General features: G+C 70.1%; 52 protein-coding genes and 1 pseudogene (1 of these 53 cut by a window edge). 26 read left to right on the forward strand and 27 right to left on the reverse strand.

The genetic code is table 11. From position 1 onward, the window contains the following. Nucleotides 1-58 precede the first annotated feature (58 nt). From ABZ484_RS19135 to ABZ484_RS19150, 4 genes are all read right to left on the reverse strand, one after another. On the reverse strand, nt 59-928 hold the full coding sequence (locus ABZ484_RS19135) for a helix-turn-helix domain-containing protein (protein WP_358867063.1): 870 nt from the start codon (nt 926-928) through the stop codon (nt 59-61). A gap of 369 nt (nt 929-1,297) precedes the next feature. Further along, the gene (locus tag ABZ484_RS19140; RefSeq protein ID WP_358867064.1) at nt 1,298-1,990 is read right to left on the reverse strand and encodes a 3-oxoacid CoA-transferase subunit B; all 693 of its coding nucleotides are present in this window, start codon (nt 1,988-1,990) and stop codon (nt 1,298-1,300) included. After that, on the reverse strand, nt 1,987-2,682 hold the full coding sequence (locus ABZ484_RS19145) for a 3-oxoacid CoA-transferase subunit A (RefSeq protein WP_358867065.1): 696 nt from the start codon (nt 2,680-2,682) through the stop codon (nt 1,987-1,989). Before ABZ484_RS19145 ends, ABZ484_RS19140 begins: the two co-directional genes overlap by 4 nt. Continuing rightward, nucleotides 2,679-3,875: a thiolase family protein gene (locus ABZ484_RS19150; RefSeq protein ID WP_358867066.1), complete on the reverse strand. Its 1,197-nt coding sequence runs from the start codon at nt 3,873-3,875 to the stop codon at nt 2,679-2,681. The genes ABZ484_RS19145 and ABZ484_RS19150 overlap by 4 nt, the downstream gene beginning before the upstream one ends. A gap of 70 nt (nt 3,876-3,945) precedes the next feature. On the opposite strand from ABZ484_RS19150, the gene ABZ484_RS19155 reads away from it, so the two are divergent. Continuing rightward, nucleotides 3,946-4,827, forward strand: a complete 882-nt coding sequence (locus ABZ484_RS19155) for a LysR substrate-binding domain-containing protein (protein WP_358867067.1) — start codon at nt 3,946-3,948, stop codon at nt 4,825-4,827. A gap of 117 nt (nt 4,828-4,944) precedes the next feature. Here ABZ484_RS19155 and ABZ484_RS19160 read toward each other — a convergent pair whose 3' ends face one another. Then, nucleotides 4,945-6,399 (reverse strand): aminotransferase class V-fold PLP-dependent enzyme, encoded by a 1,455-nt coding sequence (locus ABZ484_RS19160; protein ID WP_358867068.1) that lies wholly within the window; start codon nt 6,397-6,399, stop codon nt 4,945-4,947. 170 nt (nt 6,400-6,569) lie between these two features. On the opposite strand from ABZ484_RS19160, the gene ABZ484_RS19165 reads away from it, so the two are divergent. The 4 genes from ABZ484_RS19165 to ABZ484_RS19180 all read left to right on the forward strand — a co-directional run bounded on the left by ABZ484_RS19165 (nt 6,570) and on the right by ABZ484_RS19180 (nt 10,795). Continuing rightward, a complete protein-coding gene (locus ABZ484_RS19165) occupies nt 6,570-7,058 on the forward strand; it encodes an Lrp/AsnC family transcriptional regulator (protein ID WP_358867069.1) in 489 nt (162 codons plus the stop codon). A 634-nt stretch (nt 7,059-7,692) separates the two neighbouring features. Next, entirely contained in the window at nt 7,693-8,538 is an 846-nt protein-coding gene (locus ABZ484_RS19170; RefSeq protein WP_358867070.1) for an endonuclease/exonuclease/phosphatase family protein, read from the forward strand. A gap of 260 nt (nt 8,539-8,798) precedes the next feature. Continuing rightward, on the forward strand, nt 8,799-9,104 hold the full coding sequence (locus tag ABZ484_RS19175; RefSeq protein ID WP_358867071.1) for a hypothetical protein: 306 nt from the start codon (nt 8,799-8,801) through the stop codon (nt 9,102-9,104). Nucleotides 9,105-9,532: 428 nt separating this feature from the next. After that, nucleotides 9,533-10,795 (forward strand): FAD-dependent monooxygenase, encoded by a 1,263-nt coding sequence (locus ABZ484_RS19180; RefSeq protein WP_358867072.1) that lies wholly within the window; start codon nt 9,533-9,535, stop codon nt 10,793-10,795. 169 nt (nt 10,796-10,964) lie between these two features. Here the strand turns inward: ABZ484_RS19180 and ABZ484_RS19185 are convergent, their stop codons facing one another. Further along, the gene (locus tag ABZ484_RS19185; protein ID WP_358867073.1) at nt 10,965-11,195 is read right to left on the reverse strand and encodes a helix-turn-helix transcriptional regulator; all 231 of its coding nucleotides are present in this window, start codon (nt 11,193-11,195) and stop codon (nt 10,965-10,967) included. Between the two features lie 218 nt (nt 11,196-11,413). Here ABZ484_RS19185 and ABZ484_RS19190 point away from each other — a divergent pair, with 218 nt between their 5' ends. Then, nucleotides 11,414-12,160 carry a 4'-phosphopantetheinyl transferase superfamily protein gene (locus ABZ484_RS19190; protein WP_358867074.1) on the forward strand — a complete coding sequence of 249 codons (747 nt, stop codon included), beginning with the start codon at nt 11,414-11,416 and terminating at the stop codon, nt 12,158-12,160. Nucleotides 12,161-12,311: 151 nt separating this feature from the next. On the opposite strand, the gene sbnA is transcribed toward ABZ484_RS19190, so the two are convergent. After that, complete coding sequence (gene sbnA / locus ABZ484_RS19195) at nt 12,312-13,427, reverse strand: 2,3-diaminopropionate biosynthesis protein SbnA (RefSeq protein WP_358867075.1); 1,116 nt, start codon at nt 13,425-13,427, stop codon at nt 12,312-12,314. Between the two features lie 356 nt (nt 13,428-13,783). Between sbnA and ABZ484_RS19200 the strand changes: the two genes are divergently transcribed. The 4 genes from ABZ484_RS19200 (at nt 13,784) to sbnB (ending at nt 21,284) form a co-directional block, all read left to right on the forward strand. Beyond that, nucleotides 13,784-16,462, forward strand: coding sequence for a Pls/PosA family non-ribosomal peptide synthetase (locus ABZ484_RS19200; protein ID WP_358867076.1), 2,679 nt, complete (start codon nt 13,784-13,786; stop codon nt 16,460-16,462). An 88-nt stretch (nt 16,463-16,550) separates the two neighbouring features. After that, entirely contained in the window at nt 16,551-19,082 is a 2,532-nt protein-coding gene (locus ABZ484_RS19205; RefSeq protein WP_358867077.1) for an amino acid adenylation domain-containing protein, read from the forward strand. 59 nt (nt 19,083-19,141) lie between these two features. Then, nucleotides 19,142-20,182, forward strand: coding sequence for a TauD/TfdA family dioxygenase (locus tag ABZ484_RS19210; RefSeq protein WP_358867078.1), 1,041 nt, complete (start codon nt 19,142-19,144; stop codon nt 20,180-20,182). Nucleotides 20,183-20,231: 49 nt separating this feature from the next. Continuing rightward, the gene (gene sbnB, locus ABZ484_RS19215) at nt 20,232-21,284 is read left to right on the forward strand and encodes a 2,3-diaminopropionate biosynthesis protein SbnB (protein WP_358867113.1); all 1,053 of its coding nucleotides are present in this window, start codon (nt 20,232-20,234) and stop codon (nt 21,282-21,284) included. Nucleotides 21,285-21,942: 658 nt separating this feature from the next. On the opposite strand, the gene ABZ484_RS19220 is transcribed toward sbnB, so the two are convergent. After that, nucleotides 21,943-24,078 (reverse strand): serine/threonine-protein kinase, encoded by a 2,136-nt coding sequence (locus ABZ484_RS19220; protein WP_358867079.1) that lies wholly within the window; start codon nt 24,076-24,078, stop codon nt 21,943-21,945. A 348-nt stretch (nt 24,079-24,426) separates the two neighbouring features. On the opposite strand from ABZ484_RS19220, the gene ABZ484_RS19225 reads away from it, so the two are divergent. Beyond that, the gene (locus ABZ484_RS19225; RefSeq protein WP_358867080.1) at nt 24,427-26,955 is read left to right on the forward strand and encodes a SpoIIE family protein phosphatase; all 2,529 of its coding nucleotides are present in this window, start codon (nt 24,427-24,429) and stop codon (nt 26,953-26,955) included. 206 nt (nt 26,956-27,161) lie between these two features. Here ABZ484_RS19225 and ABZ484_RS19230 read toward each other — a convergent pair whose 3' ends face one another. Continuing rightward, entirely contained in the window at nt 27,162-28,106 is a 945-nt protein-coding gene (locus tag ABZ484_RS19230; RefSeq protein ID WP_358867081.1) for a C45 family peptidase, read from the reverse strand. A gap of 185 nt (nt 28,107-28,291) precedes the next feature. On the opposite strand from ABZ484_RS19230, the gene ABZ484_RS19235 reads away from it, so the two are divergent. Then, a complete protein-coding gene (locus ABZ484_RS19235; RefSeq protein ID WP_358867082.1) occupies nt 28,292-28,699 on the forward strand; it encodes a DUF3224 domain-containing protein in 408 nt (135 codons plus the stop codon). A 206-nt stretch (nt 28,700-28,905) separates the two neighbouring features. Here the strand turns inward: ABZ484_RS19235 and ABZ484_RS19240 are convergent, their stop codons facing one another. Then, entirely contained in the window at nt 28,906-29,739 is an 834-nt protein-coding gene (locus tag ABZ484_RS19240; protein ID WP_358867083.1) for a PIG-L family deacetylase, read from the reverse strand. A 295-nt stretch (nt 29,740-30,034) separates the two neighbouring features. After that, a complete protein-coding gene (gene arsM, locus ABZ484_RS19245) occupies nt 30,035-30,928 on the reverse strand; it encodes an arsenite methyltransferase (RefSeq protein ID WP_358867084.1) in 894 nt (297 codons plus the stop codon). Between the two features lie 105 nt (nt 30,929-31,033). Here arsM and ABZ484_RS19250 point away from each other — a divergent pair, with 105 nt between their 5' ends. After that, the gene (locus tag ABZ484_RS19250; protein WP_358867085.1) at nt 31,034-31,408 is read left to right on the forward strand and encodes a metalloregulator ArsR/SmtB family transcription factor; all 375 of its coding nucleotides are present in this window, start codon (nt 31,034-31,036) and stop codon (nt 31,406-31,408) included. A 297-nt stretch (nt 31,409-31,705) separates the two neighbouring features. On the opposite strand, the gene ABZ484_RS19255 is transcribed toward ABZ484_RS19250, so the two are convergent. After that, nucleotides 31,706-32,119: a MerR family transcriptional regulator gene (locus ABZ484_RS19255; protein ID WP_358867086.1), complete on the reverse strand. Its 414-nt coding sequence runs from the start codon at nt 32,117-32,119 to the stop codon at nt 31,706-31,708. A gap of 400 nt (nt 32,120-32,519) precedes the next feature. Between ABZ484_RS19255 and ABZ484_RS19260 the strand changes: the two genes are divergently transcribed. The 6 genes and pseudogenes from ABZ484_RS19260 (at nt 32,520) to ABZ484_RS19285 (ending at nt 37,836) form a co-directional block, all read left to right on the forward strand. Further along, nucleotides 32,520-34,025 carry a SulP family inorganic anion transporter gene (locus ABZ484_RS19260; protein ID WP_358867087.1) on the forward strand — a complete coding sequence of 502 codons (1,506 nt, stop codon included), beginning with the start codon at nt 32,520-32,522 and terminating at the stop codon, nt 34,023-34,025. A gap of 206 nt (nt 34,026-34,231) precedes the next feature. Beyond that, entirely contained in the window at nt 34,232-35,260 is a 1,029-nt protein-coding gene (locus ABZ484_RS19265) for an aminoglycoside phosphotransferase family protein (RefSeq protein ID WP_358867088.1), read from the forward strand. Nucleotides 35,261-35,452: 192 nt separating this feature from the next. Then, the gene (locus tag ABZ484_RS19270) at nt 35,453-35,854 is read left to right on the forward strand and encodes a hypothetical protein (RefSeq protein WP_358867089.1); all 402 of its coding nucleotides are present in this window, start codon (nt 35,453-35,455) and stop codon (nt 35,852-35,854) included. Then, the gene (locus ABZ484_RS19275; RefSeq protein WP_358867090.1) at nt 35,851-36,939 is read left to right on the forward strand and encodes an alcohol dehydrogenase catalytic domain-containing protein; all 1,089 of its coding nucleotides are present in this window, start codon (nt 35,851-35,853) and stop codon (nt 36,937-36,939) included. Before ABZ484_RS19270 ends, ABZ484_RS19275 begins: the two co-directional genes overlap by 4 nt. 157 nt (nt 36,940-37,096) lie before the next feature. Next, nucleotides 37,097-37,291: pseudogene (locus ABZ484_RS19280) on the forward strand (alpha/beta fold hydrolase); the annotation flags it as partial. A gap of 11 nt (nt 37,292-37,302) precedes the next feature. Further along, nucleotides 37,303-37,836: an alpha/beta hydrolase gene (locus ABZ484_RS19285; protein ID WP_358867118.1), complete on the forward strand. Its 534-nt coding sequence runs from the start codon at nt 37,303-37,305 to the stop codon at nt 37,834-37,836. A gap of 165 nt (nt 37,837-38,001) precedes the next feature. On the opposite strand, the gene ABZ484_RS19290 is transcribed toward ABZ484_RS19285, so the two are convergent. From ABZ484_RS19290 to ABZ484_RS19300, 3 genes are read right to left on the reverse strand one after another with little or no spacing between them, the layout of a single operon-like run. Then, a complete protein-coding gene (locus ABZ484_RS19290; protein WP_358867091.1) occupies nt 38,002-38,295 on the reverse strand; it encodes a DUF1330 domain-containing protein in 294 nt (97 codons plus the stop codon). Nucleotides 38,296-38,328: 33 nt separating this feature from the next. Next, nucleotides 38,329-39,762, reverse strand: coding sequence for an MFS transporter (locus ABZ484_RS19295; RefSeq protein ID WP_358867092.1), 1,434 nt, complete (start codon nt 39,760-39,762; stop codon nt 38,329-38,331). Beyond that, nucleotides 39,759-40,121 (reverse strand): MarR family transcriptional regulator, encoded by a 363-nt coding sequence (locus tag ABZ484_RS19300; RefSeq protein WP_358867114.1) that lies wholly within the window; start codon nt 40,119-40,121, stop codon nt 39,759-39,761. The genes ABZ484_RS19295 and ABZ484_RS19300 overlap by 4 nt, the downstream gene beginning before the upstream one ends. A gap of 122 nt (nt 40,122-40,243) precedes the next feature. Between ABZ484_RS19300 and ABZ484_RS19305 the strand changes: the two genes are divergently transcribed. From ABZ484_RS19305 to ABZ484_RS19335, 7 genes are all read left to right on the forward strand, one after another. Next, nucleotides 40,244-40,426 carry a hypothetical protein gene (locus ABZ484_RS19305; protein ID WP_358867093.1) on the forward strand — a complete coding sequence of 61 codons (183 nt, stop codon included), beginning with the start codon at nt 40,244-40,246 and terminating at the stop codon, nt 40,424-40,426. Between the two features lie 84 nt (nt 40,427-40,510). After that, complete coding sequence (locus ABZ484_RS19310; protein ID WP_358867094.1) at nt 40,511-40,885, forward strand: VOC family protein; 375 nt, start codon at nt 40,511-40,513, stop codon at nt 40,883-40,885. 115 nt (nt 40,886-41,000) lie between these two features. Further along, entirely contained in the window at nt 41,001-42,113 is a 1,113-nt protein-coding gene (locus tag ABZ484_RS19315) for a fatty acid desaturase family protein (protein ID WP_358867095.1), read from the forward strand. Beyond that, nucleotides 42,100-43,434, forward strand: coding sequence for a PLP-dependent transferase (locus ABZ484_RS19320; RefSeq protein WP_358867096.1), 1,335 nt, complete (start codon nt 42,100-42,102; stop codon nt 43,432-43,434). Before ABZ484_RS19315 ends, ABZ484_RS19320 begins: the two co-directional genes overlap by 14 nt. After that, the gene (locus ABZ484_RS19325; RefSeq protein WP_358867097.1) at nt 43,431-44,168 is read left to right on the forward strand and encodes a gamma-glutamyl-gamma-aminobutyrate hydrolase family protein; all 738 of its coding nucleotides are present in this window, start codon (nt 43,431-43,433) and stop codon (nt 44,166-44,168) included. The genes ABZ484_RS19320 and ABZ484_RS19325 overlap by 4 nt, the downstream gene beginning before the upstream one ends. Continuing rightward, nucleotides 44,165-45,304, forward strand: a complete 1,140-nt coding sequence (locus ABZ484_RS19330) for a homoserine O-acetyltransferase (RefSeq protein ID WP_358867098.1) — start codon at nt 44,165-44,167, stop codon at nt 45,302-45,304. The genes ABZ484_RS19325 and ABZ484_RS19330 overlap by 4 nt, the downstream gene beginning before the upstream one ends. Nucleotides 45,305-45,386: 82 nt before the next feature. Continuing rightward, entirely contained in the window at nt 45,387-46,094 is a 708-nt protein-coding gene (locus ABZ484_RS19335) for a hypothetical protein (RefSeq protein WP_358867115.1), read from the forward strand. Here ABZ484_RS19335 and ABZ484_RS19340 read toward each other — a convergent pair. The 12 genes from ABZ484_RS19340 to ABZ484_RS19395 form a co-directional block, all read right to left on the reverse strand. Then, nucleotides 46,050-47,474, reverse strand: coding sequence for an MFS transporter (locus ABZ484_RS19340; protein ID WP_358867099.1), 1,425 nt, complete (start codon nt 47,472-47,474; stop codon nt 46,050-46,052). The genes ABZ484_RS19335 and ABZ484_RS19340 overlap by 45 nt on opposite strands. Before the next feature lie 70 nt (nt 47,475-47,544). Continuing rightward, a complete protein-coding gene (locus ABZ484_RS19345; RefSeq protein ID WP_358867100.1) occupies nt 47,545-48,897 on the reverse strand; it encodes a UDP-glucose/GDP-mannose dehydrogenase family protein in 1,353 nt (450 codons plus the stop codon). A 128-nt stretch (nt 48,898-49,025) separates the two neighbouring features. Continuing rightward, nucleotides 49,026-49,589, reverse strand: coding sequence for a thioredoxin family protein (locus ABZ484_RS19350; RefSeq protein WP_358867101.1), 564 nt, complete (start codon nt 49,587-49,589; stop codon nt 49,026-49,028). A gap of 13 nt (nt 49,590-49,602) precedes the next feature. Further along, nucleotides 49,603-50,061: a VOC family protein gene (locus ABZ484_RS19355; protein ID WP_358867102.1), complete on the reverse strand. Its 459-nt coding sequence runs from the start codon at nt 50,059-50,061 to the stop codon at nt 49,603-49,605. Between the two features lie 38 nt (nt 50,062-50,099). Further along, nucleotides 50,100-50,420, reverse strand: coding sequence for a putative quinol monooxygenase (locus ABZ484_RS19360; protein WP_358867103.1), 321 nt, complete (start codon nt 50,418-50,420; stop codon nt 50,100-50,102). A gap of 50 nt (nt 50,421-50,470) precedes the next feature. Further along, a complete protein-coding gene (locus ABZ484_RS19365; protein WP_358867104.1) occupies nt 50,471-51,652 on the reverse strand; it encodes a hypothetical protein in 1,182 nt (393 codons plus the stop codon). A 62-nt stretch (nt 51,653-51,714) separates the two neighbouring features. Further along, nucleotides 51,715-52,179 (reverse strand): VOC family protein, encoded by a 465-nt coding sequence (locus ABZ484_RS19370; protein WP_358867105.1) that lies wholly within the window; start codon nt 52,177-52,179, stop codon nt 51,715-51,717. Continuing rightward, on the reverse strand, nt 52,179-53,417 hold the full coding sequence (locus ABZ484_RS19375; protein ID WP_358867106.1) for a hypothetical protein: 1,239 nt from the start codon (nt 53,415-53,417) through the stop codon (nt 52,179-52,181). The genes ABZ484_RS19370 and ABZ484_RS19375 overlap by 1 nt, the downstream gene beginning before the upstream one ends. Next, on the reverse strand, nt 53,417-53,782 hold the full coding sequence (locus ABZ484_RS19380; protein WP_358867107.1) for a cupin domain-containing protein: 366 nt from the start codon (nt 53,780-53,782) through the stop codon (nt 53,417-53,419). Before ABZ484_RS19380 ends, ABZ484_RS19375 begins: the two co-directional genes overlap by 1 nt. 32 nt (nt 53,783-53,814) lie before the next feature. Next, nucleotides 53,815-54,714 (reverse strand): 4-hydroxy-tetrahydrodipicolinate synthase, encoded by a 900-nt coding sequence (gene dapA, locus ABZ484_RS19385; protein ID WP_358867108.1) that lies wholly within the window; start codon nt 54,712-54,714, stop codon nt 53,815-53,817. 180 nt (nt 54,715-54,894) lie between these two features. Then, the gene (locus ABZ484_RS19390) at nt 54,895-56,067 is read right to left on the reverse strand and encodes an alanine--glyoxylate aminotransferase family protein (RefSeq protein WP_358867109.1); all 1,173 of its coding nucleotides are present in this window, start codon (nt 56,065-56,067) and stop codon (nt 54,895-54,897) included. 247 nt (nt 56,068-56,314) lie between these two features. Further along, nucleotides 56,315-56,464, reverse strand: the final stretch of a protein-coding gene (locus tag ABZ484_RS19395; RefSeq protein WP_358867116.1) for a helix-turn-helix transcriptional regulator. The gene runs 651 nt beyond the window's last position; only the last 150 of its 801 coding nucleotides appear in the window; the start codon falls outside the window, past its right edge — the gene reads right to left on this strand; it ends in the stop codon at nt 56,315-56,317.

The raw sequence follows: 56,464 nt of genomic DNA on the forward strand, positions 1-56,464 counted from the left end.
CCGGCGGGGGGGGTTGGGGGGCTCCCGCCCCACCCGCCGGCCGCGCGCGCCACACCCCCTAGGCACGCCGCAGGGCGGCCGGGGTCGTGCCGAGCCGGGCGCGCATCACCCGGGTGAGGTGCTCCTGGTGGGAGAACCCGCAGGCGACCGCCACCTCGGCGATCGGTGCCGAGCCGGTGCGCAGCAGCCGGCACGCCCGCTCCAGCCGCAGACCGAGCAGGAACTGGTGCGGGGACTGCCCGGTGCTCGCCCGGAACTGCCGCGTGAACTGGCTGCCGCTCAGCGACACCGAGGCGGCCAGGTCGGGGATCGGCAGCGGCTCGGCGATCCGTTCCTCCATCAGCTCGCGTACGGCGGCGAACTGCCGGGCGGAGAGCCCGGACCGCGCGGGGCGGCGCACCGGGGAGCCGCCCACGCGGTGGCGGCGCACCAGCTGCGCGGCGAGCATCCCGGTCAGCTGGTCGGTGTACGTGCGGGCGGACGGCTCCCAGGAGCGCACCGCCCCCTCCAGCGCGAGCACCAGTTGCTCGGCGAGTGGATCGGTCGCACCCAGTTCCTCGGACAGCTCCACGGGCCGTCCGTCGTTCGCGTCCCGCAGCGCCTCGTCCGTGAGATAGGTGTGGATCGTGTCCAGCCGGCCGCCGAGCTCGACGGCCAGCGCCCGGCCGGCCGGCTGCAGGAAGAGTCCGCCGGCCGGCACGGTCCGGATCCGTGCACCGCCGCCCTTTCCGCGGCGCACCGTGACGGGCCCGTTGAGGTGGAGGATCAGCAGGTGGGTGGGCGCCGGATCGAACAGGTCACGATAGGGCTGTTCCTGCTGGGTGGAAAGGTACAGCTGCTCCCAGCCGAGCCCGGAGCTGGTGTGCCGTGCCCGTACACCCGGCCGGCGGAGGATGCCGACCGTGTCGGCCGGACCGAGCTCCCTCATGGTGCGACCTCCTCACGACCCTGATGTGGTTGAACTATAAATCAGTGTGAGAGTGCCGGGAAGCGGCCGGACCACGAAGACCGTCCGGCAGGGCCGGCCGCCGGCCCCGGTGGACGCGGCCCTCGGCGCGGGTGGCCGTACGGCTGCCGCGGTGCCCCGTCAGCCGAGCGAGCCGGCGCCGACACGCCGTACCCGGTGGCGGCTGCACGGGCTTTCATGCCTGGCGGCCGACGGCGCCCGCCGTCGGCCGGATCATCAGCTGGTCGGCCATGATGCTCGGCTGCCGCGACGAGCCGGTTGATGACGAGCGCGCCGAGCGCGATTGCCGCGCCCGCAGCAGCCGGAGCGTCAGGTGCGGGCCTGAGGAGGTCAGAGCAGCTCGACGTCGAGGCGTGAGCGCAGCTCGTCGAGGGTGATGCCGTAGGTCTCCAGCACGTGGACGCCGTCGGGCCGCAGGTCGAAGGTGGCGGCCTCGGTGTAGACCCGGCTGACGCAGCCGACGCCGGTGAGCGGGTAGGTGCACTGCCGGACCAGTTTGGGCGCACCGGACTTCGTGAAGAGCGTCATCATCACGTAGACGTCCTTGGCTCCGATGGCGAGGTCCATCGCGCCGCCCACGGCGGGAATGTCGCCGGGCTTGCCGGTGTGCCAGTTGGCCAGGTCACCGTGGTCGGAGACCTGGTAGGCGCCGAGCACGCAGACGTCGAGGTGGCCGCCGCGCATCATGGCGAAGGAGTCGGCGTGGTGGAAGTACGCCGCCCCCGGGAGCTCGGTGACCGGGACCTTGCCGGCATTGGTGAGGTCGGGGTCGATCTGGGCACCCTCCGCCTTCGGCCCCATGCCGAGCATGCCGTTCTCGGTGTGGAGGACGACGCCGAGTTCCGCGGGCAGGTGGTCGGCGATCTTGGTGGGCTGGCCGATGCCGAGGTTGACGAACGCGCCGGCCGGGATGTCCCGTGCGATCACGGCCGCGACCTCGTCCATGCTGAGCGGATGGTCGACGGCGATCGGGGCCTCGCCCGGCGACGCCGAACGTGTCGCGGCGGTGGTGTCGGTGGTCATCGTGCCCCCTGGACGGTGTAGTGGCGGGTCTTGACCGGGACGATGCGGTCGACGTAGATGGACGGCGTGACGACCGCCTCCGGGTCGAGCCCGCCGAGCGGGACGACCTCGTCGACCTGGACGACCGTGGTGGTGGCCGCGGTCGCCATCACCGGGCCGAAATTGCGGGCGGTCTTGCGGTAGACGAGGTTGCCCATCGGGTCGGCCCGGTGCGCGGAGATGAGGGCGTAGTCGCCCTTGATCGGATACTCCAGCAGGTAGTCGCGTCCGTCGATGGTGCGCACCTCCTTGCCCTCGGCGAGCGGGGTGCCGACCGCGGTCGGGCAGTAGAACGCGCCGATCCCGGCGCCGGCGGCCCGCATCCGCTCGGCGAGGTTGCCTTGGGGCACCACCTCGAGTTCGATCTTCCCCTCGCGGTAGAGCGCGTCGAAGACATAGGAGTCGACCTGCCGCGGGAAGGAGCACAACACCTTGCGGACCCGGCCGGCCGCGAGCAGCGCCGCCAGTCCGACGTCGCCGTTTCCGGCGTTGTTGGACACGATCGTGAGGTCCTTCGCGCCCTGGCGGATGAGGGCGTCGATGAGGTCGAACGGCATCCCGGCCAGGCCGAAGCCGCCGACCAGGACGGTGGAGCCGTCCTCGATCCCGGCGACGGCCTCGTCGGTCGAATCCAGCACAGCGGTGCGGCTCACTTCGACACCTCCAGGTTCTCCAGGACGACGGCCAGCCCCTGGCCGACGCCGATGCAGATCGCGGCCACGCCGTACCTCTCGCGGCGTTCCTTCAGGACCGCGGCCAGGGTCCCGAGGATCCGGCCGCCGGAGGCGCCCAGCGGGTGCCCGATCGCGATGGCCCCGCCGCGCTGGTTGACGATCCCGGGATCGCGCAGGCCGTCCTTGAGCCAGGCGTCGATGCAGGCCAGTGACTGGACTGCGAATGCCTCGTTGAGCTCGACCGCACCGACCTGCTCCCAGGAGATCCCGGCACGGGCGAGCGCTCGGTCGGCGGCCTCGACCGGGGCGTAGCCGAATTCCCGCGGGTCCAGCGCCATCGCGCCTCTGCCGAGGATCCGGCCGAGTGGGTCGTGGCCGATGGCCGCCGCCGCTGCCTCGCTGCCGAGGATCACCGCGGAGCCGCCGTCGGAGAGCGGGGACGCGTTCCCCGCGGTGATGGTGCCGTCCGGCCGGAACGACGGCTTGAGCCTGGCGAGCTTCTCGGTGCCCGAGTCCGCGCGGATGCCCTCGTCGCGGGTCAGGTCGCCGACCGGGGTGACCAACGCGTCGTAGAAGCCGTCCTCCCATGCCTGGTGCGCGAGGCGGTGAGAGCGCGCGGCGAACTCGTCCTGGCGCTCGCGGGAGATGCCGAAGCGTTCCTGGAGTTGCTCGTTGCACTCTCCCAGCGAGATGGTCCATTCCTTCGGCATCCGCGGGTTGACCAGCCGCCAGCCCAGTGTCGTCGACACCGCGGTGACGTCGCCCGCCGGGAAGGCCCGCGACGGCTTGGGCAGCACCCACGGTGCTCGCGTCATCGACTCGACACCGCCCACGAGAACGACGTCGGCGTCGCCCGTCTCGATCGTGCGGGAGCCGGCCATTGCCGCATCCAGGCTGGAGCCGCACAGCCGGTTGACCGTCGTGGCGGGCACGCTGGTCGGCAGACCGGCCAGCAGCGCGGCCATCCGGCCCACGTTGCGGTTCTCCTCGCCGGCGCCGTTGGCGTTGCCCCAGACGACCTCGTCGATCGCAGCGGGATCCAGCGACGGCGTCTGCGCGAGTACGCCGCTGATCGCGGCAGCGGCCAGATCGTCGGGCCGGATGTCGGCCAGCGCGCCGTTGAACTTGCCGAACGGTGTCCGTGTGGCGGCGTAGAGGAATGCACTGTCCATGACTCGACGCTAGACGGCACCGCCGATACTGTGAAGTATCAATATCGACGTCGATTGAGATGCTGAAACTATGGATCTGCGGCAGCTCCGCTACTTCGTCGCCGTCGCGGAAGAGCGCCATTTCAAGCGTGCGGCCGAGCGGCTCCACATGGCACAGCCGCCGCTCTCGCAGGCGATCCGGCAGCTGGAGGGCGAGCTCGGCGTCACGCTGTTCCACCGCACCACACGTCGGGTCGACCTCACCGACGCCGGCCACGCCTATCTCGACCGGGCGCGGGCGATCCTCGCCGAGGTCGACGAGGCCGCCCACCATGTCCGCCGGGTCGCCGCCGGTGCGGTCGGTCACCTCACCCTCGGCTGTGTCGGCTCGGCGACGTACAGCCTGCTGCCGGCGCTGTCGCGTCACCTCGCCACCGAACTGCCGGGCATCGACTTCTCCTTCCGCGGGGAGATGCTCGCCCCGGATCAGGTGGAGGCGCTGCGCAGCGGCGCAATCGACGTGGCCCTGCTGCGTCCGCCCGCGGCCGACCTGTCCCTCACTGTCCACACCCTGCGCCGAGACCGCCTCGTGGTGGCGCTCCCGGCCGAGCATCCACTCGCGGCGAAGACGCGGGTGCGCGCCGCCGACCTCGCCGGCCTCGATTTGATCACCTACTGGGCAGACCGCCACTCGGTGATGCACGATGTCGTGCTCGGTGTCCTTAGAGACGCCGGCGTCGAGCCGCACATCCGGCACGAGGTCGGTGAGACCTCGACGCTGATCACCCTCGTCGCGGGCGGCCTCGGAGTCGCGGTCGTGCCCGAGCCGGTGACCGCGCTCGCGCTCGACGGTGTCGCCTATCGGCTCCTGGTCCGCCCGGAGGCGGCGATCGAACTGGCCGTCGCCCACCGCGCCGACCGCAACGAACCCCATCTGACGCGCACGGTCGAGGTCATTCGCCGGCTCCTTTGAACGGTCTGCTGAACGGTCCGCGGACGTCCGCCTTCGGCCGGCACCAGCGGGGACGCCGGAGGCCGTGCCGAGATCGAGTCCCACGAAGAGGACGGCATCCGTGCCGACCGGAGATCGCTACGTGGCGTGGCGCTCGGCCTCGGCCGTGATGATTCTCAGCGCCTCGGCGATGCGGTCGTGGTGGGTGCGGTGGGAGACCACACAGACGCGCAGGGTGTAGCGGCCGTCGACAACCGTGCTGGAGAGCACGACGCGCCGGTGGCCGTTGATCCGTTCCAGCAGACGGCGACTGGCCTCGTCGGCCCGCTCGGCGGCGGCCCGGCTGCCGTCGGTGGGGCGGACGCGGAATATCACGGTGGACAGGTCCGGGCGCTGCGGGACTTCCAGCTGCGCGACGCCGGACAGCGTGTCGTGGACGTGTTCGGCCAGGTCGAGTTTCTCGTCCAGAGCCTCGCGGAAGGCGTCCACCCCGTGCAGGTGCAGGGGGAGCCAGGCCCGCAGACCGCGGATCTCGTGGGTCAGCTCGGGCCCGAGGTGAGCGGAGTCGGGGATGCTCGCCGCAGCCTGCATGTCCTGGAGGTAGCTGCCGGTGCCGCCGTGCGCGGCGTGGAGGGCGGCGATGTCGCGCACGACCAGGGCGCCGGTACCGAACGGCATGAACAGGGTCTTGTGCGGGTCCAGGGTGATCGAGTCGGCCTGCTCGATACCGGCGAGGCGTTTCTCGCCGCGTGCGGTGAGGCGGAAGAAGCCCCCGTAGGCCGCGTCGATGTGGAACCACACGTCCTCGCGGCGGGCCAGGTCGGCCAGCTCGGGCAGCGGGTCGACGGTGCCGGTGTCGGTGGTGCCGGCGGTGGCCACCAGCAGGAACGGCCGCAGCCCGGCCTCCCGGTCGGCGCGGATCATCGCGGCGGCGGCGTGGGGGTCCATCCGCAGGTCAGGGGTGTGCGGCACGGTCCGTATGTGGGCGGCGCGGATGCCGGCGAGGCGGGCGGCCTTGGCGACGGAGTGGTGGGCGAAGGCGGTGGTGTAGACGATGCCGCCGGCGAGATCCTCGCCGAGCCTGTTGTGGCGGGCGGCGACCGTCGCGGAGAAGGCGGCCATCGAGCCGCCGCTGGTCAACAGGCCACCGCTGCCCTCCGGGAGGCCGCACACATCGCGGGCCATCCAGCGGATCACGCTCTCCTCCAGCGCGGCCAGGGCTGGGGCAACCGAGGCCAGGCCGCCGTAGCGGTTGACGGCACGGTTGTAGAACTCGGCGAGCGCCGCCGAGTACAGACCGCTGCCCGGGATGTATGCCAGGTGGCCGGGCCCGGCGGTCTCCAGAGCGCAGTCGGCGGCCTGGTCCAGACGTGCGAGCAGGGCCTTCAGGTCGCCGCCCCGGGCGGGCGGCGGTGCCAGGAAGGACTCCACCAGGTCGGTCTGGGCCTGCGGGGTCAGGGGGCTGGTCGCAGGGCGGGCCGCGAGCTTCTCGGTGCGGTCGACGACACGGTCCAGGACAAGACGGCCCATCTCGGTCATCGCGGTGCGGTCGGGTTCCAGAGGGAAGTCGGGTTCCAGAGGCAAGCGGTGCATGAGGCAGTCCGAAGTGTGTGAGAGGGGTAGGAGGCGGCAGCGGGACCGGCTGGCGGCTGCGGCGCGTGACCAGAATGAGCCGCCGAGCCCGGCACGCGATGGCGTAGTGAGCGCCCATGCGGCCTGGTGGTGCAGGATTGTTCGCCGATACTGCGGATACGCTGCATTTCATGCCACGCCCTCTCTACGACCGTATCGACCGGGCGATCCTGGACCACCTCCAGCGCCACGGACGCACCCCCAACGTCGACCTCGCCGAGGCCGTGCGCCTGTCACCCTCGTCATGCCTGCGCCGCACCAAGGCGCTGGAGGAGGACGGGGTCCTGGCCGGCTACCGGGCCGATCTGGACCGCGACCGCCTCGGCCTGGGGCTGACGGTGTTCCTCTCCCTCAAGGTCGAACACTCCCGCACCACCGCCCAGGTGGTCGAAGAGGCACTGAAGGCGATCGACCACGTCGTCGCCTGCCATGTGGTCTCCGGCGACGCCGACTTCTTCGTCGAGCTCGCCGTGCCGGACCTGCGCACCTTCGAAAAGGTGCTCACGGACCAGATCCTGGCCATCGGTCCCGTTCGCGACGCCCGCAGCACCTTCTGCATCCGCACCGTCGTCGACCGCGGCCCGCTGCCCCTCACCTCCTGGCACGCCCCGCGTACATGACCGGACGTCGAGGAAGAGAAGCCCCCGGCAGGCCGTAGGCCCGGGGAGCGGCTCCAGTTGAGGGGTCTGGCGGGGTCCCGGGACTTCTGTCATCGGACGCAGGGGGTGTGACAGGCCGGACAGCTCATTGGATCGGGTCGGTGTGCGGGTGCTCGGGGGAGGTCGGGCAGACGTACAGCTGCATGTTGTCGCTGCTGCCCATTTCCACCCTGGTCGGCTGCGCGGGGTCCTGGCCGGCTGGAGCTACTGCGCTTCGGTACGGCTGGTGTCCCAGTTCGGTCCACGCATAACACCAGGAGCAGAACCAGCACGGAACGCCTCCAGCGAGGTGAACAGGGCGGCCTGGAACGCGAACGAGACGGCGGCTGCCGTGGCACACATCGAATGGGACCGCTGGCACAAGGAACTGACGCCCCACCTGCGGATCGAACTCCGGACTGATTGCCAAGTGGTGCTGTACGTCCGTTTCGACGGCCTGGCGTCCATCGGCGCCACGGCCAGTCCTCGTCCCCTGGTGTCCAGGGCTCGGGCTGCTCGATGATCCGGCGCTCGCACCCGCTTCGGTGCGCAGCCAAAAAGCGTCCCGTCCCATACCCTCGTACGGGACGAGGTCGGTATCCATGTGCGGGGGGCGATGGTGTTCGGACGGAGCACGTGGCTGGTCCCGAGCGTCATGGCCGTGGTGTGCCTGGCGCTCGTCGGTCCCAGCGCCCCCCGCGGGGAGTCCCCCGTCAGACCACTGCCCGCCGACGCCGTCACGGCCATCGTGCCCAACCGGGTCATGACGTGGAACCTCTGCAACCCCTGCGACAAACGAAACATCGACCGGGCAACGGAGATAGCCACCTATGCACCCCAGGTCATCGGTCTGCAGGAAGCGTGTGGGCGTGACGTCGAGAGCATCCGGGACTATCTGGAGGAGCTCTATGGGCTCCACTACTACGTCGCGCACGGGCCGGTCATCCAAAGCTGGGGCCGCTGCGGGGGAGTTCCGTGGAGTCCTGGAGGGTACGGTCAGGCGGTGCTCTCGGCGGCGCCCATGACGGACCGCGTCACCGTGGAGTACCCCGACGGGGGCTCCGAGGACCGCGGGTACATGGCGGTCACCACCCTGGTGGGCGGGCAGCCCGTCCGCGTCTTCAACACCCACCTCGCCGAACGACGTCAGGAAGAGGTCCGGGCGGAACAGACCCGCGTACTCGCCGCCGCGATCGCTCGGCACGACCGCGCCATCGTGCTCGGCGACTTCAACGCCGTACCGGGCGCCCCCGAGCTCACCCCGATATGGGCCCTGGCCACGGACACGTCTGCGCGGTGCCGTCCCTCGTCCTTCGCCGCATGCGAGCCGACCACCGATTGGCAGAGCAAGTTCGACTACGTCTTCCTGCGCGGCATCACCCCGATCGAGCACCACGTACGACCCACCCCCTACTCGGACCACAACCCGCTGTACACAGACTTGGAGATGCAGGGCGGCTGACGGCACGCTGAGTGCCGTCGTAGCCCATGATCAGGTCTCGGGCGGTGCCGTCCGTGGAGGCGCCGATGTACGGCCGTTGGGGCGGGAGGGCTGTCACGGGGCTGCTCCGGGTGGACGAGGACTTTTATCAAGATCATTTGCGGGCGTCAAGCCACGGCATTCAGTGGCGTGACGACGCATGACGGTTCGGGCTTACTCGAAACACGACCTCACCGATCCGGAGCGAGGCTCATCCACCGAAAGGAGAGATCGTGTTTCGCATGAGTAGGAAGATCGCCAAGGTCGCGGCCATCACCGTGACCGCCGGAGGGGCGCTCCTGGGCGGCGGCGCCGTCGCCCAGGCCGCACCCGCCACGACGCACGCCACCACCGTGGCAAGCGCCAGCAGCTGGGGCGGCTGGGGCTGCTGGGGCGACGACAGCGACAGTTGGGGCAGCGACAGCGACAGTTGGGGCAGCTCCAGCAGCTGGGGCAGCTGGAGTAGCTGGGGTGGCTGGGGTAGCTGGGGCAGTTCCAGTAGCTGGGGCAGCTTCGACAGCTGGGGCAGCTCCGACTGCTGGGGGTAGCCGCCCCGGGGCAGGCGCCACCGACGCCGCCGTGACCCCCGCGGCCACGAGGAGCCTCCGGTCAGATGGCCAAGGCCCGGACGCGGGTGCGGCAGACACACCTCAGGTGTGAGATCGCCGCACCCGCGCGCCCGGCGGCGGGCACAGGCCCAGCCGCCTTCTGCGCCCTCGGGCGCGCACCGACCCACAGGCACCAAGACCCAACCCACCGAGTCAATCCAGAGACTCAACCCAGAGAGTCAAGCCAGGGACTCCACCCCAGGAAAGACGGACCCATGCGACCACTACTCCAAGGCCCCGACCGGCAGGCGGCCCCCGCCGGGACCGCCCTTCCACCGGTGGGCGGCCCCAACCCGACACCGACCGCGCACCAGGGTGCCGCAGTCGCGATGCGGCCGCCCGGCCGTGCGGCCAGAACGGGACACGCCATGAAGATCGTGTGCGTCGGCGGTGGACCGGGCGCGTTGTACTTCTCGATCGCGGCCAAGCGCCGCGATGCCGGCCATGACATCACCGTCATCGAACGCGACCCACCGGGGGCCACCTACGGCTGGGGCGTGGGGTATGGGGACGACCTGCTCGACCACCTCTACCGCAACGACCCCGACAGCGCCCAGGCGGTGCGTGCGGCCTCGGCCCTGTGGCAAGACCAGGAGGTCCGCCGCGGCGAACAGACCGCGTATCTGGGCCGGTACGGCTACAGCATCACCCGTGCCACCCTGCTCGACATCCTCGCCCGACGCGCAACCGAGCTGGGGGTGGATGTCCAGCACCGCCGCAAGGTCGACGACCTGGCGGAACTCGCCGACGCCGACCTGATCGTCGCCTGTGACGGGGCCAACAGCCGGGTGCGCCAGTTGCACGGCGATCAGTTCGGCACCCGCCTGGAAGTCGGCCGCAACCCCTACATATGGCTGGGCACCGACAAGGTGTTCCCCCGCTTCACCTTCGCCTTCGAACCGACGCCGGCCGGGTGGATCTGGTTCTACGCCTACCCCTCGAGCGCGGAAGTCAGCACCTGCGTCGTCGAATGCGCCCCGGAGACCTGGCGGGGGCTGGGGCTCAATACGCTCGACACCGCCGACGGTGTGCGGTTGTTGGAACAGATCTTCGCCTCCGCTCTGGACGGCCACGCGCTGCTGGGCCAGTCCCGGGGAGAACCGGCAAGCTGGCAGCACTTCACCGAGGTGCGCAACGCCACCTGGTGCCACGACAACATGGTGCTGCTGGGGGATGCCGCCCACACCACCCACTACACCCTGGGCTCGGGCACCCGGCTGGCGCTGCTGGATGCGATCGAGCTCGCGCACAGCCTGTATACGGAGGCAGCGCTGTCTGCCGCTTTGCGGGCCTACGACAAGCGCCGCCGGGCCGCGCTCCATTCCGTGCAGGCCGCGGCCCGCACGAGTATGGCCTGGTTCGAGCATCTCGACCATTACCTTGAGCGGGACCTGGTGGACTTCGCCTACGCGATGTCCGTACGGCAGGGGGCCCAGACGCCGTGGCACTACCAACTGCACAGGGCCACCCAGGTCCCGGTACTGCGCCGGGCACGACGGGAAGCCAACAGGGGCCTGCGGAGGTATCTGGCACTGCGGCGCGGGGAGACGGCCCCGGGCACACTCCGCGCCACCAGGAGGGCCACGACCACGGCAGCAGCCCCGGCAACCTGCACCACCGAATCGCGATGAGGCCGCCCCGGCGCACGGCGGAAGTTCACCAATCCGTGTGCCGGGCGGAAAACCCTGCACCCCGGAAAGAAAAAAGGGGCGAACGCTGTAGGAAGCTGTTGTCCTTTCGATCACATCGCACTCTGGATCGAAAGGGCAACAGCTTCCTACTGCAAAGCGGCGGCGACGGTCACAGGCCCAGGGCGATGGCCATACGGGTCAGTTCGGCGGTGTTGGTGATGTTGAGCTTGGCCCGGATACGGCGCAGGTAGGCGTCCACAGTGTGGGGGGAGAGGCCCATGTGGCGGGCGGTCTGGACGTAGGTGCGGCCGGCGGCGATGTGCCGGAGCGTCTCGCGCTCGCGCGGAGCCAGCGCGGGGGCGGAGACTTCGATGTGCGGAATGGTCAGGGTGGCGCTCATGGTGCTGTCCTCCGGCGAGGGATCTGACCGTTTTGGGCGATTTGCCCTTGTTTCTTCAGATTGCTTGCCGGACGTCATGGCCGTGTCCGCCGACTGTCACAGGCGCGTCACAGGAAGGACCGAATGGTTTGAGAGGCCGTATCTCTATCGATCACCAGGACGGTTGTGAGGCAACCGGAGCCGCGACCCGATCTCGTTCGAGTTCGTATCCTGCCTGTGTGAAGGCTGGTGCGCTGTGGCGTCCGACGGAGTTGCGGGACGGACGGTGGGAGCAGCCGCTGATGGTGTCGGGGGCGGCGGGGCGGCCCTGGTTGTGGCTGGTGCGGGCGGAGGCCTTCAGGTCGGTGGTGGCACGTCTGGCCTCTTCGGTACTGGACGGGTCCGAGACGGAGCGTGCGGCGGCGCTGAGGGAGACCCGGGACAGGGACACGTATCTGAGCGGGCACGTGGCCATGCGCCTGCTGCTGGGTGCCTACCTGGGCGTCCCGCCCGTCGACGTTCCGCTGGAGCGGCTGCCGTGCCCCCAGTGCGGGGAGCCGCACGGGCGTCCTGCGGTGCGTGGCGATCCCGTGCATTTCTCGCTGTCCCACAGCGGGGGGCTGTGTCTGTTGGCCTTCGCGCCGACTCCGGTGGGCGTGGACGTCGAGACGGTGCCCGGCCTCGCGGTCGCCGATGAGGTCGGTGCCTGCTTGCATCCGCGGGAGAGCGCCGAGTTGAGCGAGCTGCGGACTCTGGACAGGCCGGCGGCGTTCGCTCGGGTCTGGGCGCGCAAGGAGGCCTATCTGAAGGGGCTGGGCACGGGGCTGGGACGCGCCATGTCACTGGACTACCTGGGGGCTCGGAGGAGCGCACCGGCCGCTGTGCGGGGATGGACGATCAGGGATGTGGCCGTGGACGACGGATACGCCGGCGCGGTCGCGGTTCGGCGCCCAGGTGCCGTACTCAAGGGTCCTCGGCCTCGGTGACTTCGGTGGCCGGGCCGGGCCGGGCCGGGCGCGGGCCATGGCGGGGAGCGAGCTGTTCCGCGTGGTCCGGCGGGCTGACGCACACCGTCCGCCCTGTGTCACCTGGCGTGACTGCCGCACCGGCCGCTCAGCGGCGCTGCCGCACGGCCACTCAGCGGCGCTGCCGCTCCGGGCCACCGCCGGCGGCATGCGGCTCCCTGCCGTCGATCTGCTGTCCCTCGCCGACGAGGGGCGCATCAAGGAATTCCCGGTGCGGTCTGCTCGCGGTCCGCGCCTCGCCCCCTGCGGGAGTGTGGGCGGCGGTAGCGCCTTCGAGTACGTCGTCCCCGTAGAGGTCCTGGACCCAGTTGGTGTGGTAAACGGTTTCGAGGTAGCGCTCGCCGAGGTCGGGCGCGATGGCCACGGCGGTCGGCTGCCGGCGGGGTGCCGGCCGCTGGGCGAGCCAACGGGTGGCGCCGCTGACGACCGTGCCGGTGGAGCCTCCGAAGAGGAAGCCGCGGCGGGCGAGCTGGTGGCAGGTGCGGATGGTGTCGGCTTCGCTGACGTGTATCACCTCGTCCACGTAGGAGTCGTCCAGCAGCGGTGGACGCACGCTCGTACCCAGGCCGGGGATCATGCGCCGGCCTGGAGTGTCCTTGAAGGTGACAGAGCCCTCGGTGTCGATGGCGACGATGTGCACCGGCCGGTGCCACTCGCGGAAGTAGCGTGCGCAGCCCATGAGCGTGCCCGTGGTACCGGCTCCGACGAAGAGGACGTCGAGGTGGGGGAAGCGGCGGGCGATGGCCGGGGCGGTGGTGCGGTAGTGGGCCATGTGGTTGTTGGGGTTGGCGTACTGGTTGAGCCACACGTACCGGTCGTCCGACGCGCATAGTGCGCGGACGTAGGCGATGCGCGCGCCGAGCAGGCCACCCTGCCGGGCGGGCTCAGTGACGATGTGGACCTGGCTGCCGAGCGCTTCCATCAGCAGCCGGGTGGGCAGGTTGCAGCGACTGTCGGTCACGCACACGAACCCGTAGCCCTTGCTGGCCGCGATCATGCTCAGGGCCACCCCGAGGTTGCCGGAGGAGGACTCGACGAGGATCGCGCCCTCGGTGAGCAGACCGTCGCGTTCGGCGGCCTCGACCATGGCGGCGGCAGCCTTGAGCTTGATCGAGCCGGCGAAGTTGAAACCTTCACATTTGAGGAACAACTGGTGCCCGGTTATCTCCTCCAGGTCGATGTAGAGGTCGTTCTCGTTGAATTCCTGAGGGGTGGATATGACCGGCACGGTTGAACTCCTGATCTGTGGGTGAACCGCCTCCACCAGTACGCGGGATCAGCCCTGGTTCCGTCACGCCACCGGAATTCGGGGCTTGACAACGGCCGGGCTCGCGCGTAAAAGCGCGGATTCCAGGGATTCGAGGAGGGACATGCGCGGGCCCGGTGCCTTCCACCTGGGCTTGTCCCCGGCGCTTACCGCCACCAATGCGCGGTGTCAAGTTACGAGATTCAGCGGCGTGACGAAGTCGTGCCGGCCGGGCGTACTGGTGGGGCGGGCTTGAGGAATCCGCCGCGAAAGGCTCTGGCGCCTTCGCGGGTGGAAGAAGCCCGCCTCCACCACAGACCGACGACATCGGAGCTCACATGGCAGGGAATTCCTCCCGTACCTGGACGGCCGGCCCGCCCCGCCTCTCCATGTGCCCCGACGGCACCGGAGGGCCTGACGCCGGGACCGCCGGGTCGCCGGCCGCGACCGCACGGCTACTGGCCGAGGTGCTGGCCGACGTCGTGCGCGTGGAACACGTGTCGGCGGACAGCCACTTCTTCGATGACCTGGGCGCGGATTCGATGGTGATGGCCCAGTTCTGTGCACGGGTCAGGAAGCGGGCGGACCTGCCGCCCGTGTCGATGAAGGACGTCTACCGGCATTCCACCGTCGAGAGTCTCGCCGCCGCGCTGACCGGGCCCGAAGCCCTGGCCTCCGCATCCGCCGCCACCGGTGCGGCGACCGCGGGCACCGGACTCACGACCAGCGCGTCGACGCCCACGACGCCTCCGACACCCGTATCCATGCCCCGTCAGCCGTCCGTCCCGGCCTCCGGGCCGGTGCCGCCCACGAACGCCGCACAGACCTCGCACGGGGGCGCAGTGCGAGCCGGCACACGTCAGTACGTGCTGTGCGGACTGCTGCAGTCGCTGTTCTTCCTCGGGTACTGCTACCTGGCCGCGTTGGCAGCGACACGGGGCTACGCGTGGATCGGCGACGGCTCCGGCCTCGCCGATCGCTACCTGCGTTCCGTGCTGGCCGGCGGTGCCGGGTTCATCGGCCTGTGCACGGTGCCGATCCTGGCCAAATGGACGCTCATCGGCCGTTTCACGCCCCGTCAGTTCCCGGTGTGGAGCGTCACCTACCTGCGCTGGTGGATCGTCAAAACCCTGATCCGGACCAGCCCTGTCCGCCTGTTCGCGGCGTCGCCGCTGTTCGTGCTGTATCTGCGGGCGCTGGGTGCGAAGATCGGCCGCGATGTTGCGATCTTTTCCACGCATATTCCTGTGGGTACGGATCTGCTCACCATCGGAGACGGGGCGGTCATACGCAAGGACTCTCTGTTCTCCTGTTACCGCGCCCATGCCGGCGTCATCCAGACCGGTCCGGTCACTCTCGGCAAGGATGTCGTCGTCGGTGAACAGACGGTCCTGGACATCCACACCTCGATGGGCGACGCGTCCCAGCTCGGTCATGCCTCGTCCTTGTACCCCGGGCAGGCCGTACCCGCCGGGGAGCGTTGGCACGGTTCACCGGCCGAGCCCACCGGCACGGACTTCCGCAGTACGCACGCCGCCGACTGCTCCGCCACGAGAAGGGTCCGCTACGCCCTGGGGCAGTTGCTGGCCCTGCTGCTCGTGTATCTGCCCCTGGCCACGGGCGGCGCTGCCCTGCTGGTCGCCGCGGTACCGCAGCTGAAGGCACCCCTCGATGCCGGGTCATGGCCGCACGCCGGCTCGGCGTTGTGCCTGAGCGCGCTGGCCACTTCCTTCACGCTGTTCTTCGGCGCCGCGCTCGCCGGTCTTGCCCTCCAAGGCGTGGTGCCCCGCCTGCTCAACAGGGCGATCAGGCCGGACACGGTCTACCCGCTCTACGGCTTCCATTACGGTCTGCACCGGGCGATCGCCCTGGTGACCAACCGGAAGTTCTTCACCACGATATTCGGGGACAGCTCCGCGATCGTTCACTACCTGCGCTACCTCGGCTACGACCTGCGCCATGTCACGCAGACCGGCTCGAATTTCGGCACGGAACTCAAGCACGACAGTCCGTTCCATACGTCGGTGGGCAGCAACACGATGGTCGCCGACGGCCTGTCGGTCATCAATGCCGACTTCTCCAACACATCGTTCCGTCTCCGCCGTGCCTCCATCGGAGCGCGAAGTTTCCTCGGAAACCGCATCGCCTATCCGGCACAGGCCAGGACCGGCGACAACTGCCTGCTGGCCACGAAGGTCATGGTGCCCATCGACGGAGAGATACGGGAGGACGTCGGTCTGCTGGGTTCGCCTCCTTTCACCATTCCGCGCACCGTGATGCGGGACGCCCGGTTGAACAACCTGGCGGGCGGCAGCGAACTGCGCCACCACCTCGTCCGAAAGAACCGGCACAACGCCGTGACCGCGGTGCTGTATCTGCTGGCGCGGTGGTTCCACGTCTTCGTCGTCACCCTGCTGACCCTGGGAGCCGGAAGCCTCTACCCCTCCATGGGCGCATCGGCGATTGCCCTGTCCATGGTCGGTGGCCTCGTCTTCAGCGTCTGTTACTTCACCCTGATCGAGCGGGCCGCCACGGGATTCACGGCACAACGGCCGCTGACCTGCTCGATCTACGAGCCGTCCTTCTGGCGGCACGAACGCTTCTGGAAGATGGCGGCGGTCGATCACGCCCAGATCTTCAGCGGGACCCCGTTCAAGAACGTGGTTCTGCGGTTGCAGGGTGCCCGGATCGGCAAGCGGGTGTTCGACGACGGCTCCTTCTTCCCCGAACGGACGCTGGTGACCATCGGGGACGACTGCACCCTCAACGCGGGCACGGTGGTCCAGTGCCACTCGCAGGAGGACGGCGCCTTCAAGTCCGACCGCACCACGATCGGTGCCGACTGCACGCTCGGTGTCGGCGCATTCGTCCACTACGGCGTCGCCCTGGCCGACCACGTCGACCTGGCCTGCGACTCCTTCCTCATGAAGGGCGAACACGTCCCCTCGCAGGCCCGGTGGGGCGGAAACCCAGCCCGCCAGCTGCCCGACAGCACCCCCGCCCACCCATCCCCCTGACAGGCCGCATCTGACGCCGTGCCACAAGCACCCCGCCACATCAGACCGCAGCAGACCACATCAGCACCCGAGCCAAGGACAGATCCCGATGGCACTCGACACTCCCGCCGCCCGCGGCTTCTGGCACGGCATCCTGACGGAGGCCGGCGGCTGCACGCCCCTTCCGCGCTGGACCCGCGCGCCGGTTGCCGGACTGGCCGAGCACCACGCACCGATCCCCGTCAGTGACGCGGCAGCCGTGCGCCGGCTGGCAGACGGCCTGGCCGTGCCGCTGAGCACCGTGCTGCTGGCGGCGCATGCCAAAGTGCTGGCCGCGCTGACCGGTGAAAGCGCCGCCACCATCGGCCTGTTCGGGCTCGCCCCTGGTCGGCCACTGCCGTGCCGGCTGACGACGACACCCCGCTCCTGGCGGGCCCTGCTGGCGCACACCCACGAGGCCGTCTCGCAGGTGCTGGTTCACCGGGACTACCCGGTCGACGACCTCAGGCGCGAACTCGGCCTTCCCGAGCCCTCCTATGAAACCGCACTTGATGTCGCCGGCTTCGGCGACACCCCCGCCGCAGACAGCAGCGCCCCGGCCATCGACGCAGTACTGCGGATGGGCATCGCGCACGACGACGACGGCGGGCTCACGCTGCGGGCGCGCTACCGCACCGATCTCCTCGACGCCGACAGCGCCGCCCGCATCGTCGGCTACCATCTCACCGCGCTCGCCCTGATCGTCGCCGACCCGGCCGCGGAGCACAGCCGGCAGAGCCTGCTGTCCCCCGAGGAACGGCGCTTCCAGATCGAAGGGCTCGCCGGGCCCCACCGCGGCCTGCCCGACGCCGGGGTCCATGAGCTGTTCGAGCAGCGCGTACGGCACGACCCGCACGCGGTCGCAGCGGTGCACGGCGATCGCCAGTGGACCTACCGGGAGCTCAATGCCCGTGCCAACCGGCTGGCCCGCGCCCTGCTGGCGCGAGGACTCGACCGCGAAGGCGTCGTCGCGGTGGTGATGGACAGAAACCTGGACTGGCCGGCCGCCGTGCTGGCCGTCTTCAAGGCCGGAGGCGCCTACCTGCCCATCGAGCCGCATCTGCCTGCCGAACGCGTCAAGGCCATGCTCACCGCTTCCCGGTGCACGCTGGTGCTCACCGGACCGACCGCCCCCACCACCCTCCGAACGGCCCTCGCGTCCCTGCCCACCGTGCGGACGCTGCACACCGACACCGCCGACGAGGAGGGCCACGCCGACGACGACCTCGGTATCGCCGTGACGGCCGGCCAACTGGCCTACATCTACTTCACCTCCGGCTCCACCGGTCAGCCCAAAGGCGCCATGTGCGAACACGGGGGCATGCTCAACCACCTCCACGCCAAGATCGACGACCTGGAGGTCACCGAAGGACAGGTGGTCGCCCAGACCGCGCCCCAGTGCTTCGACATCTCGCTGTGGCAACTGCTCGCCGCGCTCCTGGCCGGGGGACGGACCCTTCTGGTCGAGCAGAACGTGATCCTCGACGTCCGGCAGTTCGTCGACACCCTCGCCCGCGAACGGGTCTCCGTCCTCCAGGTCGTTCCGTCCTACCTGGACGTCGTCCTCACATACCTGGAGCAGCACCCGCGCGAACTGCCGGACCTGCGGTACGTGTCGGTCACCGGCGAGGCGCTGAAGAAAGAACTCGCCCAGCGCTGGTTCGCCGCCCAGCCCCACGTCAAGCTGGTCAACGCCTATGGACTGACCGAGACCTCCGACGACACCAACCACGAGATCATGGACCGTTCACCGGACGGCGACCGGGTCCCCCTGGGCCGGCCGGTCAACAACGTGCACCTCTACGTCGTCGACGAGCACCTGAACCCGGTGCCGCTCGGTGCTCCGGGCGCGATCGCCTTCTCGGGGATCTGCGTCGGCCGCGGCTATGTCAACGACCCCGAGCGCACCCGGCCCGCCTACCTGAGCGATCCCCACCGTCCAGGCCGGCGCCTGTACCTGAGCGGCGACTTCGGCCGCTGGCGGCCCGACGGCAAGCTGGAGTTCCTGGGCCGTCGCGACACCCAGGTCAAGATCCGTGGTTTCCGCATCGAGACCGGCGAGATCGAGAACACCCTGCTGCGGGTGCCCGGCGTCCGCGACAGCGCCGTGGTGGTCGCCGAACGGCCCGACCACAGCACACACCTGGTGGCCTTCTACACCTCCCCGCGACCCCTGCACCCCGACGTCCTGCTGGATCGGCTGAGCACCGTACTGCCCCCGTACATGGTCCCTTCGGTCGTCCACTGGTGCGCGGACCTCCCGCTGACCGCCAACGGCAAGGTGGACAGGAAAGCCCTGACGGCCCTGGCCACCCGGCTTCATGCCGCGAAGGACGACGTCGAGGCGCCCGGTACGCCCACCGAACGGCGGCTGGCCGCCGCATGGGCGGGCGTGCTCGGTGTGCCGCAGGACCGGATCGGACGCCACGACCACTTCTTCGACCTGGGCGGCACCTCGCTGTCGGCCGTGAAACTCGCCATCAGCCTGGACCGCCTGGTGTCCCTGGCGGACATCACCCGCCACCCCGTCCTCACGGACCTGGCCCGGCTCCTGGAGGAGCACTGCCGTCGGCAGTCGACCGCGCGACAGGCCTCAGCCTGACCTCGTCCGACGTCCCCGACCCACGGAACATCCCCCACACCACGGAAAGGAAGAGAAGGATGTCACTCCCCGCCTCCACCGTCCCCACACCCGCCGCTGCGCCCAGGCCCGGGCGGCCGGAACTCGACGTGCACCCCGGCGACCTCCCCGTCCTGCACACGGACGCCCACGCCCACGGGGACGCGCCGGGCTGGGCGGCCGAGCACCGCCACGCCGTCCGCAGCCTCGTCACCGAACACGGCGCGCTTCTCATCCGCGGCCTCGCTCTGCGGGAGGCCGGCCAGGCCGGGGCCGTCCTCCACCACCTGGCTCCCGGCCCGATGACCGAGAGGGAGGCCTTCGCGCCCCGCCGCACCCGCGCGCCGGGCGTCTACTCCTCCACCACCTGGCCGGCCAACCAGCCCATGTGCATGCACCACGAACTCAGCTACACCCACGCGCCCCCCGGCCTCCTGCTGCTGGCCTGCCTCACCGCGCCCCGCACCGGCGGAGCCACCGCTCTCGCCGACGCCACCGCCGTCCTCGACGCGCTGCCGCCCGAGCTGGTCCAGCGGTTCGAAGAGGAGGGCTGGCTGCTCACTCGCACGTACCACGACGAGATCGGGGCCTCCTGGGCGGAATCGTTCGGCACCGACGACAGGACTGCTGTCGAGGACTACTGCCGCGCCTACAGGATCGAGTTCCGCTGGCTGCCCGACGGAGGCTTGCACACCCGCCAGCGCCGCCGCGCCGTGGTGCGCCATCCGGTCTCCGGCCGACGCTGCTGGTTCAACCAGATCGCGTTCCTCAACGAGTGGACGATGGCCCCCGAGGTGCGGGAGTACCTCATCGACGTCCACGGCCCCGACCGGCTGCCTTTCACCACGCGCTTCGGCAAGGGGGATCCGATCGGCGGGGACGTCGTCCAGCTGATCAACACGGTGTACGAGAGGCACACCGTCCGCGAGCCGTGGCAGGACGGCGACCTGATGCTCGTCGACAACGTCCGCATGGCACACAACAGGGAGCCCTTCGAACCACCGCGTGACGTCGTCGTCGCCATGGCCGAACCGCTGCCCCCGGCCCCCTGCCCGCCGACCTTCGAGGCAAACGCCCGATGACCACGTCCTCTTCCTGCGACAAGGAGTCCGCACCATGCCCCAGTCCGCGATGCCCCAGCCGAGCACGACGCCCCCGCAGGTCGCGGTGCCACTGTTCGCCGTGATCTCCGGCGCCCAGGTCCAGCACACGCTGCAGGGCCGAGAACGGCAGATCGTCGATCTCGTCGAGGCGACCTACCGGTTGCACGCGGCCGGGGACTCGGTCAATCCGCCGTCGTACTTCCTGCGCTTCCCCGACCGGCCGACGGCGCGGATCATCGCGCTGCCCGCGTCGATCGGCGGGCAGGTACGGGTGGACGGCCTGAAGTGGATCTCCAGCTTCCCCGACAACGTGCCCTCCGGCATCCCGCGGGCCTCGGCCGTGCTCATCCTCAACGACCACGACACCGGCTATCCGATCGCCTGCCTGGAGAGTTCCATCATCAGCGCGAGCCGAACGGCCGCGATGGCCGCGTCGGCGGCCGACTGGCTCAGCCGCCACCGCCGACGCCCCACCCGCGTCGGCTTCTTCGGAACCGGCCTGATCGCCCGCTACATCCACGCCTTTCTGGCCGCAACCGGCTGGAACTTCGACCAGATCGGCGTACACGACGTGTCCCCCGACCACGCTGCCGGCTTCCACAGCTACCTGGAACACACCGATCCGGCCCCACGGATCACCACGCACGACAGCCCGGAGCAGCTGATCCGCTCCAGCGACCTGGTGGTCTTCGCCACCGTCGCCGGCCGGCCACACGTCACCGACCCGGCATGGTTCGACCACAACCCCTTGGTGCTGCATGTGTCGCTGCGCGACCTCGCCCCCGACATCGTGCTCGCATCGGCGAACATCGTCGACGACGTCGACCACTGCCTCAAGGCCGACACGTCACCACACCTGACCGAACAGCTCACCGGAAACAGGGACTTTCTCACCGGAACGCTGGACGACGTCATGACCGGCCGGGTGGCGCTCCCGGAGGACCGGCCCGTGGTCTTCTCGCCCTTCGGCCTAGGAGTGCTCGACCTCGCCGTCGGCAAACGTGTGTACGACGAGGTGGCCCGTGCTGGGCATCTGCACGTCGTGGAGGACTTCTTCCACGAACTGCGCCGCTACGGATGAACGGCCGGGCGGACCGGCCCCCGTCGGCTCGCGGAGGCAGGCCCGTCCGGTATCGAGGGCCCGCGCCGGGAGGTCTGACCCGGCCCGGGCCCGATGCCCTCGTCGCGTCTCTGTGCGGACCGGTCCGTCCCGGTCGCTTCGTGCGCAGAAAGCGAAACGGTCCACCGACTCCGTCGGCGGACCGTCATGCAAGATCGAGGTCGGCTCGTACGTGGGGGCGGCAGATGAGGTTGTACGCCGACAACACGCCGCGCAACGGCTTTCAAGTCGGACACCACACAGTGGGCGACACCTGCCCCGACCTTGCCTCACACACAGCCCGGCGGGTTCTGGGGGCCCGTGCAGCCCTCGCTCGGCGATTCCGTCGTGGCCTTCGTCGGCGGAGGTGCTGCCACGGCGCTCGTCACGCCCACCGTTCCGGCGAGCAGCGCGGCAACGCAGAACGCACCGACAAGGTGTCGGATGCGCTTCCGGGTGCTTGTCGTCATGATGATCTCCCTTGACTTGTGGCCGATTTCTTCTTGTTTGTCGGTTTAGTGCTACAGCTTGGTCTGCAGCCGGACCACTGTCAACCACTATGTTTTCCCTGGTCAACGGCCTGAAGCTGGTGGGGGAGTGCAGTGGTGTGGGGACGGTGACCTCAAGTGAAAAGGGGAGGCTAGAACTTGATCACCGACACCGAGGCCGAGCCGGCATTGGCCGCATAGGCCCGGCGTCCGTCCGGGGAAACGGCCACCCACACCGGATACCCGCCGACGTGGATGGGTTTGCCCACGGTGCGGTTGGTGGCGGTGTCGATCACCGACACCGAATCAGGGCTGGCATTGGCCGTGTAGGCCCGGCGTCCGTCCTGGGAGACCGCCACCCCGACGGGCTTCTTGCCGACACGGATGGGGCTGCCGACGGTGCGGTTGGTTTCGGTGTCGATCACGGACACCGAATCCGAGCCGGAGTCGGCCGTGTAGGCCAGGCTTCCGTCCGGGGACACCGCCACCCCGACGGGCTTCTTGCCGACGTGGATGGGGCTGCCGACGGTGCGGTTGGTTTCGGTGTCGATCACCGACACCGAATCCGAGCCGGAGTTGGGCGTATAGGCCAGGCTTCCGTCCTGGGAGACCGCCACCCCGTACGGCTTCGTGCCGACATGGATGGGTTTGCCGACGGTACGGTTGGTGGCGGTGTCGATCACCGACACCGAATCCGAGCCGGCATTGGCCACGTAGACCCAGCGTCCGTCCGGGGACACCGCCACCCCGACTGGACTCTTGCCGACACGGATGGGGTTGCCGACAGTGCGGTTGGTTTCGGTGTCGATCACGGACACCGAATCCGAGCCGGAGTCGGCCGTGTAGGCCAGGCTTCCGTCCGGGGACACCGCCACCCCGTACGGCTTGTCGCCGACTTGGATGGGGTTGCCGACGGTGCGGTTGGTTTCGGTGTCGATCACCGACACCGAGGCCGGGCCGAAGTAGTTGGTCGCGTAGGCCCGGCGTCCGTCCGGGGACACCGCCACCCCGCCAGGGGATTTGCCGACCTGGATCGAGGACACGGACGGTTCGGTCGGACCCGAGGAACGGGACTGTGCCAGGTAGACGCCGCCGCCCGCCGCGGCAAGCGCCACCAGCGCCACCCCCGCGATGAGCCTGGTCCGTCGGTTTCCACGCCGCGGCGGGCGGGGGAGCAGCCGGGCCTCGTCCCCCTTGTGCGGCAGTGGTTCCAGGGGCGGGCCGCTCGGCTCCTCGTGCCCTTTGCGCGGCAGCGGTTCGAGGGGCGGGCCGGTCGGCTCCTCCGGCTCGGCCGGCGACAGGATCTCGGTCGGTGGGGCCGATTCCTGGGGACGCGGCGGCTTCGAGGCGGGGGGCGGCTCGGGCGGCGGCACCTCCGGTGAGGGAGCCGGTTGCTGGACAGGGAACGGATGGGGCTGGTCGGCGATGGAGGCGAGCCGCCGGGCGGCCTCCGCACCGTCCATCCTGTCCGCGGGGTCCTTTGCCAGCAGCCCGATGAGGACCGGCGTCAGCTCCGTCGCCTGGCGCGGCAGGCTCGGGGACTCGAACAGCAGGGCGCTCAGCGTGGCGAGGGCGGTGTCCCGGTCGAAGGGACCGGCCCCCTCGAGGGCGTAGTACAGGGTGGCCCCGAGCGAGAACAGGTCGGCGGCAGGGGTGGGCGGCTGACTGTTGGCCCGCTCCGGGGCCATGAAGCGCGGCGTCCCGAGGACCTCCAGGGTGGCGGTCAGGCGGTCCTCCCCGGAGCTCGGCTCCAGCGCGATGCCGTAGTCGGTGAGCATCACCTGGCCGCCACCCTCCGTCGGGCAGGCGGGGCGGGACCCCGGACGGGTCAGCAGGATGTTGGCCGGTTTGACGTCCCGGTGCAGGACGCCGAGCCGGTGTCCCTCAAGCAGGGCGTCGAGGACCGCCAGCCCGATCCGGGCGACGTCGCCGGGCGGCAGCGGCCCCTGCTCGCGCACCACTGCCTCCAGATCCATGGCATCGGGCACGAATTCCATGACGATCCATGGCAGGTCGCCCTCCTCCACGATGTCGTGCACGGTGACGACATGCGGATGGTTGCGCAGCCGGGCGGCGTGCCGGGCCTCGCCGCGGGCCCTCGCGATCCGGCAACGCACCTCGCATTCGGGAACGTCCGGCGGCAGAACGATCTCCTTGAGCGCGACCTCGCACGCCAGTTCCTGGTCGTACGCCAGCCACACACGTCCCATGCCGCCGGTACCGAGCCGACGCAGAAGCCGGTAACGTCCGATGATCACGCGTCCGGCGGCCTCTTGCGCTCCTGACATGGCGCTCCTCTTCCGGGACGGCCGGCAGGGGTTCCTCGGCGAGCGCTGAAGAGTCTCTCTCCACGTATTGCATATCGGTCGAGGAACGGCAAGTCACGCCCACCGCACTTCCCCGACCTGGTGCTGTCCGAGGACTCGTTCGTCGAGGCCAAGGCGGACGCCGCCCTGCTCGGCCGCCCGGAGTGGGCAGGGCACGCATCGCCGTGGCCGTCGCGGCCTGCCGGGCCGGCTACTGAGCACCGTGCTGGTACTTCCCGCGCCGCAGGATCATGCTTGTAGGTAGGGGCCTGGCCGTGGGGTTCACCCGGGAACAGCGGTCGAGGAACGAGCGAGGCGAGATGAGCGCCGATGCAGCACCTTCCCACTCCTCCTGGTGAACGGCCGGGCGAGGCGGACGCCCCGCTCGAGTTGCCCCGCACCGCCACCGTCACGGCCACGGCCACCGTCGACGAACACGGCATCGTGACGGGGTGGGGCGAGGGCGCCCGGCGCCTGCTCGGCTACGAGCCCTCACAGATCATCGGCCGCCCTGCCACCCGCCTGCTCGCCGACGACACCGGCGAGACCGCCCGCCGGGCGGCCGGTCACCAGGCGGCCGGCAAGGACCGGTGGAACGGCACCGTGGTGCTGCGCCACCAGGACGGCCGCCGCCTCGAACAGCACCTGCTCGCTCACCGCCGCACCCCCACCGGCGGTGCGGCCACCGAGTGGCTCCTTCTCTGCGCCGTGACCAGCCCGCCCCCGCACCCCGAAAACCGCCCGCACGGCACACCGGACGCACCTGGCGAGCAGGGGCCGGAGGAGGAACCCGGCGGGCTGAGGGAGCTGAAGGAGTGGGCGTTCGCCCAGTCCCCGTGCATCCTGGCCGTCTTCGGCACGGATCTGCGGCTCATCGCGGCGAGCACCGGCATGGAGCGCGCCCTCTCGCTCACCGAGGCCGAGATGCGCGGGCTGCGCCTGGTGGACATCGCGCCGCACCCCGTGGGCGAGGAGCTCCAGGAGCGGATGCGCCGGGTGCTTCAGGACGGCCGGTCGCAGTGGACCGAGGCCTTCCTCCCCGCCGCCCATGCCGCATGCGCTGACGGCCCAGAACGTGGCCGGCCGGTGTCGCTTACCGCGCTGCGCGACGGAGCGGGCCGGCTGCGGGGCGTGTGCCTGACCGCGTACCAGGGGCACGAGGAGCACGCGGAGAGGGAGCGGATGCTGCTGAACGAGGCCGGCACCCGTATCGGCACCACCTTGGACATCGCCCGTACAGCCCAGGAACTCACCGACGTCGCCGTTCCCCGCCTCGCGGACTTCGCCGCCGTCGACCTGCTCCCTGCGCGCGGTGAGGAGGCGGGCGCCACCGCCTTCGCCGGGCCGATCACCATGCGCCGCGCCGCCGTGCGCTCGGTCCTGGAAGGAAGCCCCGAGTCCCCGGTCGCCGTCGGCGAGTCCAGCACCTACCCGGCGCTGTCCCCGGTGGCCGCATGTCTGGCAAAGGGCCGCGGGGCGCTCTACGAGATGACCGGCCCCACGCTTGACCGGTGGGCCGGCGAGGACCCAGGTGCGGCCCGGATCCGCGAGTGGGGCACACACTCGCTCATGGTGGTGCCGCTGCGCGCCCGAGGCACCACCCTGGGCGCCGCCCTCTTCAGCCGCCACCACAACCCCGCCCCCTTCACCCCCCAGGACCTGCATCTGGCCGAGGAGCTCACCGCCCGGGCCGCCCTGAGCATCCACAACGCCCGGCGCCACACCCGCGAACGCACCACTGCCATGACCCTGCAACGCAGCCTGCTCCCGCGGGCCCTCCCTGAGCAGGCCGCCCTCGAGATCGCCTCCCGCTACCTGCCCGCCGACCCCCTGGCCGGCGTCAGCGGCGACTGGTTCGACGTGATCCCGCTGTCAGGCGCACGCGTCGCCCTCGTCGTCGGCGACGTCGTCGGCCACGGCATCCGCGCCTCGGCCACCATGGGCCGGCTGCGCACCGCGGTATGCACCCTGGCCGACGTCGACCTGCCGCCCGACGAACTGCTCACCCACCTCGACGACCTCGTCATCCGCCTCTCCGCCGACGAAGCCACCCCCGAAGGCGCTCCCGAAGGCGCCGGCGGCATCGGCGTCACGTGCCTCTACGCCGTCTACGACCCCGTCACCCGCCGCTGCACCCTCGCCCGGGCCGGCCACCCCCCGCCCGCCGTCGTCACTCCCGACGCCGCCTACCTCCTCGACGTCCCCGCCGGCCCCCCGCTCGGCCTGGGCGGCCTGCCGTTCGAGGCCACCGAGACCGAACTACCCGAAGGCAGCCTGCTCGCCCTCTACACCGACGGCCTCCTCGAACCTCGAGACCACGACATCGACGAAGCCTTCGACAAGATGTTCGCCGGCCTCGTCCGCCCCGCCCACACCCTCGACACCGTCTGCGACCACGTCCTCACCGCCACCCTCACCCACCGTCCCGACGACGACATCGTCCTGCTCATCGCCCGCACCCGCGCCCTCAGCGCCGACCGCGTCGCCGCCTGGGACCTGCAACCCCACCCCGCTGTCGTCGCCCACGTCCGCCAAAATGCCACCGCCCAGCTCACCACGTGGGGGCTGACCGACGCCGCCTTCATCACCGAACTCATCGTCAGCGAACTCGTCACCAACGCCATCCGCTACGGCAAACCCCCCGTCCAGTTCCGCATGATCCACCACAACTCCACCCTGATCTGCGAAGTCTCCGACACCAGCAGTACCACCCCGCACATGCGCCGCGCCCGCTTCTACGACGAAGGCGGACGCGGCCTCCTCCTCGTCGCCCAACTCGCCGACCGCTGGGGCACCCGCCATACCCCCACCGGCAAGACCATCTGGGCCGAACAAACCGTCACACCTGGCAGTGACTGAAGTTCCCCGCTGCCTGGACAGCCTGATAGGTGACCGCTCCCGGGCGTTGTCCACTGCGCGGGACCACACGGCCCCTGGTCCCGCAGAAGCGCCGCGGCGAGCCACTCGGGGGCTCGACCCGGGTGCGGGCCCCTCGGCATCAACGGCCCACCACACCCACGGCACAACCGCGGCCCCGCTTCCTCGTCCCGTGACGACGACCGCTCTCAGCCGGCTTCGCCGATGGTCACGGCGCGGGATCCGGGAGTGAAGTCGTCGAAGGACTGTTCCCAGGACTCACCAGGCCAGTAATAGGTCACCCGGCCCTCGGAGGGCTGGTAATGGGCGGTGTAAACGGTTCCCAAGCCCTCGTCGTACCCGAACTGATACAGCGGCGGCTTCAGCATCGCCGCAACGTCCGTACCCGCAGCACGAATGGCCCTCAGGCGCTCCTGGGTCCGGGAGAACTGCTCCTGTTCGTCAGGCACCGGCAGGTGCTGGTGGTTGGCAGCGCACGCGTCCGGTGCCGTGGTCAGAGGGATGTCCGGACCCACGAACACCGTCACCGCCTTCTCGGAGTCGATGAGGGTGACGTTCTGCGGGATGGCGATCGGTATGGACTTCAGCTTGCCGACTGCCTCGTCAACGGTGTCACACGTCTCCAACAGGTAGCGCAGCACGATGAGGATGGCGAAGCCGGGGCCATGGAGGAAGCGCCCGCCGAAGGTGAGCGAGACCGCGAGCCCGGCATCATTCATACCGTCCAGCAAGCCCCAGGCCGCATCCTGCATGCCGATCACCGGGCGAAGGAAGTGGGAGGAGACGATCGTGCCCTCGCAGTCGGCGGGGTCGAAGTCGTAGTTGCGCAGCAGGGTGCCGTTGCCGCCGATCTGGGTGCAGCCCGAGAAGAACGGTCGCAAGGCCGCGAGGGTGAGGAAGGTCTCCCCGTCGGGCCGGTCGAGCTGACGAGCGAGCCGGTCGAGCACGGGGACCAGTTCCGGCATGTGTGTCTCGAACAGCTTCCGAGCACGCTGGGCGCCCTCCGGGGTCCGGCTCTCTTCCGTCATCCACCCCTCCGCGAGCGGCCAGAGTGCCTGCGTATGGGCGGCCCATCGTCCGTCGCTGCCGTCGCCGACCTCGATGGCACGGAAGGTCTTCTGCTGCTGGCTCATGGCTGCCGCTCCCATGTGGACGTCGGGTGGGATGGTGGCAACCTAGCCAATTTCGCAGGTGATTCACCAGATCATGCGATCGCTGCGGGAAGTGGTCGAGGACTCCAAGGTTTCCGATGCCGCCTGACGCCGGGGTTGTCCATGGTCCAGCCGCGTTTGTCAGACCGCCCCGGTACGGTCGGTGCATGAGAGCTACGGCAACTTTCACCGTCAAAGCGTTCGTCCCGACTGAGCTGAAGCCCGAGCCTGCCGTGTCCACTGGGCTGCCGGTGGGTGTCGCGACGATGGAGAAGAACTTCGAGGGCGAGGTCGTGGGGCGCTCGGCGACGCTGTTCACCGCCGCGTTCGACCAGCCGACCGGAGTCGGCACCTATGTGGCCATGGAGTCGTTCGAAGGCTCGCTGCAGGGACGGGAGGGGGCTTTCAACTTCGTGCACTCGGCGACAACGTCCGGCAGCGACCGCACAGCGGAGTTCTTCACCATCGTGCCTTCGAGCGGCACCGGCGAGCTGGCCGGGATCTCCGGTGCCGGAGGGATGGCCGTCGATGCTGACGGCACGCATCGCATCTGGTTCGACTACCAGCTCGGCTGAACGGCGGATCCTGCCGGCCTCGGAGTATGACCCGAACATGATCGCTCGTACGAGATCCTGGACGCGCTGCGGCTGGGGCCGGCCGCCGACGTCGCCGAGGTCACCGCTGTCCAGGTCCGCCGGGTGGTCGAGGACCTCATCGACACGGGCCGCTGGAACGTCGGTGACCGAGACCTCCTGATCGTCTTCGACGCCGGGCGGGCGGGTCAGCGCAGTCCGGCGAAGAGATCGTTCTCGGGTACGGCGGCGCCGGTGGCGTCCTGAACACGTACGAAGGTCTCCATGCCCATCAACTCGCCGAACCGCTGCTTGCCCATCTTGAGGAAGAAGATGTTCTCGCCCTGACTGGCGTGCGCGGCCAGCGCGTCGAACTTCTGTCCGCTGAATGCGGTGGTGTCCACCCACGTGGTGATCTCGTCGTCGGGAAGGCCGATCTCGGCCATCGCGGCGGCCTCGGCGGGATCCGGCTCCGGCATGTCCTCATGAAACTCGCGCATGATCTCACCGAACCGCCGCATCATCGAGCGGGGCATCGTCGTCCAGTACACCTTCGGCGTCAGCGCGGTCATCTCCAGCGCCGCCATCGTGATGCGGTGGGCCTGGATGTGGTCGGGGTGGCCGTAGAAACCATTCGCGTCGTAAGTGACGACCACATCGGGTCGGTACTGCCGCATGAGTTCCGCGAGTCGGGCGGCGCCCTCCTCTACGGGGGTCTGCCAGAAGGATTCGGGGGCGTCGTTGCTCGGCCAGCCCGTCATCCCGGAGTCGGCGTAGTCCAGCATCTCCAGATCGCTGACCTTCAGGACGTCACAGCTCGCCTTGAGTTCTTGACGGCGCATCAAGGCGACGGCCGCCGGATCGTGCCCGGGATCGCCCGGCTTGACACCCCCTGGTCCGTCGCCGCAACCGCCGTCGGTACAGGTCACGAGAACCGTGCGGATGCCTTCCGCCGCGTACCGCGCGAGGATCCCTCCGGTACCGGTGGCCTCGTCGTCGGGGTGAGCGTGCACTGCCATGAGCGTCAAGGGCCGGTCAGCCATGAAGTAGTCCTCCTGCTGCAAAACGTCTTGGTTCGAGTGCGCGGCGGGCGTACCGCGATCCCGGGGGTCCGGATCCTGTCGAGGCGGACGACCTCGTGGTCTCCGTACTCCCCGCCCGACCGGCGCCGGTCCCTCGGTCGATGCAACAGTGGCACCGGACCGGCTGTTCCCATCGCGCTGCCCGGCGGCTCGCGTTCGAGCCGAAGCCATGGACAAGGTTTGGGCCTGTCCGTTGTCCACGACAGAAGCGGGGCCGGCGTTCCCCGGCCTGAGGGATCCCGACCCCGCACTTGTCTCAGTTCTGGCAACCGCATCCCGACGCGGCCTTGGCCTCGGACACGGTGACGGCGGGGTCGACGGAGGTCTCGGCGGGTGTACAGCAGGAGTCGACGCCGCAGCAGGCATCCCTCGACTCGGCAGTCGGCGTCGCGCTTTCGGCGGTCACCGGCTTCGTGGCGCGGACGATCGCGGAGTGCATGCCGTCGGCGACCGGGTGAGCAGGGGTGATCTCGACGTCCGTGAACCCGGCGGCTTCGAGTCCGGCGCGGTACTCGGCGAAGGAGAGAGCGCCGGCGATGCAGCCGACGTGGTCGCCACGCTCGGCCCTCTGGTCGGGCGTGAGGGTGTCGTCGGCGACGACGTCGGAGACGCCGATCCGGCCGCCGGGCTTGAGGACGCGGAAGGTCTCGGCGAACACGGCGGGCTTGTCCGTGGACAGGTTGATCACGCAGTTGGAGATCACGACGTCGATCGTGTTCGCGGGCAGCGGGACCGCTTCGATCGTGCCTTTGAGGAACTCCACGTTCGCGGCACCCGCCTTCGCCGCGTTGGCCAGGGCGAGTTGGAGCATCTCGTCGGTCATGTCGAGGCCGTACGCCCTGCCGGTGGGGCCGACGCGGCGGGCGGAGAGCAGGACGTCGATGCCGCCGCCGGAGCCGAGGTCCAGGACGCGTTCGCCTTCGCGGAGTTCGGCGACGGCGGTGGGGTTGCCGCAGCCGAGGGAAGCGGCCACCGCTTCGGCGGGCAGGGTGTCGCGGTCGTCGGCGGCGTAGAGGGTGGAGCCGAAGTTCTCGTCGACCTCGACAGGCTCGGGCCCGCAGCAGGCGGTGCCGCCCTCGGCGACCTTCGCGGCTGCGGCGGTGTACCGCCGGCGGACTGTTTCGCGCAGGTCGGTGGACTGCTCGCTCATGACGCACTCCTGGGGTGACGGGGCGTGGGGGTGCCCGCAACGGCTTGTATTGACGTTCATTGATGCAACCTTGCGCCTTGATTCGAAAAACGTCAACATAGAGGTATGCCGAAACAAGAGCTTGAGGTGATCGGCCAGGACGCCGCCTGCTGCCCGGGGCTGTCCGCCGCGCCGCTGGGCGAGGACCAGGCCGCCGACCTGGCGAAGGTCTTCAAGGCCCTGGGCGACCCCGTGCGGCTGCGGCTGATGTCGATGATCGCATCGCGCGGAGAGGGCGGGGAGGTGTGCGTATGCGAGCTGACCCCGGCCTTCGACCTGTCCCAGCCGACGATCTCGCATCACCTCAAGCTGCTGCGACAGGCCGGGCTCATCGACTGCGAGCGCCGCGGGACCTGGGTGTACTACTGGGCGCTCCCCGGCGTCCTGTACCAGCTCGCCGCGTTCCTGACCACCGCCCGGCCTGCCGGGACCGCGGCGTGACCGCGCCGCTCGGCCGCCGGGTTGCCGCCGAGGCGGTCGGGATCGGGCTGCTGGTGGCATGACAGCGCGACCCGGTCGATCTACGCCCTGCGGCTGAGGGCGGACGCACGTCCCACCCGGCCGAACGCGCCCTGGCACACCGAAGAACGGTGCCAGGGGGTGTCTCGTCATCAGGCCGGATCAGGGTGCGGTGTCAGGCGCCGCGGGGCCGGCGACGCGGAGCGTCGGCAACCGACGACAACGCCGCAGGTGGGCGTGTCAGCCCCCGCGTCTGCGCCATGATCCGCCGGACAGGCCCTAGGTGCGGGCGGCCGGAGCATTCTGCTCCAGGCGGGCGCCCAGGGTGGCGGCGAAGTCCTCGGCGCGGGCCAGTTGGACCCGCAGCTTCTCCACCTGCTCAGCGGCGGCTTGCCGGTACGTGCGGATGCGCTCCAGGAGGCTCTCGCGATCGGCGTCGCTGAGAGTGTCGTCGTCGTCCAGACGGTCCGTGGCGTCCAACAGGTCGCGCATCTGTTCCAGGGTGAAGCCGAGCGGCTTCATCCGGCGGATGACCATGAGGCGGGCGACGTCGGTCTCGGTGTAGAGGCGGAAGCCGCCCTGGGACCGGGCCGAGGGGATGACCAGGCCGGTCTCCTCGTAGTGGCGGATGGTGCGCAGGGACAGCTCGGTCCGCGTGGCGACCTCGCCGATCTGCATGTGCTTGTCGTCCACGCCCGTCTTCCTGGCCTTCCCGTCGTGGCGGCCGCGTCCCGTGACGACCTCATCAACCTCTACTCTAACGTTAGGGTAGGGTTGTTGACCGTGAGGGCGGCCCGATTGCCCCGCTACTGCCGTTCCGGGGCCGATGGCGCCCCCGGCGAAGATCCGATTCTTGCAGGAGAGAGCGTGCGCGAGCCCATGACGCCGATCGCCGCCGCCTGCCCGCCGTGACCCTTCGCCTCTGGATGTGAGGCACCCGGCCGCCAGTGCGTGCCCTCCCGGCCTCGTGTCCCTTTCGACTTCCGGTCCGCTCTGCGGCCGTCCGTGGGTGCCGGCCCGGCCCCTGCGCGTCCTTCCCGCACGCCCCGGCCTGCCGATGGGGTGTGCCCGAGCACGACAGGTACGCATCTCCTTGTCTTCTGCTGCTGTGACTCCCGCCGCGCGGCTGCGCGGCCTGCGCCCCGACTGGCTGAACAACCCGAAGGTCTGGCGCACCGAGGTCCTCGCCGGTCTGGTCGTCGCCCTGGCCCTGATCCCCGAGGCGATCTCCTTCTCGATCATCGCCGGGGTCGACCCGGCCATCGGCCTGTTCGCCTCCTTCACCATGGCCGTCACCATCTCCGTCGTCGGCGGACGCCGCGCGATGATCTCCGCCGCAACCGGCGCGGTCGCGCTCGTCACCGCGCCCATGAACCGTGAACACGGCCTGGGCTACCTGGTCGCGACCGTCATCCTTGCCGGTGTCTTCCAGGTGATCCTCGGCGCGATCGGCGTGGCCAAGCTCATGCGGTTCGTGCCCCGCTCGGTGATGACCGGCTTCGTCAACGCCCTCGCCATCATGATCTTCATGGCGCAGGTGCCGGAGATGCACGACGTGCCCTGGCCGGTCTATCCGCTGATCATCGGCGGGCTCGCGCTGATGGTGTTCTTCCCGAAGGTCACCAGGGTGATCCCGGCGCCTCTGGTGTCCATCGTCATCCTCACCGTGATCACCGTGGCCGCCGGGATCGCCGTGCCCACCGTCGGCGACAAGGGCAAGCTGCCCTCCACGCTGCCGGTGCCCGGTCTGCCGGACGTGCCCTTCACCCTGGACACGCTCACCACCATCGCCCCCTACGCACTCGCCATGGCGCTGGTCGGTCTGATGGAGTCGCTGATGACCGCGAAGCTGGTCGACGACATCACTGACACCCACTCCTCCAAGACCCGCGAGTCCATCGGTCAGGGCATCGCCAACATCGTCACCGGCTTCTTCGGCGGCATGGGCGGCTGCGCCATGATCGGCCAGACCATGATCAACGTGAAGGTGTCCGGCGCCCGTACCCGCCTGTCCACATTCCTCGCCGGCGCGTTCCTGATGGTGCTGTGCATCGTCTTCGGGCCGGTCGTCTCCGACATCCCCATGGCTGCCCTGGTCGCCGTCATGGTCATGGTCTCCTTCGGCACCTTCGACTGGCACTCCATCGCCCCCAGGACACTGAAGCGGATGCCCGTCGGTGAGATCGCCGTCATGGTCATCACCGTGATCGTCGTGGTCGCCACCTCCAACCTCGCCATCGGCGTCGTCGTCGGCACCATCACCGCCATGGTCGTCTTCGCCAAGCGCGTCGCCCACCTCGCGAACGTCACCGCGGTCACCGACCCCGACGGCAGCACGGTCGTCTACTCCGTCACGGGGGAGCTGTTCTTCGCCTCCTCCAACGACCTCGTCGGCCAGTTCGACTACGCGGGGGACCCGAAGAAGGTCGTCATCGACCTCTCGGCCGCCCACATCTGGGACGCCTCCTCCGTCGCGGCCCTGGACGCGATCGAGACCAAGTACGCCCAGCGCGGCAAGACCGTCGAGATCACCGGCCTGAACAACCCCAGCGCCGACCTTCATGGCAAGCTCACCGGCGAACTCGCGGGCAGCCACTGAACCCGGCGCCGCAACACCACAGGACCCCGGCCCGACCGGCCGGGGTCCTCTGGTCTTTTCCTTGCGCCTAGGAGCAACCGCCGGCGTACTTCGACCTTCCGGCCGAGCACTGGATCCACCTGCGGACCACGAACCCCATCGGCGGGTCGTGAACGCGCCGCACCTCGTCGTCTTGGAAGCCTTGGTGCACATGGGAGTATGAGGCCATGTGGCCACAGCTGCCGTTCGGAGAGAGGCTGCGGGCCGAACTCGGTTGGCCTCGCCGGGTGCACAGGCTGGGCAGCAGTCCCCGATCACGGGTGTGGCGGGCTGAGCTGTCCGGCACACCGGTGGTGGTCAAGCAGCTCGTCGAGGGTCCGGAGGCCGCAGAGAGATACGCCCGCGAGGTGGCTGCGTTGCGGCTCGCGTGCCGAGTCGATCCGCCGGTCGTGCCAGGGCTCCTTGGCGCTGACCCCGCCGAACGGGTACTGGTGCTGGAGTACTTGGACCATCAAGCGCCCGCTGACGACTGGGTGGTCGGCTATGCCGAGGCGCTGGCCCGACTCCACGCGGCCACTACTGCTGACGACATCGGCCTTCTCCCAGCATGGTCCGGTCCCACCGGAGACGACATCGCATCCTTCCTCTGGCTCGCTCAGACGTTCGGCTGCACGGTGTCATCCGCGGTGCGGACCGAGCTGGACGACCTCGTGAACCGACTTGCCCACGCATCTGGGCATGCCCTGCTGCACGGCGATCCCTGCCCCGGTAACGACATGCACACCAGCAGCGGGGTCAGGTTCATCGACTTCGAACAGGCCGCGCTCGGCCATGGGCTCGTGGAACTCGCCTACCTTCGCATCGGCTTTCCGACCTGCTGGTGCGTCACAGCCCCGGCTCAGCCACTGCTGGACGCGGCGGAGACCGCCTACCGCACGGCCTGGCGACATGCGACAGGTGCCGATCTCCAGGGCGGTCTCACCGACGCGTGCGCGAGCTGGCTACTTCGAGGAGATGCGCTGGTTGAACGGGCACACCGGGGGACCGCCGACCACCTGTCCAAGATCCCCGAAGAGGACTGGCGGTGGGGCACCGCAACGGCCCGGCAGCGACTCGCCCACCGTCTCGGGATCATCAGCCGGACGACCATGAGCGGCCGCGAGCTCGAGAATCTGGGGCAGCTCACCACGGCCATGCGCAACGCCATGCTCACTCGTTGGCCCGCGCTTGAGCCACTGCCCGCGCAGCGGCCCTGACGGACCCCTGCCACCCGGCTGAAGCCGCGAACTCGCGGTCCACAGGTCTTGACGGTTCCTCGTCATCTCCCCACGTGGATCCTCCGCTGAGGCTGAAAGCGATGGCTGCGCTGCCCTCGGACGGGTGCATGCGGCCTGGATCGTGGGTACTGGGGTGAGAGCAACCCTCCGGGACAGCGGGAAGACGGAGTGATGACGACCGGCAGTGGCGTGCCGGTGACGGAGCCGCCGCAGTTCAGGGCGGCCTTCAAGCACCGCAAGGCACAGATCGACGGCTTTCACTTGCGCTACGTCGTGGGCCGGCATGGCGATCCCGTGGTGCTCATCCACGGCTTTCGGCCTACGCGGTACATGCGGCGCAAGATCATGCTGTCCCTGGCTCAGGGGCACACCGTGGTGGCGCCGGACATGGGCGCCCCGGTCGGGTACTGCTGTGCGGGGTTCACCGGCCAGGTGAACATGCTCGCAGATCATCAAGCGATGACCGGGGCGGACAAGTATGTCTCCATACGCGCCTTCGCCGGTGTCGGCGGCCTACGTGGTGCTTACGCCCACTTCGCCAGGGCCGGTATGCGTCGGGATGACGGCCGGTGAGCGGCGTACCCGCCGTCACCGGCGCCGACGAGCATGAAGGCCTGCCCACAACGATGCGCGCCATGGTGCTCGACGAATTCGGCGGTGAGTTCCGGCTCGAGCATCGACCGGTTCCCCGGCCCGGTCACGGCGAAGTGCTGGTCAGGTGCCTGGCCGTGGGTGTCGGGATCACCAACGAACTGGCGCGGAACGGTGTACTCGGCGGCTCGGTCCCGCGCGTCCACGGCCACGAGCTGGCCGGCGAGATCGTGTCGCTGGGGAGTGGCGTCCACGGCTGGTCCCTCGGTGAACATGTCACCACGTCCTTCTACCTGCTGTGCCACCGCTGCGAGTGGTGCGCGTCCGGGCGCGAGACGCTGTGCGAGAACTTCGGCGGGTTCATCGGGGTCGCGGTCGACGGGGCGTTCGCCGACTACGTGGTGCTGCCGGGCTCCAACCTCGTCCGTATCCCCGGGGGCGTCAGCCTCCGCGACGCGGGCATCGTCGGTGACGCGGTCGCGACTCCGTACCACGTGGTGACCGAGCGTCTGCGGATGCGGGCCGGGCAACGTATCGCGGTGCTCGGCGCGGGCGGCGGGCTCGGTGTCCACATGCTGCAGATGATCCGCGCGTTCGGCGGTGTCGCGATCGCGGTGGAAACGTCGCAGCAGAAGGCCGACGAGATCGAGCGGCGCGGTATCGCCGACGCCGTCTTCGTCCCCCATGGCCAGGCGTGGGCCGGCCAGGTGCGCGATGTCGCGGACGGGGCCGTCGCCGGAGTCGTCGACACCGTGGCGACCAGCGCGACCCTGGACGAGGGCTATCGCGCGCTCGGCCGCGCCGGCACCCTCGTCGCACTCGGCCACGTACCGGGGTCCGAACTGCCCATCGATCCCGAGCGTCTGCTCCTGGAGGAGCTGGTGGTCACGGGAACCCGCTACGCCACCCGCGCGGAGATCGCCCGGACGATGGAGCTCGTCCGGCTGGGCAGGGTCGAGCCGATCGTGGGTGCCAGGTTCCCGTTCGAGCGGCTGGAGGACGCGTTGCGCCGCGCACGCGATGCCGAGGTCTTCGGCCGCATCATGCTCGACGTCGCCGTCGGATGAGCCGAGCGGATGGAGGTACTCGCGCATGCCCGTCCCGATCGACAGCCACACCCTCGTGGTCAACGGCCGGCGCCTGCACTACCTCGTCGCTGGTGAGGGGCCACCGCTCGTGCTGCTGCACGGCTGGCCGCAGCACTCCCATCAGTGGCGCCGGGTGATGCCCGTCCTCGCCGAGCGGTTCACGGTGCTCGCCCCCGACCAGCGCGGCGCCGGCGCGTCGGCCAAACCGATCGCGGCCGGCTATTCCAAGCGGGAGCTCGCGAAGGACCTGCGCGCGCTCACCCATGAGCTTTTCGGCGACACCCCGATACGCGTTTGCGGCTACGACCACGGAGGCGGCGTCGCCTACCAGTACGCCGCGATGTGGCCGGCCCTCGTCGAAAGCTTTGCTTCCTCGAGTTCGCCCTGCCCGGCTTCGGCTACGAGAACGAGTTGCAGCCACGGCGAGGGTGGGACGACTCATGGCAGATCGCGGCGTTCACGGTACCCGAGGTCTGCGAACGGTTCTTCGTCGGTCGCGAACGCGAGTTGCTCGCATGGTACTTTCACCGGTTCGCCGACAACCCGTATGCCGTCTCCATGGACGACTTCGAGGTCTACGTGCGCACACTGCAACTCCCCAACGCGCTGCGTGCCGGCATGCAGTACTTCGCCGCCGTCTGGGACGACACGGACGACAATCGAGAGGCCGCCAAGACGCCCCTGACCATGCCCGTACTCGCCGTCGGCGGCGAACGTGGTATCGGCCCCCACGTCGAAGAGTCGATCTCGCGCGTCGCCGACGACGTCCGCGGCGTCCTCCTTCCGGGTGCGGGCCACTGGCTCACCGACGAGCGCCCGGACGAGCTCGCCGGCCTCCTCCTGGACTTCTTCACCCACGACGACACCGGCAGCTGACGTAGCCGTTCTTCCGGCGGATCACTCAGGTCGGTGTGCTCGTGTCTGGCCTCCGGAGACCACGATGAAACATCTGACACGCGGATCAGACGCTCACTTGAAGGTTTGGGTTCAGGGGCTGTCCGGCCCGGCCCCAAGCTTCAGTGAAGACCGACCGGACCTCGGTCAGTCGATGCCTTCGACGATGCGGAAGTCGCGCTCGACGCCGTCGGAGAGGGCGAGCAGCGCCTCCTGGTAGGCGGCACTCTCGTACGCCGCGACGGCCTGCTCGAAGCTGTCGAACTCGACCAGGACGGTGCGCTCGGCGATTCCGGCGTCACGGGCCACGACCCGACCGCCACGGACGCGGGTCCGACCGCCCCCGGCCTTGACGGCCGGACCGGCCAGCTTGTTGTAGGCAGCCAGCTTCTCAGGGTCTGAAATGGTGCGGTAGGCGCTGACCCAGTAGCCCTTGGGCATGGAACCTCCAGTGTCGGGATGAGTGCATCTGACTTACGGGTTGGTCTCGGACGAGCGTCGGCGGGCGAGAGCGAGGCTTGTCAGCGTCGTGATCGCCATGGCGCCGATGCCGACCAGCGCCGCGGTGGTGTAGGCGCTGTCGTCGGGGAAGAGGTGGCCGGGGCCGGTGCCCGCGGCGAGGATCAGGCCGCCGATGGCGCTGCCCAGGGAGTACCCGACGCTGCGGACGACGTAGTTGAAGCTCATGGCGCTCGAGGTCTCGCTCTTGGGCGTGACGGCCAGGATGACGCCGGGCATCGCGGCCGAGAAGCCGCCGACGCCGAAGCCGAGCACGCCCATCGCCGCGAACAGTTCGGCCAGCTCCGACCGGGCCGCCGCGAACAGGGCGAACCCGCCGCCGACCACGACGGCGCTGCCGGCCAGGAGCAGGGGGTCGGCGATCCGCGTCCGGACCCGCGGCGTGAGCTTGCCGGCGACGAACCCCAGCACCGAGAACGGGATGAGGACCAGCCCGGCGACGAAGGTCGTCAGCCCGAAGCCGTAGCCGGCGCCGTGCGGCGTCTGCGCGTACCGGGTGATGAGCGTGAGCAGGAGGTACATGCCGATCCCGCCGACGAACATGGCGAGGTTCGCCCCGGCGACCGCCGGGTGCCGCACCGCCCGCACATCGACCAGGGGCGTCGTGCTGCGCAGCTCGATGACGGCCCAGACGCAGAGCAGCACCACCGCGACGACGGCGAGGCCCGCCGCCACGGCGAGGTGCCGGCTCCACAGATTCCGTTCGCCGGCGAGGAACAGCACCAGGAGCAGCGCAGCGGCCAGGACGACCGCGCCTGCCACGTCCACGTGGGCGGAGCGGCCTTCGGGGGCTTCGGGCATGGAGCGCCACGCGGTCAGGAGGGCGGCGACAGTGACGACCAGGCCGAGGCCGTAGGCGGCCCGTACCCCGCCGAGCTCGGCGAGCAGTGCGGCCAGCGGGTAGCCGACGCCGGCCCCGATGATCGAGACCACCGAGATCAGGGCGATCACGGCCGCGCTGCGCTCCTCGGGGAGGTGGTCCCGGGCCACGCCCATCATCAGCGCCGTCAGCCCGAGCCCGACGCCCTGGGCCGCCCTGCCGGCCAGCAGCCATGCGAACGGCAGCGGCAGCACGGTGAGCGCGCTGCCGGCGACGACGACCGCCAGCGTGGCGAGGATCGTGGTCCGCCGGTGCGGGCCGGCTCCGAGCCGGCCCAGGACCGGCGTGGCGACGGCGCCGCTGAGCAGCGCGACGGTCAGCGTCCACTGCGCGCTGCCGAGCGAGACGTGGAAGGAGGTCGCCACGCTGGTGATGAGCGGCGTCCCGAGGCTGGCGACCGCCGCCACGACCAGAGCGATGAACACCAGGGAGGGGACCAGCAGCCGTGCCTCGGAACGCGTCACCGGGAACGCCTTCACCGCGACCCCGTCGACCGGCTGCCCGGTCACTGCTTCGGCCTTTCGCGGTCCTGGCTTTCGAGCTCTGCCAGATGCTTCAGCGCCGGCAGGGCCGCCACCAGCGCTTCGACCTCGTCGCCGGTGAGTTCGCCGATCAACCGCTCGAACGCGTGGACGCCCGCCTGGTGTCGCGTCCGGACATAGGAGGTGCCGGCCTCGGTCAGGCACACCAGTGTGACCCGCTTGTCGGACACGTCGCCCCGCCGCTCGACCAGGCCGGACTCCTCCATCACCCGGACCAGGGCGGTCATCGCGGGCTGGGTGACGCCCTCGATCGCGGCCAGATCGGTGATGCGCCGCGGGCCGGTGCGGTCCAGGGTGGCCAGGGTGGCGGCGGACGTCAGGCTCATGTCCCGGGGCAGGCGTCTCGTGGCCCTGGTGGCCAGGCCGTAGAGGGCTGCCCCGATGGCGGCGGACGCGCCAGGAGTGGTGTCTTGACGGCTCATAGTAGAAGCATAGCATTTTTATATTCATGGTTTATGGAAATGCACTGTGCCGGCTCTACGTCTACGGGCTGCACTCGGGGGCCGAGGGCAGCGTCGAGGAGTTCGTGGACGGTCACCGCGGACGCCGGTGCCGCTACCGCGGCCTCGCGAAGACGTGTCGTCGTTTCGGGGTGCTCGTGCTGGTCGTGGGCGGACCGTCTGCGTTGTAGATCGTCTGGCGGGGCGGTTCGGCCGATGAGTTCGCCGTCCTCGAACGGTCCATCAGCGACACGACCGTTCTCGACAGGAGTGCCATGTCCACCATCCAGCCAGTGATCCTGACTGCCGACCAGGACGTTCTGCTCGGCTTCTATACGGCATTGTTCGGCGCTGAGGAGATCTTCCGGGTGCCGTCGGAAGGCCCGGCTTTCTACCTCGGCCTGCGCATCGGCGACACCGACCTCGGGCTGGTGGCCAAGGCGGACCCGGGGACCGGGGCGGCGCCGCGGATCCTGCTCAGCATCGGTGTCGACGACGTCGACGAGACGCTCGGCCGCGTGGAGGCGCTGGGCGGTTCGGTCCGCAGCGGCCCCAACGACATGCCGTGGGGACAGCGCGTCGCCCACATCCAGGACCCCGACGGCAACGCGGTGAACCTCACTCAGCCGATCCCGGCCCGAGCCCGATGACGCTGTTCCGCGGTGCCGACGCTGATTACTGCGGTGATCCCGGATGATGAGACGCCCCTTTACATGTCAACTGCGGTTCTTCAGTGTTCTGGGTGAGTCATCGAGGGGGTCTTCAATGACATCGTTACCCGCGGGTTCCGCGTGGGCGTACGACGGGCGCCGTTACCGGATGCACCGGTTCCCGGCCGAGGTGGAACAGCGTCTGAGAGCTCTCAACGAACCCGACAACTGGCACACGCTCCTGGCCTGGGCCGAGGACGTGCTGTGGATGGCCCTCTCCGTGGCCGTCTGCGTCTACGGAACCCACTGGGCCTATCCGTTCGCCGCGCTGATCATCGGGGCCCGTCAGCGGGGCCTGTCCACGCTGCTGCACGACTGTGCGCACGGGGTGGGTGTGGCCGACCGGCGACTGCAGATGTTCGTCGGCACACTGCTGACCGCGTATCCGATCTTCCAGCAGCACTACGCGTACAAGCTCTCGCACGTCTTCACCCATCACCCCCGGCTGGGCAGTCCGGACGCCGACCCGGACCTGCGGTTCTTCATCGAGCAAGGCGCCTACCGTAAGTCGGCCCCGGCGTCCTACGTGCGCCGCGTCGTGCTCATGCCGCTGCTGGGCTCACAGACCTGGGCGTACCTGCGGTACCTGGTGCGCAACCGGTATCGGATGCTGCGCACGGGGCAGGGGCGGCCGCAGGACCGTTCACCGGGGCAGCGGCGGAAGAAGGCGCTGGACCGGGCCGGGTTCTGGCTCTTCTGGGGCGCTGTCGTCGGTCTCGCCTGGTACGGCGGATGGCTGACCGGCCTGCTGCTGTTCTGGGTGGTCCCCTATCTGACGTCATTTCAGATCCTCGGCTGGTACATCGAACTGTCGGAGCACACCCCGCTGGTCCGCGACTCCAATGTTGATCTGTACATGACTCGAAATCGCAAGAGCCGCACCTGGGAGAGGTTCCTGACCGGGATCCACAACGACAACTACCACCTGGAGCACCACCTGGATCCGCGCACCCCCTTCTGGAACCTCGGCCGCGCGCGGGAGATCCGGTTGCAGGACCCCGCCTACGCCGCTGTCGACAGCGCGTTCGGTGGCCTGTTCACCCGCGGCCCCCAGGGACAGCCGAGCGCCATGGCGGTCATCGTCCGGTCGATGACCCGCGCCGAGACGGGCGAGCCCGCCATGGCGGCCGCCGGCCCGGTCGGAGGAGGAACAGATGCAGGCCGATGAGAACAGCACTCCCGGGCCGAAGGCATTCGCCAGGGCCGAGTCGGCCGCGGTGCACGGCGGTTGGCAGTCACGGCTGGGCGTCACCCCTCCGGTGGTGACGCCCATCTTCCAGACGGCGGCCTACGAGCTGCCCAGCACCGCCGCCGCGGCCGGGATCTTCGACCTTCTCACGGACGGCCATGCGTACTCCCGGCTGAACAATCCGACCTGTGACGTCCTCGAAGAGCGGATGGCCGCCGTCGACGGCGCCGTCGCGGGACTCGCGGTCGCCTCCGGCCAGGCCGCCATCACCCTCGCCCTCCTGAACCTGTGCCAGGCCGGGGACAACATCATCGCCTCCGACGAGTTGTACGGAGGCACCTGGAACCTGCTGGCGAACACCTTCGCCCGGTTCGGCATCGAGACGCGCTTCGTCAGCCCCGCGGATCCGGCCGCCTTCGGTGCGGCCACCGATGCCCGCACACGCTGCTACTTCGGCGAGACACTGCCCAACCCCCGGCTGAGGCTCTTCCCGGTCGAAGAGGTCGCCGCGCTCGCCGAGACCCATGGCGTGCCGCTGGTCCTGGACAACACCATGCTGCCGTACGTGCTGCGGCCCATCGAGCACGGAGCGCACATCCTGGTGTACTCGGCCACCAAGTACATCGGCGGCCACGGGTCCAGCATCGGGGGCCTCATCCTGGACTCCGGCACCTTCGACTGGGAGCGGCACGCCGCACGCCACCCGCTCATGAACACCCCCGACCCCGCGCACGGCGGCGTCGTGTGGACACGGACCGGCCAGGCGCTGAGCGGCCCGCTCGGCCGCAGCGGTTTTCTGCTCAAGGCCAGGGAAACCCTGCTGCGGGATCTCGGCCCCTGCCTCAGCCCGTTCAACGCCTTCCTGCTGCTGCAGGGACTGGAGACGCTGCCGCTGCGGATGCGCGCCCACGGCGAGAACGCCGCCCGGGTCGCGCGCTTCCTCCACGAGCACCCGCTGGTGGAGCGCGTCCGGCACCCGAGCCTGGCCACGGGCGAGGAAGCGGACCGGGTGCGCCGCCTGCTGGGCGGGAACGGCGGGCCGCTCGTGCAGTTCGAGATCAAGGGCGGACGGGAGGCCGGCAGCCGGTTCATCGAGGCGCTCACCCTGGTCTCCCATGTCACGAACGTGGGCGACGTACGGTCCATGGCGACCCATCCCGCCTCCACCACCCACGCCCAACTGCCCGAGGCACAGCAGCTCGCCGCGGGAGTCACCCAGGGTTCCGTCCGGCTGTCGGTCGGCGTCGAGCACATCGACGACCTCATCACCGATCTCACCCAGGCCCTGCGAGCCGTATGAGCACACCGCTTGTCGCCCTCGCCTGTGTGATGGAGGACGTGGACGGTGTGCCGCACCCCGCCGTGCGGCAGGCGTACGTCACCGCGCTGGAGACCGTCGCGGGCTGCGCCGTGGCGCTCCTTCCGGGTCCCGCGGCCCTGCTGCCCGACGTGCTCGACCGGTTCGACGGGCTGGTGCTGGGCGGTCACGAATCCGACGTCGACCCCGCGCGCTACGGCGGCCCGCCCCTGCCCGGAAGACGGGCACCGGAACGGGACGAACTCGCGCTGTCCACCATTCCGCGGACGATCCGCGCCGGACTGCCCCTGCTCGGCATCTGCCGCGGACTGCAGGAGCTGAACGTGGCCTACGGGGGAACCCTGCGGCACATCGGCGGCCTGCCCCTCGGCGCGGAGCACCGGGAGGATCTCTCGCTCCCCCGGGACGAGCAGTACCTGCCCCGGCACGGCGTCACCGTCGCCGAGGGCGGGCTGCTCGCCCGGACCACCGGACGGCGGACACTGCGGGTCAACTCCCTGCACCAACAGGCGATCGGGGTCCTCGCTCCGGGCCTGCGACTGGAGGCGGCGGCCGCCGACGGTGTCGTGGAGGCGGCGTCCGCCGCGGACGCCTCCGCCTTCTGCCTGGCCGTCCAGTGGCACCCCGAGTGGTACGCCGCGACGGACCCGGTGTCCCGGCAGTTGTTCACCGCGTTCGGTGAGGCGGCCGCCGCACACGCCGGGAGCCGCCGATGACGGCCGTCTCCCGCCATGTCGAGCGAGCCGTGCTCTTCGGCGCCGACCGTCCGCTGCGGCTGCGGTCCGGGCGGACGCTCACCGATGTCCACGTGGCCTACGAACGGTTCGGGCCGCCGGACCCGTCCGGTGAGCGCACCGTCTTCGTCTGCCACGCCCTGACGGGCGACTCCCATGTGACAAGGCACCACTCGGACGACCGTCCCGGCTGGTGGGAGGCCATGGTGGGTCCCCACCGCCCCATCGACACGCGCCGCTTCCACGTCGTGTGCGCCAACGTGCTCGGCGGATGCGCCGGAACCACGGGTCCGGCACCGGATCCGCGGTGGCCGGCACGGGCGCCGTTCCCGCAGATCGAGGTCGCGGACATGGTGACGGTGCACCGCGAACTCCTGCGCCGTCTGGGCGTTCCCCTGCGGCTGTACGCGGTGGTCGGCGGCTCCCTCGGCGGGATGCAGGCCCTGGAGTGGCTCCTGCGGCACCCCCGCGACGCCGGGCGTTTCGGACTGATCGCCACGTCCGCCCGGCTCAGCGCCGACAACCTCGCGCAGAACGCCGTGGCACGGGCCGCCATCCTCGCCGACCCCCGCTTCCGCGGCGGCCGGTACCCGGCCTGCGACCCCCCTGTGACCGGGCTCGGTATCGCCCGGATGGTCGGCCATCTGACCTACATGTCGCAGGAGTCGCTGGAGGCGAAGTTCGGCCGTGACCTGTCCCCCGGGAGGGAGGGCCGGTCGGCCCCGTACACCCTGCCCGGACCGTACGCCGTGGAGCGGTATCTGGAACACCAGGCGCACAAGCTGACCAAGCGCTTCGACGCGAACAGCTATCTGTGTCTGACCGCGGCCATGGACCGGTTCGACCCCTTCGCGGAGCCCCATGACGACATCGCCGCGGCCGACCCGGACGTGTGCGTCCTCAGCTTCCGGTCCGACCGCCTCTTCGGCCTCGACCACAGCCGGTTCATCGCCGAGCGGCTGCTGAAAGCCGGTGTGCGCTGCGCGCATGTGCACGAGGAGTCGTCCCGCCACGGGCACGACGCCTTCCTGAAGGACGTACCCGCCTACCTCGACGCGATGGCGCGGTGGCTCGGCACCCGTGCACGCCCCGCGGTGCCCTCGTCCCCGCACCCATGACCAGGAAGGACGCATGACCTCCACACGCGATGACGACGCCACCGGGTCCGGCGCACGGCCGCCCGGCGGGCCGGAGCGCCGGATGCGCCGGGCCCGCGCACTGCCGCTCGTCCCCGACCGGCCCGTGCGGCGGCTGACGCAACTCCTGCTCGGTCTGTGGCTGTACGGTGCCAGCGACGCGCTGGTGGTTCTGTCCGGACTCGGCGTCGAACCGTGGGACGCCCTCAGCCAGGGCCTGTCGCGCACCATCGGTTTGGGCATCGGGATGTGGACCAACATCATCGGTGCCCTCGTGCTCCTGCTGTGGCTCCCGTTGCGCATCCGACCCGGCCTGGGCACGGTGCTCAACGTCCTGCTCGTCGGTACGGCGATGGACGTGGTGCTGGCCTGGGCCACCGCCCCGGAATCGCCGGGGGCGCGCTGGGCGGTCCTGATCGCGGGTGTCGTGCTCAACGGGGTGGCCACGGGCGCCTACATCGGGGCGGGGCTCGGGCCCGGCCCACGCGACGGCCTGATGACCGGCTGGGCCGCCCGCGGTCACTCGATCCGGGGCGTGCGGTGGGTGATCGAGCTGTCCGTGCTCGTCATCGGCTTCCTGCTGGGGGCCACCATCGGCATCGGCACCGTCGTCTACGCCCTGGCGATCGGACCGCTGGCGCAGGTCTTCATCCCGGCCCTGGGCGTGCGGCGCCGCGAAACCGCCGGCTCCGGGGCCGGGAGCAGGGAAGACGGCGGCCCCGGTCCGCTACCGTCCTCGTCGCGGCCGGACCAGCACGGCGACGCTGTCTGAACCGCTCTGCGGCAGCGCGAGCGCCTCGTTCATCTCCTCCAGCGCCAGCCCGTTGGTGGTGGGCCCGAGCAGCCCGATGTCCACCGCGATCAGGACCAGTGTCACCGCCACCGCGACGAAGAGCACGCCCGGCCCGTGGGCGTCGAGGAAGGGCACCATCATGAAGGGCATGGCGGCCGTGCAGATGCGGGAGACGGAGTACGTCCAGCTCACGGCCGACACCCGGTACGCGGTGGGGAAGATCTCCACCTGGTAGACGTGGTACGCGTTGGAGAACACGTTGCTGACGGCCGTGTACGCCAGGCCCGAGACGATGATCAGCGTCTCGCCGCCGGCGAACCCGAACAGCATGCCGGAGCCGGCCATCGCCAGGGAGGTCGCGACGATCAGGTGTTTGCGCTGGACCCGCTCGATCAACGGGACCGACAGCACCGAACCGAGCGGGTAGCCCAGGAACGTCACCGCGCTGAAGAGCAGGCTGTGGACGATCGAGTAGCCCTTCTCCGCCAGCACCAGCGGTGCCATGGTGCCGAAGCCATAACCGCCGAACGCCTGCAGCAGGTGGAAGACGGCCAGCATGCCGACCCTGCGCCGGTGCACGGGGGACAGACGCGCTTCGTCCCGTGCGCCGGCGGCCGGGGACGCGGCGCGGGGTGCGGTCGGGACCGTCCGCGCGGATGACCGCACCGGCGGCGTGCCTCCCTCCAGCCGGGCCAGCGCCGCCTCCGCCTCCCGGACCCGGCCCACCGACGCGAGCCAGCGCGGGGACTCCACGAGCCGGCCGCGCAGCGCGAGGACGCACAGACCGCCCGCCGCCCCGATCAGCAGCAGCCATCTCCAGCCGTCCAGCCCGAGCGGCTGCCGGGGCTGGAGCCAGCGGGCCATCAGACCCACCGCGGGCACTCCCGTGAAGGCCGCCGTGTACGCCCAGGCCGTCAGCCGGCCGCGGGAGCGGACCGGCAGCAGGTCGCCCAGATAGGCGTCGGCGAGCGGCAGGACCGGGCCGATGCCCAGTCCGGCCAGGAACCGCAGGGCGATCAGCATCCACACGTCCGCGCTGAACGCACCCGCGGCGGAGAACAGGGTGTAGACCGCGACGGCCGCCAGCAACGCCCTGCGTCTGCCGACCCGGTGGGCCACGCGCCCCATGACGAGCACCCCGACGAACATGCCGACGAAGACGGAGGCGATCACCGCCGACGTCTGCGTCTGGCCCAGGCCGTGACGCTCCTTCATCACGGCGGCGAGCATGCCCGACATGAAGATCTCGAACATGTCGAAGAACAGGGCCAGACCCACCGTGGCGATCAGCCGGCGCAGCACCGGTGTCATCGGCAGACCGTCCAGACGGGCCATCAGATCCGGTGGTGCCTCGGCCATCTGGGCCTCCTTCGGGCACAGCGGCGGACCGCGCCGCCGCGTCGTTGACGAAGAGGAAGTGCGTCGGGTCTCAGGCCGCCGGGCCGGACAGCAGCGGGGGGAAGCCCGGGCGGCCCGGCGCTCGCACCGTCCACCCGGCCGCCGACCAGGCGACGTGGTCGAGCGCGTTGCGGCCGTCGACGACGGAGGCGACCGACACCCAGCGGGCGAGCTCGGCCGGGTCCGCCCGGCGGAACTCCTCCCATTCGGTGAGGAGCAGGACGGTTTCGGCCCCGGTCACGGCGGAGCGCATCGAGTCCACGAACTCCAGGTCGGGACGGGCACGGCGGCCGTTGGCCGCCGCCATCGGGTCGTAGACGGCGACCTTCGCCCCCTCCCGGGACACGGCGGACGCCACGTCCAGCGCCGGAGAGTCACGCACGTCGTCGGTGCCGGGCTTGAAGGCGGCGCCCAGCACCGCGACACGACGCCCGGCGAGGTCTCCGCCGACGGACTCGCGTGCCAGTTCGACCACGCGTCGGCGGCTGCGCAGGTTCACCTGGTCGACCTCGCCCAGCAGCGTGCCGACCGCGGTGCAGCCCAGTTCCTCGGCGCGGGCGCGGAAGGCACGGACGTCCTTGGGCAGACAACCGCCGCCGAAGCCGACTCCCGCGCCCAGGAAACGGTGGCCGATCCGTGCGTCATGGCCGATGACCCGGGCCAGCGCCAGCACATCGGCGCCCGCCGCCTCACAGACCTCGGACACGGCGTTGATGAAGGAGATCTTCATGGCCAGGAACGAGTTGGCCGCCACCTTGGCGAGTTCGGCGGTGGCCAGGTCCGTGACGAGGAAGGGCGTACCCGCCTCGAGTGCCGGCGCGTAGATCTCCCGCAGCAGGCCCTCGGCCCGCGCCGACGCCACGCCGACGACGATCCGATCGGGCCGCAGCGTGTCGGTCACCGCCGTCCCCTCACGGAGGAACTCCGGGTTCCAGGCGACCTCCGCCCGGGCCCCCGCCGGAGTCCGGGCGGCGAGCCGCGCCGCCAGTCGCGCCGCGGTACCCACGGGCACCGTCGACTTGCCGACCACCAGACACGGCCGGGACAGACGGGGAGCCAGAGCGTCCGCGGCGGCGTCGACGAAGCGGAGGTCCGCCCTGTCACCGTCCGCTGCCTGCGGGGTCCCCACGGTGAGGAAGTGGACGTCCGCGAAGGCGCCGACCTCGGCGTAATCGGTGGTGAACCTGAGGCGGCCGGTGCGGCAGTGGGTGCGCACCAACTCGTCCAGCCCCGGCTCGTGGAACGGCACCTCTCCGGCGCGAAGCCGGTCGATCCGGTGCCGGTCCACATCGAGGCCCAGCACCTCGAACCCCAACTGCGCGAGGCAGGCGGCGTGCGTCACGCCGAGATAGCCCACGCCGAGCACGGACAGCTTCAAGGCCATGTGTTCGTCGCTTCCTCGTCCTTCGGCGGACCGTGGCGGCCAGGGCCTCTCGTTCGGATCACGCCGGGCTCGCGGGACCCTGGCACCGGACCCCGCTCCCTGATCCGGATCGATCCGGACGAAAGGCTTCAGGCGGGCTCGTTCTCCGGGGACCACTTGATCGAGCAGCCCATGCTCGGGTGGTGCGGCTCGGGCACCGGTTCGCCGGCCAGCACCTGCCGGAGCGCGGTCCGCAGCCGCTCCCCGGTCACCGGCCGGCCGTTGCCGGGCGTGGAGTCGTCGAACGACCCGCGGTAGGCCAGTCGCCGATCGGCGTCGTACAGGAAGAAGTCCGGGGTGCAGGCCGCCCGGTAGGCCCGCGTCACGGACTGGTCCGCGTCGACCAGATAGGGGAAGGACCAGCCCGTGCGGGCCAGTTGGGCGCGCAGTCCCTCCACACCGTCGTCGGGTGACACGCCGGGGTCGTTGCCGCACACCCCCACCACCGCGCACTCGGGGAACTCACCGGCCACTTCGCCCAGCTCCTTCTCCAGGTGCCGGACGAAGGGGCAGTGGTTGGACAGGAAGGCGACGAGCAGGGCCGGTGCGCCGTGGAAGTCCGCGAGCCGGACGTCGCCGTCACCGCCGACGGACGGCAGGGCGAGTTCCGGCGCCGGAGTGCCGAGCGGCACCATGAAGGAGGAGACGGGCATGGTGAGGGACCTTTCAGTGGTTCGGTGAGTCCGAGAGCATCAGGGGGGAGTTCGGGTCCAGGTCGCGGGAGTCGTTGACGACCTCGACGTACATGCCGTCCGGGTCGAGGACGAAGAAGTAGTCGACGAGCGTGCGCCCACGGGCGATCGGCGTCACCTCCCCGATTCCGGCCTCGATGATCTCCGAGCGGGTCCGCTCCAGGTCGGGCACGCTGAACCCGACGTGCTTCACGCCGATCTCCGGAAGGTTGTTGCCCACCTGGAACTCGGGACGCGGCCGGGTGCCGTCGTCGGAGTAGTGGAACAGCTCCAGGACGAAGCCGTCCTCCTTCCGCAGATGGGAGATGGTCAGTGACTTGTCGCTCTTGCTCCACTCGGCGACCAGCCGGAAACCGAAATATCCGTAGAACGACTTCGACGCGTCGAGGTCGCCGACCGTCAGCGCGACGTGGTGCGGCGTGAACGTGGTCAAGGGGCTTCCTGCCTCTCCGTGGGGAAAAGGGGGGCCGATCACACGGGTGTGTCGGTGAGCCGGCCCGCGGTGTGCAGGGGTTCCAGCAGCTCCATCCGGGGGCTGCCCTGGACGTACTGCGCGTGCCGGGCCAGGAACTCGGCGGTCTGAGGGGTGGCACGGTGTTCCCGGAAGGCCTCTCGGTCCCGGTAGATCTCGTAGAAGACGCGGGCCAGGGGTTCGCCGTCCACCCGGTGGACGGCGTACGCCACGAGACCCGGTTCGTTCCGGGCGGCCTCCGTGATGCGCCACTGTGCCAGGGCGTCGAACTCCTCGACGGCCTCGGGTCTCACCTCGAAGCGGGCCACCACTGCGTACACGGGCACTCCTTCTCGGGGTCCGGTCCGGTCACGGACGGCGTGAACGGCCGCTACCGGCCGGAGTCCGTCGCCAGCAGGGGGAAGCCGCCCTCGTAGGAGATGCCCTGCGCGATCTCCTCCTCGTTCGCCGCGATGCAGTCCGCCAGTGCCGACACCCACGGTTCCTCCAGACGGCGGGCCTGCGCGGCGGCCAGGATCTGGCGCAGCGGGTTCACATGCGCCTCGGACAGCCCACGCAGACTGAGGATGTGCTCCTCCGTCACCTCGTGCGGGAAGGAAGCCGGCACCTCGCTGCCGCTCACCCGGAAGTTCAGGATCGTGCGGATGCACTTCTCGCAGCGGCAGCAATTGCGGTCCTTGTGCTCGCCCTGCCAGCACACCCGCAGATTGTCCGCACCCTCCGGCCACAGCCGGGCGAGACCGGCGACCTTCTCGTTGCGGTCGACTCCGGCGGCGTCGTGGTGGATCCGCATCCGTCCGCCGGAGAGCATCGGGTCGGTCACCGGGTTCGAGCCCCACGGCAGCAGCAGCGACGAGTACGGTTCCGAACTGGCGATCAGACCGTGCCGGAACCCTCCGCCGACCAGGGTGAGCACCGAGGTCATGCCGGTCCCGAAGGCGTCCTCCCAGTGGCCCAGGTCACTGTGCCACAGGCTGCGGAAGTTGGTGACGACCGGGATGAGGTCGACGCCCACCTTCTGCAGCAGGGGAGCGCTTCGGTGCCGCAGGCTCTCGTAGGACTCGCGCTCGGTCAGAGGGATGTCGAAGCCGTGCACCATGACCGCGCCGGTCAGTTGGAGGGACTGCCGTCCCGCCGCCTGGGACACATGACGGATCGTGGTGAAGGCGCTGTCCACGCCTCCGGAGAAGGTCTGTACGGCGGACCGGTCGTCGGGGCCCGCCCGGTCGGGCAGCTCCTCCTCGGCGGTGATCGTCACTCGGTGGTACCGCTCGGGGCGCCACTGCAGCCAGGCCGACTGGAACTCGTCGAGGTTGTCCAGCAGCGTGCCGGTCACCCCGCCGCCGACGTGCAGGTCCTCTCCGGTGCGCATGGCGGCGAACAGGGTGGCGAGCACGAACGGATCCATCGTGTCGGTGAGCAGGGACTCGTGCCGACGCTCGATCCGGTACCACAGCCGGTCGGGCGCCGAAGGGTCCGCGTCCCTGGTCACCTCGACGCCGATCTCGACCCACTCTCCGTCGTACGTGCGCGTGGCGGCACTCGTCTTCATGCGTTCGTCCCTCTTCCGGTAGCCGTTGTGCGGTGGGCGGGGTGGCGCGGGGCCGTCGACCCTCACGAGGAGGGCGGCGGCTGGATCAGCTCGACGAGGTTTCCCTCGGGGTCGCGGACGTAGAGGAACCTGGTCCCGCGCGCGGCGGCCGGTTCGTCGACCACGACCGGTCCGCCGACGATCTCGGCTCCCCACGCCCGCAACTCCGCCTCGGCCGCCTCGATGTCGGTGGTGCGCAGGGCCAGATGGCGCAGCCCAGGGGTGTTCGCCGGGGCCCGCTCGTCCCCCGTGGCGCGGTGCCGGTCGTACATGGTCAGCTCCACGACGGTGTCCGCGCCGGGGATCCGCAGATGAACCGTTCGCGCCCGGGCCCCCGGGACACCGACTCCTGCACCGAACACCGGTGTCGTCAGGCGCAGTTCCTTGACGACACTGGCCCGGAACAGTTCTCGGTAGAACGCGGTCATCCGGTCGATGTCCCGTGTCACGACGGCGACGTGGAGCAGTCCGCTGATCTCGATCGGCATCAGACCAGCGCTCCCTCACGCACCGCCCCGGTCTCCGCCTGTGCCGGGAGACGTGCGGCGGACGGGGCGAGCGCGGGCAGCACCTCCGTCAGCCGCTCACGCCGGCAGTGCTCGAGATGCTCCAGGAAGGAGCGTCCGATGCCCGCCTCCAGCCCCATCCGGAACGAGGAGACGACCCACTGCTGGAGCGCGTCCGTGCGCGCGGTGGCCGGAGCCCGGAGCCGGAAGGGGGTCCCCTCGACGGCGGAGGCGATGACCGCGTTGTCGCGCAGCACATCCTCCAGGTCGACCCGCCCGCCGGTGGTCCCGCTCAGCGTCTCGAACGCGTGCGAGATCATCGCCAGCATGTTGTCGTCCTCGGTGAACAGGTGCTTGGCCAGGACGGTGTCGCCGCGGCTGAGGATGACCCCGGCCTTGATGTCCGCGAACTCCTCGCAGATGGGCGTGTAGGTGGCGTGCACCGACAACTGGTCGCGGCAGAACAGGTCCAGACTGCGGACGATCGTCGGATGGCGGAGGTTCGAGTAGTGGATGAAGGACGCGCCGGAGGCCGCCCGCCCCAGCAGCACTCCCTCGCCGAGCCGGAGCCGTTCGCCGTCGTCACCCGCCAGGGCGGTCTCGTCGACATGGTCCAGCGACCGGACCTCACCGATCAGATCCGCTCCGATGTAGAGCTGGTGGGGGATCTCCACCTCGAACACCGTCGGCGAGCCGGAACCGGAGGCGCCCCGGCGGCGCCGACTGTCCGCCCGGCGGTCCTTGGAGAAGTTGGTCACGCACAGCAAGGGGGCCAGATCGTAGCGCGCCACCAGCTCGCGGACCGTACGGTGCACCCGGGAGTGCAGATAGTTGCGCACCAGTACCGCCGACGAGGACGCCAGGACCCGGCCGACCTCGCCGGCCAGGTCGGGCGGCACCAGGAACGGCTTCTCGACGACGAACTTCCGGTACCCGGCACGCCACCACTCCACCAGCGCGGGAGCCAGGTCCCGGCTGGGCAGGCACAGGTCGACGATCGTCGACTCGGGCGGGGTCCCGGCGACCTGGGCCCGGCTCTGCACCACACGCTCGGGCAGCGCGTCCGCCGCAAGAAGGGCGGCGAGTTCGCGGCCCGCCCGTCCGGCGTGGTCGACGAACTGGATCCGCGCCGGGTCCAGCCGGCCCGCACGGGCCAACCGGGAGTAGGCGCGGTAGTGCAGCGAGCCGGCCTTGCCGGCACCGACGACGATGACGTCCATCAGAGCTGTGCCGCCTTCACGTGCTCGACCTCGCCGCGGAAGTCCGCGTCGCCGATGTGGAAGGCGAGATAACGAAGCGTCTCCGTTCCGGTGTTGCTGATGCGGTGTTTCGTGCCCCGTGGAATCCGCACGCACGAGGAGGGACCCAGCCGGTGAATATGGCCGTCGAATTCGACTTCCGCCTCCCCGGAGACGACGAAATAGGTCTCGTCCGTCTTCGGATGATGGTGCAACTGGCCGCCCCGGCCGGGTTCCGCTGTTGCCATCGCGACCCGGACCACCCGGGTGCCGGGGTTGTCCGCCGTGGTGTACAGCAGCGCCCGCGTGACATCACCGCCGTAGACCGACTGGGTCAGGGCGTCCACATCGATCAGGGGGTTCACAAGTCCACCAGCTTTCACAGGAGTTCGCAGGACTTCATGATGGTTTCCAGCTCGGCGACCCGGTCCTCGGGAAGGGGAGTCAACGGCAGACGCGGCCCGCCGACGTCGAAGTGCGCCAGCGAGAACGCCTTCTTCAGCGCGATCGGATTCGTCGCGAAGTAGATCGCCCGGTAGAACTCGGCGAACTTCAGGTACAGATCCCGGGCGGTGACGAAGTCCCCGGCGAGAGCGGCCTTGACGATGGAGCGGCTCTGCCGGGGCATGACGTTCGCGGCGACCGACACATGGCCGTGCCCGCCGAGCAGCATCGCCGGAAGCGCGGTGAAGTCGTTGCCGGACAGGACGACGAAGTCGGCGTCACGGACCAGGTGCAGGACGCGGCGCATCCGCACGATGTCCTGGTTGCCCTCCTTGACACCGACGATGTTGGGGTGGGCCGCCAGCTCGGCCATCTGGGCGGGGGAGGTGTCCACGGTCGTACGGCCCGGCAGATTGTGCATGAGGAGCGGAATGCCGATCGAGTCGGCGATCTTCCGGAAGTACTCGACCAGGCCGCGCTCGGTGGGCGGGTCGAGGTAGGGGGTGAAGGCCAGGACCGCGTCGGCGCCGAGTCGCTCGGCCGCCTTCGCGAGTTCCAGAGTCCGGGTCAGGTTCTCGGTGCCGACGTCCGGGACGACCATGGCGCGGCCGGCTGCCTGCTCCAGGCAGATCTCGGTGATCCGCAGCTTCTCCCGGTCGGTGAGGGCGGCGGCCTCGCCCGTCACACCGTTCGGGCACAACCGTGTCACGCCGTTGTCGATCTGGAAGTCGACGAGCCGGCGCAGCGCCTGTTCGTCCAGGTCTCCGGACGGCTGGAAGGGCGTCAGCAAGGTGGTGTAGGCGCCGATGAAACGGCGGGTGCTCTTACTGATCACGAGGGCTCCTGAGGGTAGGGGGACCACCGCAGCCCGCCGGTACGGCACAACGTGTGCAGGTCGGCGGCGCAGGCAGCGCGGGCCAGGGCAGGAGGGACGGGGTGGGCGGCGGGCGGAGCGGGAAGGGCGGCACGGGGCAGACGACGGTCGGAGCGGCGGAGGAGGAGGGACGGTCGACGTTCAGACGGTCGCGGGGTGCTGCAACCGCGCCCACATCGCGTCGGCCATGGCCGCGGGGGCGGCCCCCGGCTTGTCCGCCAGACCGCGTTCGACCAGCAGGAACTCCAGCGCCGTCAGCACGGGCAGCAGATCCAGAGTCGCCACCGACCCGATGTGCCCGATCCTGAAGATCTTGCCCTTCAACGCTCCCTGCCCGCCGGCGATACGGATGCCGAAGCGGTCGTACAGCTCGTTCACCAGCCCGTCGGTGCGCCCGCCGGAAGGCAGCCGGACCGCCGTCAGTCCGGTGGCCGGCGGGGCGGAGGGGAACAGTTCGAGCCCCATGGCGGTGACGCCGGCCCGGCAGACGGCGGCGGCGTGGGCGTGGCGTTCCCACACCTTCGCCAGACTCTCGGCCTCGATGGCGTCCAGGGCGGCGCTCACGGCGAAGAGAGTGGCGTTGGCGGGAGTGTTCGGCACGGTGCTGTCGCGGGCGCTGGCCCGGAGCACATGGAAGTTCCAGTAGGAGTAACCCTGCGACTGCCGCACGCGCTCCCAGGCGTGCGCACCGACCGCCACGAAGGCCGCTCCCGGAGGGCTCATGAGGCCCTTGTGGGAGGCGGTGACGGCGAAGTCCACCCCCCAGTCGTCCATGTGGAAGGGCTCCACCGCGATGGACGTCATGCTGTCCACGGCGACGCTCGCCCCGAAGCGCCGACCGATCCCGGCCAGCGTCCGCACATCGTGCAGCGCCCCGGTCGACGTCTCACAGTGCGTCAGGAACAGATGCAGCGGCCGGTGGCGTGCCACCTCCTCCTCGACCGCCGCGGCATCGAACGTGGACCCGTCGGGGACCTCGTGCACCCGCACGTCGGCCCCGTAGGTGCGGCACAGCTCCGCCCAGCGCCGGCCGTACTTGCCCGCCGCGAGCACCAGGGTGCGGTCACCGGGCCCGACGACGTTCGCCACCACGGCCTCCATGCCACCGCTCCCGGAAGCAGGCAGCACAAGGATCTGGCCACTGGTGCCGAACAGGCCCTGAAGCCCGCTGTGAATTCTGTCGTAGAGTTTTTTGAATTCAGAGGTCCGGTGATGGGTCAGTTTCGCGATGGACGCCAGTCGCACGCCCAGCGGTACATGGGTGGGCCCCGGAGTGAACATTTCGGCATCGAGCATCGTGATTCCCCCGAGCATGGAAAATCGCGCGTGCTGCAGCGCGACGAAAGAGTGCCGCCCGCTTCTCGTGCTGTGAAAGCGTCGATTGCATGAAGGGTGCTTGCGACACGCAGGACACTGTCATACGGGCGAGACCCCGTGCAATGCCGATGGAACCGCCTCGTTCCACTGAGCGAAAAAGGGCTGGCCACGGCTGTGAGCAGATGAATGCGCCGTGACCGCCCTCGGGGGGATTCGTCCGCTGAGTGGAAAATCCGCCCGTCGGTCAACTCTCCGTCCGGCCCCCGGCGTCGGACGAGAGCAGCCGGCGCAGCCTCTTCGCCGTCTCCGTACCGGGAACCGGGTTGTACAGCACCACCGTCAGGTCCGGCCGCGCCGGCATCCGGAGCTGACTGCTCTCGAAGGTCAGCGTGCC

Source organism: Streptomyces sp. NPDC006393 (assembly GCF_040628575.1).
Lineage (GTDB): Bacteria > Actinomycetota > Actinomycetes > Streptomycetales > Streptomycetaceae > Streptomyces.

Coding starts and splice junctions, on each gene's coding strand:
- ABZ484_RS19235 (WP_358867082.1), top strand. CDS start 28,292: ATGAGAGCTACGGCAACTTTCACCGTCAAAGCGTTCGTCCCGACTGAG.
- ABZ484_RS19325 (WP_358867097.1), top strand. CDS start 43,431: ATGAGCACACCGCTTGTCGCCCTCGCCTGTGTGATGGAGGACGTGGAC.
- ABZ484_RS19150 (WP_358867066.1), bottom strand. CDS start 3,875: ATGGACAGTGCATTCCTCTACGCCGCCACACGGACACCGTTCGGCAAG.
- ABZ484_RS19140 (WP_358867064.1), bottom strand. CDS start 1,990: ATGACCACCGACACCACCGCCGCGACACGTTCGGCGTCGCCGGGCGAG.
- ABZ484_RS19220 (WP_358867079.1), bottom strand. CDS start 24,078: ATGTCAGGAGCGCAAGAGGCCGCCGGACGCGTGATCATCGGACGTTAC.
- ABZ484_RS19175 (WP_358867071.1), top strand. CDS start 8,799: ATGAGTAGGAAGATCGCCAAGGTCGCGGCCATCACCGTGACCGCCGGA.
- ABZ484_RS19330 (WP_358867098.1), top strand. CDS start 44,165: ATGACGGCCGTCTCCCGCCATGTCGAGCGAGCCGTGCTCTTCGGCGCC.
- ABZ484_RS19165 (WP_358867069.1), top strand. CDS start 6,570: ATGCCACGCCCTCTCTACGACCGTATCGACCGGGCGATCCTGGACCAC.
- ABZ484_RS19390 (WP_358867109.1), bottom strand. CDS start 56,067: ATGCTCGGGGGAATCACGATGCTCGATGCCGAAATGTTCACTCCGGGG.
- ABZ484_RS19155 (WP_358867067.1), top strand. CDS start 3,946: ATGGATCTGCGGCAGCTCCGCTACTTCGTCGCCGTCGCGGAAGAGCGC.
- ABZ484_RS19315 (WP_358867095.1), top strand. CDS start 41,001: ATGACATCGTTACCCGCGGGTTCCGCGTGGGCGTACGACGGGCGCCGT.
- ABZ484_RS19320 (WP_358867096.1), top strand. CDS start 42,100: ATGCAGGCCGATGAGAACAGCACTCCCGGGCCGAAGGCATTCGCCAGG.
- ABZ484_RS19230 (WP_358867081.1), bottom strand. CDS start 28,106: ATGAGCCAGCAGCAGAAGACCTTCCGTGCCATCGAGGTCGGCGACGGC.
- ABZ484_RS19180 (WP_358867072.1), top strand. CDS start 9,533: ATGAAGATCGTGTGCGTCGGCGGTGGACCGGGCGCGTTGTACTTCTCG.
- ABZ484_RS19160 (WP_358867068.1), bottom strand. CDS start 6,399: ATGCACCGCTTGCCTCTGGAACCCGACTTCCCTCTGGAACCCGACCGC.
- ABZ484_RS19200 (WP_358867076.1), top strand. CDS start 13,784: ATGGCAGGGAATTCCTCCCGTACCTGGACGGCCGGCCCGCCCCGCCTC.
- ABZ484_RS19350 (WP_358867101.1), bottom strand. CDS start 49,589: ATGCCCGTCTCCTCCTTCATGGTGCCGCTCGGCACTCCGGCGCCGGAA.
- ABZ484_RS19375 (WP_358867106.1), bottom strand. CDS start 53,417: ATGGACGTCATCGTCGTCGGTGCCGGCAAGGCCGGCTCGCTGCACTAC.
- ABZ484_RS19305 (WP_358867093.1), top strand. CDS start 40,244: ATGGTTTATGGAAATGCACTGTGCCGGCTCTACGTCTACGGGCTGCAC.
- ABZ484_RS19370 (WP_358867105.1), bottom strand. CDS start 52,179: ATGCCGATCGAGATCAGCGGACTGCTCCACGTCGCCGTCGTGACACGG.
- ABZ484_RS19205 (WP_358867077.1), top strand. CDS start 16,551: ATGGCACTCGACACTCCCGCCGCCCGCGGCTTCTGGCACGGCATCCTG.
- arsM (WP_358867084.1), bottom strand. CDS start 30,928: ATGAGCGAGCAGTCCACCGACCTGCGCGAAACAGTCCGCCGGCGGTAC.
- ABZ484_RS19265 (WP_358867088.1), top strand. CDS start 34,232: ATGTGGCCACAGCTGCCGTTCGGAGAGAGGCTGCGGGCCGAACTCGGT.
- ABZ484_RS19290 (WP_358867091.1), bottom strand. CDS start 38,295: ATGCCCAAGGGCTACTGGGTCAGCGCCTACCGCACCATTTCAGACCCT.
- ABZ484_RS19250 (WP_358867085.1), top strand. CDS start 31,034: ATGCCGAAACAAGAGCTTGAGGTGATCGGCCAGGACGCCGCCTGCTGC.
- ABZ484_RS19135 (WP_358867063.1), bottom strand. CDS start 928: ATGAGGGAGCTCGGTCCGGCCGACACGGTCGGCATCCTCCGCCGGCCG.
- ABZ484_RS19300 (WP_358867114.1), bottom strand. CDS start 40,121: ATGAGCCTGACGTCCGCCGCCACCCTGGCCACCCTGGACCGCACCGGC.
- ABZ484_RS19210 (WP_358867078.1), top strand. CDS start 19,142: ATGTCACTCCCCGCCTCCACCGTCCCCACACCCGCCGCTGCGCCCAGG.
- ABZ484_RS19270 (WP_358867089.1), top strand. CDS start 35,453: ATGACGACCGGCAGTGGCGTGCCGGTGACGGAGCCGCCGCAGTTCAGG.
- ABZ484_RS19185 (WP_358867073.1), bottom strand. CDS start 11,195: ATGAGCGCCACCCTGACCATTCCGCACATCGAAGTCTCCGCCCCCGCG.
- sbnB (WP_358867113.1), top strand. CDS start 20,232: ATGCCCCAGCCGAGCACGACGCCCCCGCAGGTCGCGGTGCCACTGTTC.
- ABZ484_RS19170 (WP_358867070.1), top strand. CDS start 7,693: ATGGTGTTCGGACGGAGCACGTGGCTGGTCCCGAGCGTCATGGCCGTG.
- ABZ484_RS19335 (WP_358867115.1), top strand. CDS start 45,387: ATGCGCCGGGCCCGCGCACTGCCGCTCGTCCCCGACCGGCCCGTGCGG.
- ABZ484_RS19225 (WP_358867080.1), top strand. CDS start 24,427: ATGCAGCACCTTCCCACTCCTCCTGGTGAACGGCCGGGCGAGGCGGAC.
- ABZ484_RS19240 (WP_358867083.1), bottom strand. CDS start 29,739: ATGGCTGACCGGCCCTTGACGCTCATGGCAGTGCACGCTCACCCCGAC.
- ABZ484_RS19365 (WP_358867104.1), bottom strand. CDS start 51,652: ATGAAGACGAGTGCCGCCACGCGCACGTACGACGGAGAGTGGGTCGAG.
- ABZ484_RS19340 (WP_358867099.1), bottom strand. CDS start 47,474: ATGGCCGAGGCACCACCGGATCTGATGGCCCGTCTGGACGGTCTGCCG.
- ABZ484_RS19310 (WP_358867094.1), top strand. CDS start 40,511: ATGTCCACCATCCAGCCAGTGATCCTGACTGCCGACCAGGACGTTCTG.
- ABZ484_RS19345 (WP_358867100.1), bottom strand. CDS start 48,897: ATGGCCTTGAAGCTGTCCGTGCTCGGCGTGGGCTATCTCGGCGTGACG.